Genomic DNA, 54,644 nt, shown 5'->3' with positions numbered 1-54,644 from the left:
GCTTGTTGGTCACGCCGCCGGTGGAAGTTGCCGCGGCGAGGTTGCCACGGCTGTCGCATGCCACCGCGCCGACGGTGCCGAACTTGCTGTCGGGGTCGATCGGGTCGGCCGGGTTGTTGCGTGCCGCCAGTGCGGCGGCATCATGGTCGAGCAGCGCCATGCCGGCGGTACCGCGGGCGCGCTGCCATTGCTCATGGCGTGCCTGCGTGAAGTAGTAGTCCTGCTCCACCAGCTCCAGCCCCTGGGCGGCGGCGAATTCTTCGGCGCCTGTGCCGGCAAACAGCACATGCTCGCTGTGGTCGAGCACCGCGCGCGCCGCCAGCACCGGATTGCGCAGCCGCGTGACGCAGGCGACCGCGCCGGCATCGCGGGTGGCGCCGTCCATCACGGCCGCGTCGAGTTCATAGGTGCCGGCGTGGGTCAGCACGGCGCCCTTGCCCGCGTTGAACAGCGGACATTCCTCCAGCAGGCGCACGGCTTCGGTCACCGCGTCGAGCGCGCTGCCGCCGTTGGCCAGGATGCGCTGGCCGGCCCGCAGCACGTGTTCCAGCGCTTCCGTGTATTCGCGTTCGCGCGCGGGATCCATCGCCTCGCGGGTGATGGTGCCGGCGCCGCCGTGGATGGCAATGACTGCTTGTTGCATGGGATAGCTCAGGGCTTCTTGAGGTTGGAGGCGCGGCGGCGCGTGGTGCCCGCCGCCTGCTCTTCGGTAGCCTGCGGCTCGGCTGGCCCGGCACGGCCGGCGCGGTCCGCGCCTGGCGCGCCATAGAGCCACGGCAGCAGGAATTCGGTCATTTCGGCGGCGGCCTTGACCGGCCGCTCGGCGCGATGCGCGACCGCGCCGCACAGCGCTTCGATCAGCGCCAGCACGGTCGCGTCGGAGTTGGCCGAGAGCCGGTTGGCGGCCTGCGCGTACAGCGCGATATCGGCCAGCGGCGCCAGCGGCGAGGTCGGCCCGTCGGTCAGCGCCAGCACCCGGCCGCCGTGCGCCTTGACGCGCTCCGCCAGTTCGATGCTGTCGGTCACATAGCGCGGGAAGGCAATCACGATCAGCAGGTCGCTCGGCTGCAGCTTGAACAGCTGGCGCGCCGCGTGCGAGGCGCCGCCGGCGCCGGCGACCGAGGTCACCATGCGGCAATGCATTTCCAGCCCGTGCTGCAGCAGGCCGGCCAGGAAGCCGCTGGCGCCGAAGCCCGCCACGTAGACGCGCTGCGCACCCAGGATCGCCGCGACCGCGCGCTCGCACGCCTGCGCGTCGATGCCGCGCCGGGTGGCTTCGGCATTGGCGGCCGCATCCTCGAGCGAGGCGGCGAACACTTCGGCCACGGTGGCGGGCCGCTCCAGTTCGCTGCGCAGCCGCTCGACCGGCGCCAGCGTGGCCTCAAAGCCGCGCACCAGCTCGGTACGGAATTGCGGATAGCCGTCGAAGCCCAGCGCCCGCGCGAAGCGGTTGGCGGTGGCCACCGACACGTCCACCGCCGCGGCAAACTCGTCGATGCGCATCGTGGCCGCGCGGAACAGGTTGGCCAGCACGTATTCCGCCATGCGGCGGTGCGCCGGCGTCAGCGTGGGCAGGCTGCGCGCGATGCGGTCGGAGATCGAATGGCCTTGGGTCATGTCGGGTCGGGACGGCATGCGCATGGGCGACGTTGCCGGTTACATCCTGAAAAACGAATGAAAATGAATTTACACGCAACCCACCCACAAAGAAAATAGAGTTTTCGCAGTTCGAGGGTAATCCCTAGGACCCGCCGCCATGCGGGGCACCGGGGCGGTGCGCAATGCCCTGGCATTTCTGGTGTTTCGCCATTCGCGGGCATGCCCCGCACCGGAAACGCTACAATGCCGGCCAGCGCCGCCAACCCGCCTTGGCCGGCTTTTCCGCGTAGTTGCCAGTACCCCGTTCAGAAGTTTCCCCGCACGTGATCCGAATCGACCAGCTTGTCCTCCAGCGCGGCACCAAGGTGCTGTTCGACCACACCAGCGTGACGCTCAACCCGGGCGAGCGCGTGGGCCTAGTCGGCGCCAACGGCAGCGGCAAGTCGACGCTGTTCGCGCTGCTGCGCGGCGAATTGCATCCGGACGGCGGGGATGTCAGCGTGCCGGCCCAATGGCGCGTGGCGCATGTGGCGCAGGAAACGCCGGCGGTCAGCCGCAGCGCGGTCGAGTACGTGATCGACGGCGACACCCGGCTGCGCGAGATCGAAGCCGCCATCACGGCCGCGCAGGCCAGCGGCGACGGCACCGCCGAAGGCGAAGCCCACGCCGCTTATGCCGACGCCGACGGCTACACCGCCCCCGCGCGCGCCGAGGCGCTGCTGCTCGGCCTCGGCTTTACGCTGCCCCAGGTCACGCAGCCGGTATCGTCGTTCTCCGGCGGCTGGCGCATGCGCCTGAACCTGGCGCAGGCGCTGATGTGCCCCTCCGACCTGCTGCTGCTCGACGAGCCGACCAACCACCTGGACCTGGACGCCATCGTCTGGCTGGAAGACTGGCTGGCGCGCTACCCAGGCACGCTGGTGATGATTTCGCACGACCGCGAATTCCTCGATGCGATCTGCAACGTCACCGTGCATATCGAGAACCAGCAGGTGCGCCGCTACGGCGGCAACTACACGCTGTTCGAGACCCTGCGGCTGCAGCAGATGGCGCAGCAACAGTCCGCCTATGTGCGCCAGCAGAAGGAAATCGCGCACCTGGAGTCGTTCATTACGCGTTTCAAGGCCAAGGCGACCAAGGCGCGCCAGGCGCAGAGCCGCGTCAAGGCGCTGGAGAAGATGGAGCGGCTCGCGCCGGTGCACGTCGCCGCCGGCTTTGCCTTTGAATTCCGCGAGCCCGACGCCGCGCCCAATCCGATGATGGTGCTCGACGGCGTCGATTGCGGCTACGCCGAGGCCGAGCCGCCGGTCACCATCCTGCACAACCTGGCGCTGTCGATCCAGAACGGCCAGCGCATCGGCCTGCTGGGCGCCAACGGCCAGGGCAAGTCGACGCTGGTCAAGACGCTGGCCGGCACGCAGGATCCGCTGACCGGCACGCTGCGCCTGGGCAAGGGCCTGCAGATCGGCTACTTCGCCCAGCACCAGCTCGAGACGCTGCGCGACCACGACTCGCCGCTGCAGCACCTCGCGCGGCTCGCGCCCGACGTGCGCGAGCAGGAGCTGCGCGACTTCCTCGGCAGCTTCAATTTCCGCGGCGACATGGCCACCTCGCCGATCGAGCCTTTCTCCGGCGGCGAAAAGGCGCGGCTGGCGCTGTCGCTGATCGTCTGGCAGAAGCCCAACCTGCTGCTGCTCGACGAACCGACCAACCACCTCGACCTCGATACCCGCGAGGCGTTGACCATGGCGCTGGCGCAGTTCGAAGGCACGCTGATCCTGGTCTCGCACGACCGCCACCTGCTGCGCGCCACCGCCGACCAGTTCATGCTGGTTGCCGACGGCACCATCAAGCCTTTCGACGGCGACCTGGACGACTACCGCGACTGGCTGCTGCAGCAGGCCGCCGCCAAGCGCAACGCCGCCGCGGCCGCGCACCTAGCAGAGAATGGCGGCGATGGCGCCGCCACGATCAACCGCAAGGACCAGCGCCGCGCCGAGGCCGACGAGCGCCAGCGCCTGTCGGCGCTGCGCAAGCCGCTGACGAAGGAGCTGGAGAAGGTCGAGAAGCGGATGGCAGTGCTGCAAACCGCCAAGGAGGAGATCGACCGATTCATGGCCGATGAATCGAGCTATGCCGAAGCCAGCAAGGCGAAGCTGATGGAGATGCTGAAGCGCCAGGGCGAGGTCAATGGCGAGCTGGAGACGCTGGAAGAGAAGTGGCTGGAGTTACAGGAGCAAATCGAGCAGATTGCGTGAGGAGCCCCTCAACGCCAACAGCGCCTGCATAGCCTTACACCCCTTGCGGACGCTGCCCTCTCCCGCGAAGTGGGAGAGGGCAGCAAACCCGCTGGACTTCAACCTTCCCGCAGTAAAAAAACGGCGCCTTAGCGCAGCGCCTTAGGCCGGTTTTTGTTTGCCCTTACCACTCAACGGAAATTCTTCTCCCGCCGGATCAACCCCACCGCCAGCGTCAGCGTCAGGATAAACAGCCAGATCAGCGACCACGCCGGCACCGACAGGCCCAGCACCGGCGGCAGCGGCGCCGCGCACAGGCCATCGGCGTAGAACACCTGCGGCAGCACCTTGGCGGTCGGCAGCGCGTTGACCCAGTTCTCCAGCGGATCGATGCCGCAGGTCGCCTTCGGGTTGAGCAACAGCGACACGTGATACACCGCCACGGCAATGCCGGCGATGCCGGACAGCATGCCCAGGCCCTGCCACAAAGAGCGCGTGTTCTGCGCCACCACGGCGAGCAGCGAGAAGATGCCGATGCCGATAAACGCAAAGCGCTGCATCACGCAAAGCGGACAGGGCTGGTAGCCCTTTTCAAACTGCAGGTAGAGCGCAACGCCGACCAGGCCGAAGGAAACCAGGGCGATCAGCAGGAAATAGGCGCGGGAATTGGCTTGCATAGCGGTGATAAATGGTGATCCGGGGTGATCCGGGGTGATCCGGCAAACGGGTGCCGTCAGGTGTGTTTAGTTCGGGGGCGCGGCATTGCTGCGCATTATTACCGATTTTTCCGCCCCCGCCTTGGACGCCACATCGGCTGCGCATCGCCTGCGCGAGTTTCCATAAGCAAGCCGCCGGCGCCCATGCCTCAGTCCAGGTGGCGCACCCGGTCGATTGCCTGCTCGATGCGCTCCACCGCGATCACTTCCAGGCCGTCGATCTTCTGCTTGGGCGCATTGGCCTTGGGGATCACGGCCAGCGTGAACCCCAGCTTGGCCGCTTCCTTCAGCCGTTCCTGGCCGCGCGGGCTGGGCCGGATTTCGCCGGCCAGGCCGACTTCGCCAAAGACCACCAGCCCGCGCGGCAGCGGCTTGTTGCGCATCGACGAATGGATCGACAGCAGCACCGCCAGGTCGGCGGCCGGCTCGGTGATCTTGACCCCGCCTACCGCGTTCAGGAACACATCCTGGTCGAAGCAGGCAATGCCCGCATGCCGGTGCAGCACCGCCAGCAGCAGCGCCAGCCGGTTCTGCTCCAGGCCCACCGCCAGCCGGCGCGGGTTGGGCACGTGGGCGGTGTCGACCAGCGCCTGGATCTCCACCAGCAGCGGGCGCGTGCCTTCCTGCGTCACCAGCACGCACGAGCCGGGCACGGTCTCTTCATGCTGCGACAGGAACAGCGCCGAGGGGTTGCTGATGCCACGCAGCCCGCGCTCGGTCATGGCGAACACGCCCAGCTCGTTGACCGCGCCGAAGCGGTTCTTGAAGGCGCGGATCAGCCGGTGCGAAGAATGCGTATCGCCCTCGAAGTACAGCACCGTGTCGACGATATGCTCCAGCACGCGCGGCCCGGCCAGGCTGCCTTCCTTGGTGACGTGGCCGACCAGGATGATGGTGATGCCGCTGCTCTTGGCGATGCGCGTGAGCTGCGCCGCGCACTCGCGCACCTGCGCGACCGAGCCCGGCGCCGACGTCAGCGCCTCCGAGTACAGCGTCTGGATCGAGTCGATCACCGCCACTTCCGGCTTCTCGGCTTCGAGCGTGGCCTGGATCTTCTCTAGCTGGATTTCGGCGAGCAGCCCCAGCGCCGGGCTTTCCACGCCCAGCCGCTGCGCGCGCAGGGCGATCTGCGCGCCCGATTCCTCGCCGCTGACATAGAGCACGCGGCGCTGCCCGGCCAGGTTGGCCAGCGCCTGCAGCAGCAGCGTGGACTTGCCGATACCGGGATCGCCGCCGATCAGCACCACGCCGCCCGCCACCAGTCCGCCGCCCAGCACGCGGTCGAACTCGTCGATGCCGCTGGAGAAGCGCGGCACGTCCGCGGCCTCGATCTCGGACAGCTTGCGCACCATGGCCGATGCCGCCAGCGGCTGGAAGCGCTTGGACGCGGCCGTCTCGGCCACCGTTTCCACCAGCGTGTTCCATTGCTGGCAATGCGGGCACTGGCCGGCCCAGCGCGGCGCGGTGCCGCCGCATTCGGTACAGGTGTAGACGGTCTTGGTCTTGGCCAACGGAAAATCCTTGCGGGAAAGAACAGGCCGGGCGCAGAAGTGGCCCGGCCCTCACACTAGCCGGCGGCAGGCGCTGCCGCCAGCTCTCGTTTGCAACCTCTCGTTTGCAACCTTCTACACCACGGCCGGCGCGGCGCTGTCGGATGCCGTGATGGTTGCCACCGTGGTCGGCACGCGCGGCGCCAGCGCGCACATCAGCTCGTAGCCGACCGTGCCGCTGGCCTGTGCCACCTCGTCGATCGGCAGGCCCTGGCCCCACAGCGTCACCGGGCTGCCGACCCGCGCCTTCGGGCACGGCGTCAGGTCCACGCACAGCATGTCCATCGAGACACGGCCGACCAGTTCCGTACGCACGCCGTCGACCAGCACCGGCGCGCGCTGCGCGCCCCAGCCGGAGGCATGGCGCGGGTAGCCGTCGGCATAGCCGCAGGCGACCACGCCGATGCGCATCGGGCGGTCGGCGGTAAACAAGGAGCCATAACCCACCGTCTCGCCCGGCTGCAGGTCCTGCACCGAGATCAGCTCGCTGTGCAGCGACATGGCCGGCTGCAGGCCGGTGCCGGCGATATCGGCATCGCGGCCGGTCGGCGAGGCGCCGTACAGGATAATGCCGGGACGCACCCAGGCCCGGTGCGCCTGCGGATGCCACAGCACCGCGGCCGAGTTCGACAGGCTCGCCTCGCCCGGCAGGTTGGCGGTGGCGGCGTCGAAGGCCTCGACCTGGTGGGCGATGCCTCGGGGACTATCCGCATCGGAAAAATGCGTCATATGGACGATACTGCCTACGCAGGGCATGGCGCGGGCGCGCTCCCAGGCGGCGCGATACTGGGCTGGATGGAAGCCGAGCCGGTTCATGCCGGTGTTCAGCTTGAGCTGGATCGCCAGCGGGCCCCTGGGGCGCGCGCTTTCCAGCATGCGCAGCTGTTCGTCGCAGTGGATCGCGGTGGTCAGGCGGTATTGCTCGATCAGGGCGATGTCCTGCGGCTGGAAAAAGCCCTCCAGCAGCAAAATGGGGCCCTGCCAGCCCAGGTCGCGCAGCAGCACGGCTTCATTCAGGTCCAGCAGGCCAAAGCCGTCGGCGCCGCGCAGCGCGGCAAAGACGCGGCGGATGCCGTGGCCGTAGGCATTGGCCTTGACGACGGCCCAGATGCGCGAAGCGGGGGCGCTGCGGCGGACGACGTCGAGGTTGTTGGCCAGGGCGGGTTGGTGGATGACGGCGTGGATGGGTCTTGGCATGGAGTCACATCTCGGGAATCAGGCAGTGCGGGCAGCGCGGTGGCGCATCGCTCACGTCACTGCGGGGACTGGAAGGACGGCTCTGTCTCAGCTTTAATGGCGCGAGGGTCACCTGTCAGTGGGCGACGGCACGTAGATGCGAAGTGCTTCATATTGCGGGCATGTCGCGCTAAGGTGAGCGGCCATGGGAAATTTGCGTTTGCCTGGTCACGTGGGCGTCCGGCTGCGATATTGTCTTGCCGCTGCACCAGTCAGCGGTACACCCGTCGTCTGGCCGGGATCGCAGCCGTTATTTGAACACATCCGGGAGCCGCTGCCGGGGGTCATTGGGGAATCGGCGCGGCAATTTGCAGTCAAAAAGGCACCTTGCCGGGGTTCGGGAATGTCATGTTTTCGTGATATAAAGCCGGACGCTCCGGCCATGTTCTAAAAGCGAAGCATTATGTCAATGACTGTCAGGCAAACCGCACGGCGCCGCAGCGCAGTGCAACAAAGACAATTCGACACGGCCGCGGCGCAAGGTTCCCTGCAAACCATAGCCTCCCCAGCCGGTGCCGCCCTGACCGGCGTGACGGAAGTCCGCGATGGAGACAAAGTCGAAAGCATGAAGAAGGGTTTTTACACCATCATGGCCGCGCAATTTTTTTCGTCGCTGGCCGACAATGCGTTGCTGATCGCCGCCATCGCCCTTCTCACCGAATTGCATTCACCGCAGTGGATGACTCCGCTGCTCAAGCTGTTCTTCGTTCTCTCCTACGTCATCCTCGCCGCCTTCGTCGGCGCCTTTGCCGACTCGATGCCCAAGGGGCGGGTGATGCTCATCACCAATGCCATCAAGGTGGTCGGCTGCGCGATCATGATGTTCGGCTTCCACCCGCTGCTCGCCTACGGCGTGGTGGGCTTCGGCGCGGCGGCCTATTCCCCGGCCAAGTACGGCATCCTGACCGAGCTGCTGCCGCCGGAGAAACTGGTGCTGGCCAACGGCTGGATCGAGGGGCTGACCGTGGGCTCGATCATCCTGGGCACCGTGGTGGGGGGCGCGCTGATTTCCGTGCATGTGTCGGACATCCTGATGCGGCTCGACCTGCCCTTCATCGACACCGGCATCGACACGCCGGCCGAGGCCGCGATGGTCGTGATCATGCTGTTCTACGTGATCGCGTCGGTGTTCAACCTGTTCATTCCCGATACCGGCGCCCGCTATCCGCAGCAGGAAAAGAACCCGATCAAGCTGATCGCCGAATTCGGCGACTGCTTCCTGGCGCTGTGGCGCGACAAGCTGGGCCAGATCTCGCTGGCGGTGACGACCCTGTTCTGGGGCGTGGGCGCGACGCTGCAGTTCATCGTGCTGAAGTGGGCGGAGAAGTCGCTGGGCCTGAACCTGTCGCAGGGCGCACTGCTGCAGGCGGTAGTGGCCGTCGGCGTGGCCGTGGGCGCAATCGCCGCCGCCGCGCGCATTCCGCTACGCAAGTCGCTGTCGGTGCTGCCGTTCGGCGTGGCGATGGGCGCGACCGTGATGATCATGGCCTTCTACACCAAGGACGCCATGCCCCAGGTGACGCTGAGCATCCTGGGCATGAACATGCCGCTGTACATGGCCATCGCCTACGTGTTCCTGATGCTGGTGGGCGCGATGTCGGGCTACTTCGTGGTGCCGATGAACGCGCTGCTGCAGCATCGCGGCCACGTGCTGCTGTCGGCGGGCCACTCGATCGCGGTGCAGAACTTCAATGAGAACGTATCGGTGCTGCTGATGCTGTGCCTGTACGCGCTGCTGATCAAGCTGAACGTGCCGATCGGCGTGGTCATCATCGCGCTGGGCCTGTTCATCTGCGTGACCATGATGCTGGTGATCAAGCTGCACAAGTACAACATGCGCGCCTTTAACTCGCTGGCGATGATCGGCGAGGACAAGCACCACTGACCTCCTGACCTCCCCAGGCCGGCGCCCCGTTCAGGGTCCGTCGGCCAGCGCCTGCGCGCCCTGCCGGGTCGGCTCCGCCGCCCGCGCCATGGCGCGCGCCTCCCATCCCGGCGGCACCACGAACCCGCGCGAGCATTCGCGCCACCAGCCGTGGCCGGCCAGCTCCAGCTCGCACAGCATCACCGGCGCTTCGCGGCGCCAGCCGTGGTCGTGGCGCGGGTCGGCAAAGCGCTGCGCCAGCGTGGCGTACAGGGCGTCGACCTCCTCCGTGCCGCTGGCAGGCACCAGCGCCCCCGACAACCATTCCGAACGTGGCAGCCGGCACCAGCGCAGGCCCGGCCGCGCCGCCGCGCGCGCACGCCAGCCGTCGAGCGTCGACCACCAGCCTTGCAGGTGGTCCGGCGCGATGCCCAGCTGGTCGAGTCCCGCCGGCACTTGCCCGTCCGGGTAGAACAGCCAGCCCAGCAGGTAGACTTCGCTGCGGTCGACCACATGGCCGAGCAGCGCGCGCGCTTCCGGCGTGCGCCCGAGCGGCAGCTGGCGCCCGACTACATGCCCGAGCTTGTCGCCGAGCCGGTCGACCATGTTGGGCCCGACGAAATCGAGCAGGGTCGGCGCCGCCACGGCGCCTGCCATCAGGTAGAACTTGGCGGCCATTTCCCAATGGACCACGTCGCCGGAGGCCTGCTCGCGCCAGACGAAGTCCAGCTCGCCCAGCGTGCGGATGCCATGCGCACCGGCGCGCCGTACCGGGACGTTGGCCGCCAGCAGCGTCAGCCCCTCCATCCGGCGCAGCGCGAAATGCAGCAGCCGTTCGGCATGGCGCCCCAGCCGCAGGCTGCGGCTGGCGGGATCCTGCGGCTGCAGCGCGGCGGCGGAGCCGGGAGCGGGATCGGAAGGAAAGGCGGCATGGCCGGCGGCCAGTTCGTCGATGGTGGCCGGCAGCGCCGCCGGGTCGGCGGCTTCCAGCCAGTGCCGCCACGCCGCCAGCGTACCGGCGGGCCAGCGCGCCGCAGCGGCGCCCGCTACCGCGGACAGCAGCGGCGGCGACAGCGTGGTCCAGGCCAGGTCGCGCGTGCGCGGCGACAAGGCGCGGCGCCACAGCGGCGGCTCCGGCGGCAGGTTGCCGTCGCCGCCGCGATGCAGCGAGAGGTCAGGCCCCAGCTCCCGCACGGTCATGTACCTCGCGGGCCAGGCACAGGTCTTCCCATGCGCGCGCCTTGTCGGTCAGCGTGCGCAGCAGGTAGGCCGGGTGGTAAGTCACCACCACGGGGATGCCTTCATAGGTATGCACGGTGCCGCGCAGCTTGCCGATCGGCGTGGTGGTGCGCAGCAGCGACTGCGCGGCGAAGCGGCCCAGCACCACGATCACCTTCGGGCGAACCAGCGCGATCTGCCGGCGCAGGAAGGGCTCGCACTGCGCCACCTCGGCCGGCTCGGGGTTGCGGTTGCCCGGCGGGCGGCACTTGAGCACGTTGGCGATAAAGACGTTGCGCCCGCGCGCCAGGCCGAGCGCGCCCAGCATATTGTCGAGCAGCTTGCCGGCCTGGCCGACGAAAGGCTCGCCCTGCAGGTCTTCGTTCTCGCCCGGGGCCTCGCCTACCAGCATCCATTCCGCCTGCCGGTCGCCGACGCCGAAGACGGTATTGGTGCGGGTCTGGCACAGTCCGCAAGCGGTGCAGCCGGCCACGGCGGCATCCAGCGCGGGCCATGCCATGGCGGCGATGGCAGCCTCGCGCGCGGCCTGCGCCGAGTCGGGCTCGGGGCCGGCCGGTACCAGCGAGGGCTCGGCTGGCGCACGCGAGACAGGCGCCGCCACGGGGACGGCAGGCACCACCGGGGTAGCCATTTCGAGCGCAGGCGCGGCTTCCACGAGGGGCGCAACGGCCGGCGCGGCCACCGTGACAGGCTCGGCAATGGCCTCGGCAACGGGCACGGCAAGCGCAACGGCTTCGGACACCACGACCGCCTGCGGCGCGTCAGCGCGTGCCCGCGGCAGCCATTCGGCCGTGATGCCCAATGCCTCGAGGAAACGCGCGCGGCGGCTCATGCGCGGCCCTCCCCGCCTTCCCTGGACTTCCCGGCCACCTTGTCAGGCCAGCTCCGGCGCAGCACCAGCGCGTCTTCGCGGGTCCGGCCCAGCGCCGGGTAATAGCCCTTGCGGCGGCCGATCTCGGCAAACCCGGCGGCCTGGTACAGCGCGATCGCGCCGGTATTGGACGGGCGCACCTCCAGCAGCATGGTATGGATGCGATGCGCGTGCGACGTCGCCAGCACGATCGACAGCATCAGCCGCCCCAGTCCCTGGCGCTGGCGCGGCGGGTCGACGGTGATATTGAGCAGGTGCATCTCGTCGACCACCGGCATCAGCACGGCATAGGCCACCAGCGTGCCGGCGGGATCGCGCAGCGTCAGGCCGAGATGCCCGGCCTTGACCGAGTTCTCGAAATTGCCGCGCGTCCACGGATGGCTGTAGGCGCGCGCCTCGACGCCGGCTACCGCCTCCAGGTCGAGCGCGCTCATCCGGCCCAGCGCAAAGCCCGGCGGCAGCGGCGGCATGGCGGGCACGGCCGGCCAGTCGGCACGCTCTTCCAGCGGGTAGGCGGCGCTCACGATGCACTCCCGGCCGTGGCCGCGGCGCGCGCGGCGGCGGCGGCTTCGCGTTCGGCGACGGTTTGCGCGACCTTGTCGCGCAGGTAGATCGGCATGGCACGGTCGGCGTCGATGGCCTCGCCACGCGCCAGCGCGCGCAGTGCGATGGCGACCATCGGCTGCGCATGGGGCATCGCCTCCGGCAGCACGCGCTGCGCGCGCGCCAGGCCGGCGAGGCGTTCGCCGAAGACCGTGGCGGCATTGCCCGCCAGCCAGAATTCGCCACCGGGCAGCTGCACGGTTTCCGGCGCGCTTACCAGCATCGGCGTGCGCTCCACCCACTCCTGCGCGGCGGCATCCCAGCCGAAGGCGCCGGCATAGGCCTCGTCCATGCGTGCGTCAAGCGCGACCAGCACCGAGATATCCGCGGGCAGCGCCGGCTCGGCGGCGCGCACGCGCTCGGCGCAAGCCAGCAAGGTATTGACCGGCACCACCGGCAGGCCGGCACCGAAGGCCAGTCCCTGCGCCACGCCACACGCGGTACGCAGGCCGGTAAACGAGCCGGGACCGGCGCCGAAGGCGATCGCGGCGCAATCGGCCAGTGCGATGCCGGCCTCGGCCAGCAGCTCGCCGGCGGCGGGCAGCACGCGCGCGGAGGAGCGTGCGCCGGTGTGCTCATGGCGCACCAGGCACTCAATGCCGGCGCCGGCCACGGCACGTCCGAGCGCGACCGAGCACCACTCCGTAGAAGTTTCAACAGCAAGAATCCAGGACATGGCGCGATTGTAGCCGCTGGCGCCCGGAACCGAGGGCTTCTTCGGTTTTAGACGCGCGGTCTGGCGCACCGGCGCGGCTATCATCGGCAGCACTTTCACAAACTCCCACGGAGAACCCCATGAGCGACCTGCAGGCACGCTTCGACCAGTCCCAGATCGACGTCAAGCAACTGAGCGAGCGCCCCAGCAACATGACCCTGCTGCGCCTGTACGCCCTGTTCAAGCAAGGCAGCGAAGGCGACGCCCACGGCGACAAGCCGGGCATGGCCGACTTTGTCGGCCGCTACAAGTTCGATGCCTGGGAAGCGCTGCGCGGCACCGCGCGCGAGCAGGCGATGGAGCAGTACATCGCGCTGGTGGAAGAACTGCGCAGCGGCGCGGCCAGCTAAGCCCTGCCACGCCAGCCGGCGGCCTCAGCCCGCCGGCAGCGGCCTTGGGCGGATACGCCAGGCCGCGAAGATCGCACTGGCGATCACCACCCCGACCGCCAGGAAAGTCTCATCGAAGGCGCGGATGCGCGCCGCCTGCAGCGCGGCGTCGCCCGCCTGGCCCAGCACCGCGCCGTGCTGCGTCAGCCGCCACTGCAGCCCCACGCCGGCAAGGCTCACGCCGATCGCGCCGCCCAGCTGACGGATAAAGTTGATGCAGCTCGACCCCTGCGCGATCAGCGAGAAATCCACGCCCCGCATCGATCCCAGCGTCAGCGACGGCAAGATGCAGCCGAGCCCGATCCGCCCCAGCACCGCCAGCGCGACCAGCAGCAGATACGGCGTAGAAGGCGACCCCAGCGCCATCAGCAGGAACGACAGCGCCAGCAGCGCCAGCCCGAACGATACCTGGACATGCGGCGAGATCCGGTGCGTGAAGCGGCCCGCCACGGCGATGGTCAGCGCCAGCATCACGCCCGCCGGCAGCAGCACCAGGCCCGCGCGCGAGGGCGTGTACTCCAGCGCCATCTGCATGTAGACCGGCAGCAGGTAGGTCGAGCCGAACAGGCCCGCACCGTAGATAAATGCCACCACCGCGCCCGCCGCGAACTGCCGGTAGCTGTACAGCCGCATGTTCATTAGCGGATGGGGCGCGCGCAGCTGCCACAGCACGAACGCCGCCAGCATCAGCACGCCGAAGCCGGCCAGCGCCATGCCCGCGGCCACGCTTTCGCGCATTTCGACCACGCCGTTGAGCAGGCTCACGGTCGCCACGCCGGCCAGCGCCAGGCCGCGCCAGTCCAGCGGCTCGCGCTCGCCCATCATGATCGAATCCACCGCCATGAAGCGCCGCGCCATCGCCGCGCCGAGCAGCGTCAGCGGCACCACCACGAAGAAGATCGAGCGCCAGCCGAACGCCTCGACCAGGAAGCCGCCCAGGCTCGGCCCCAGCGCCGGCGCCAGCACCACGCCGAAGCCGAACATGCTGATGGCCTTGCCCTGCTCGCGCTCCTCGAACACACGCAGGATCAGGATATTGGGCAGCGGCTGCATGATGCCGGCGGCGGCGCCTTCGGCCACGCGCATGGCGATCATCACGCCGTAGGTCGGCGAGAACCCGCCGAACAGTCCGCCCGCGCCCAGCAGCAGCAGCGACCCCAGGAAGGTGCGGCGCAGCCCGTAGCGGTTGAGCAGCCACGGCGTCAGCAGCATCGACAGCGTCATCGCGATCATGAAGCTGGCCGCGACCCATTGCGCGCGCTCCTGCCCCAGCACGAAGTGCCGGCTCAGGTCGGGGATGGCAACGTTGATGATGGTGGACGAGACGATCGACGAGACCGTGCCCAGCATCAGTGTCATCAGCACCAGCCAGCGCAGGCGGTCGCCATAGCGCTCACGCAGCGCCGCCCGGGTCGGCCCGCCCGGCTGCTTGCCGGACGTCTCCGGCGCGACGGGGCCCTCGCTCACCCCAGCCGCCCGGTGTCGGCGATCTCGCGGATCTTGCGGACGGTGTCGAGGTCGGCCTCGTGATAGGCGGACTTGACGATCTCGGCGTAGCGGTCGTCGCCGCTGGCATCGACGGCCGGCATGGTGGTGTCGTAGGTGAAGCGCAGCAGCAGCGCGCCCGGGCCGGGGGTCTCGATCACCATGGTCAGCGTGCCCCCGGCGTGCTCGGCAGTGGCTGCGGTTTCGTAGCGCACCTGGCGGCGCGGCTCGAACACGACGCGGTCATGGATGGACGCCTCGCCGAAATGCAGCACGCGGTCGATCCAGTTGTCGCCGCGCGCCACCACTTCGGCACTGTCCAGGCCCAGCACGAACAGTTCGGGAGACTCGGCGCGCAACACCAGGCCTTGCCAAAGCTGGTCGGGTGTCAGCGGATCCAGCTGGGGGTTGCCGGGATCATTGATTTCCACCAAGTGCTCGAAACGCAACTTCTCTCTCCCTGTCTTCAATAAGTCGATATTATGAAGTCTCCGCGTGTTCGGAAGACGTTTTTGTCTGCGCGGTGCAACATTGCCGAGGCAGCCCTCTCGCCGGATATCGACCGATCATCATGTTGACTGGAGTACCGCGCATGCCTGCCGCGTCGCTAGCAGACACCGATCCGCTGCAAGTCCTTGTCTATGCCGATTCACTGTCCTGGGGGATCGTCCCCGGCACGCGCCAGCGGCTGCCGTTCCCGGTGCGCTGGCCGGGCCGCCTGGAACTGGCGCTGAATGCCGACCGCGGCACGCCGGTGCGCATCATCGAAGACTGCCTGAACGGCCGCCGCACGGTCTGGGACGATCCCTTCAAGCCGGGACGCAACGGGCTGCAGGGGCTGGCGCAGCGTATCGAGATCCACTCGCCGCTGGCACTGGTGGTCTTGATGCTGGGCAACAACGATTTCCAGTCGATGCATCCGCACAATGTCTGGCACGCCTCCCAGGGCATCGGCGCCCTGGTGCAGGCCATCCGCAGCGCACCGATCGAACCGGGCATGCCGGTGCCATCCGTACTGGTGGTGGTGCCGCCGCCGATCCGCACGCCGCGCGGGCCGCTGGCGCCCAAGTTTGCCGGTGGCGAGCATAAATGGACCGGCCTGCCGCAGGCGGTTGCCGAACTCTGTGCGCAGCTGGATTGCCCGATGTTCGATGCCGGCACGGTCATCCAGAGCAGCGCCGTCGACGGCGTGCATCTTGACGCGGACGCCCACGTGGCGCTTGGCGACGCATTGCATCCTGTCGTTCGCGAACTGCTGCCGCGCTGACCCCCGCGTCTCGGCACTCCTTCAGCGGCCGGCTGAAACATCACTCCTGACAGCAGTTGTCAGGAGGGCCGGCGCACAATGCGGCCGCTCTCACTCGGAACGCCGCAAGGAGGCTGTCATGGAGTTGCTGATCAATATCGATGTCGACGACCTCGCGCGCGGCATCGCCTTCTACGAGCAAGGCCTGGGGCTGAAGCTGCAGCGTCGGCTGTTCGACGGCACCGTCGCTGAAATGCTGGGCGGCAATACGCCGATTTACCTGCTCGCCAAACCCGCCGGCACCCGCCCTACCAGTCGTTCGGATACCCGGCGCGATTACCGGCGGCATTGGACGCCGGTGCATCTCGACTTTGTCGTGGCCGACCTCGAAGCCGCGATCGAACGGGCGCTGGAAGCCGGGGCCGAGATCGAGGACTGGCCGCAGGATTTCGACTGGGGCAGGCAGGCTACGTTGTCGGATCCGTTTGGGCATGGGCTTTGTTTTGTTGAGTGGAGGGGTGAGGGGTATGGGGTGGTGGCGGGCTGAATGACCGGTTTGCCGCTATCAAAGCCTGGCCTTGTCGCGGCTGGTGACATGTTGTCGGCCATTGAACCGCCTGGTTCCGCCCTCCTGGGCGGGTCACTTTTTGTCCAAGCGACAAAAAGTAACCAAAAAACGCGTCGCCTGAGCGGCTGGCTATCAATTTAGCTGCGTGCGTGGTTCGGGCGGTGGTGATTTCCGTTCGATGTGGATGGTGGTTCGAACCTGCTACGCCAGGTGAGTTTGGGATAGTGGCTACGTCGTCCCACTATTGGACGATCCCCATGCAGGGCGTAGGCCGCCTGCTAAATGCGTTATCGGTGGGACGCCTTCGGCTGCGCTGCGCGCCGTCCCTGGTGTGGCAGGACGCCGCGCCCAGCATAGCGCCATTTAATGCCGGCATTCGCCTTTAGGTAGGATTCATAAGCATATGAAAAAGAAATAGACGCCAGATCCGTTCCTGTTGCGCGGTTTTAGCGCAATTGCGTTAATCTGTGGCCTCGCCTGCGTAGACAATCCCTGCCAAGGCGTACCTGTCTCTCTCGCCACATAATCAAAACATACAGAACTCCTATGCGCAGCACCTCCCTTATCAAGCGCCTGGCGGTTGCCGTCTCCGCAATCGGCTTTATCGCCGCCGGCAGCGCCTCGGCCCAGGAACAGACCATCCGCGTCGGCACGGTCAGCGGTCCGGACGCGGAAGTCTGGCAAGTCGTACAGAAGGTCGCCAAGCGCAACGGCCTGAACGTCAAGGTCGTGGAATTCAACGACTACGTGCAGCCCAACGCCGCGCTGGATGCAGGCGACCTGGATGCCAACAGCTTCCAGCACCAGCCCTACCTGGACAGCCAGGTCAAGCAGCGTGGCTACAAGATGCAGAGCGTCGGCTACACCTATATCTCGCCGCTGGGCATCTACTCGAAGAACCTGAAGTCGCCCAAGGACCTGCCGCAGGGCGCCAAGGTGGCGGTGCCCAACGACCCGTCCAATGAAAACCGCGCGCTGCTGCTGCTGCAGTCGCAGGGCGTGATCAAGCTCAAGGCCGGTGCCGGCACCAATGGCAACAACGCCACGCCGCTGGACGTGGCCGAGAATCCCAGGAAGCTGAAGATCGTGGAACTGGACGCTGCGCAATTGGCGCGCGCCCTGCCCGATGTCGGCGCCGCGGTGATCAACACCAACTACGCGCTGGCCGCCGGCCTGCAGCCGACCAAGGATGCGATCGCACTGGAAGACATCCACAGCCCGTACGCCAACATCATCGTGGTGCGCACGCAGGACAAGGACAAGCCGTGGGTCAAGAAGCTGGTTGCCGCCTACCAGTCGGAAGACGTGCGCCAGTTCATGAAGGCCCAGTTCAAGGGCGCGATGGTGCCGTCGTTCTGACCGGACGCGCCTGGCTCTGCAACTTCGTGCTTGCAAATTCCGCCGCCTTCGGTAGAATGCGGCGCTCACCTTGCCCAGGTGGCGGAATTGGTAGACGCACTAGGTTCAGGTCCTAGCGGTGGCAACACTGTGGAGGTTCGAGTCCTCTCCTGGGCACCAGAAGGTTTCAAGCGAGAAGCCCGCACGAATGTGCGGGCTTTTTGTTTTTGCGCCGACTGATATGAATTTTGGACACGGTGCTTCCGGGCCTTGCAAATTCCGACGCGCCGTGTAGAATGCGGCGCTCACCTTGCCCAGGTGGCGGAATTGGTAGACGCACTAGGTTCAGGTCCTAGCGGTGGCAACACTGTGGAGGTTCGAGTCCTCTCCTGGGCACCAAAGGTTTCAAGCGAGAAGCCCGCACGAATGTGCGGGCTTTTTGTTTTTCCGGAACCTGTCAATCAATCCGCCGAGCAAAGCTCCGACGCCGCCAAGTCCATTGCGACTTGACCATTGCCAACAGGCAATGGATATCATGCGTCGACTCTGATCGCTCGCTCTCCTTCTCCAGCAACAACAAGATGGCGCTCAATCCGGCGCTAATTCGCTCCAGCGATTCCGCCGTCCCGGGCGGGACAATGTTGAGTACGTCTGTGGTGTGATAACTGCGCGTATGCATAGCATTCTTCCTCCGACAAGAGAAACGCCGCCGATCTGGTTCAGACAGGAGGTGGCGGGCCTGACAACGGGGGTGACAACCGGTGAACCGAGGGAAAACCGGCCAGCCATGCGGCTGCCCCGCCCGGCCCGCCGTGGAAACGGCTTGCTCGCGCGATTCTTACCAAACTCCCTTGGTTCCTTCGGGTTGTCACGCCCGCCTCACCGAACCCCTCGGTGAGGCTTCCAGTCTCCCGCCCTGCCGTCAGGGCGTACATGAGACGCTTCGCATTCATTGCCCGCATCCATCGCCTACAGTAAATCCGACAGGCGCCATAGCGCCGCCGTCGGGAGACCTGCCGTGGGCAAACTGAAAGAGCGTCGCCGTTTCCTGGGAGCCGCGCTGAGCGGCCTGCTCGCACCGGCCCTGCCCGCCTGCGGCGGCGATGACGATCCCGCGCCGCCGCCGGATCCGGTTCCCGAAGCGCAGATCACCGCCGCCATCGCGCAGGTCGATACGCTGGCCGCCAACCTGATGGCCAGCTCGGGCGTGCCCGGCATGGCCATCGCGGTGGTGCGCGGCAACCGGGTCGTCTACGCCAGGGGCTTCGGCCGCCGGCTGGTCACCGATCCCGCGCCAGTCGATGCCGATACCGTGTTCCAGCTGGCGTCCGTGTCGAAGTCCATCGGCGCCACGGTGGTGGCGCGGCAGGTGGGGCGCGGCAGCATCGGCTGGGACACCCCGGTCATTCAGCACCTGCCATGGTTCGCGCTGGCCGATGCGGAAACAACAGAAGCCGTCACCATCGGCGACCTTTATGCGCATCGCTCCGGCCTGCCCGACCATGCCGGCGACCGCCTCGAGGACATGGGCTACGACCGCCGAGAAGTGCTGACGCGCCTGCGCTTCCTGCCGCTGCATCCGCTGGGCGCGGTCTACGAGTACACCAACTTCGGCATGACCGCCGCCGCCGATGCGGTGGCCAGCGCCGCGGGCATCGACTGGGCCACGCTGTCCGAGCAGGCCATCTACCAGCCGCTGGGCATGACCCGCACCAGCTCGCGCTACGCCGACTTTGCCGCGCGCGACAACCGCGCGCTCGGCCACGTCAAGGTCAACGGCACCTGGGTGCAGGGCATGGGCACCATGCCCGATGCGCAATCGCCCGCGGGCGGCGTCAGCGCCTCGGTCAACGACCTGGCGAAATGGCTGATCATGGTGCTGGCCAAGGGCGAGTTCGCCGGCCAGCGCATCGTCGATGCGGCGGCCCTTGCGCCGGCGCTGTCGCAGCAGATGCAAAGCGGCCCGCCCGTGCAAGGCCGCCCTGCGAGCTACTACGGCTACGGCTTCAATATCGGCACGACCGAACTGGGGCTGACCAACTACAACCATTCCGGGGCCTTCGCGGTCGGCGCGGCGACCAGCTTTACCGCGGTGCCGTCGCTGAACCTGGCCATCGTCACGCTGACCAACGGCTACCCCATCGGCATCCCGGAAACATTGAATGCGCAGTTCTTCGATCTGGTCCAGTACGGCACCTTCCGCCGCGACTGGGGCGCGATCTTTGCCGAGGCCTTCGCGCCCTTGCTGCTGCCCGAAGGCAGGCTGGTCGGGCAGTCGCCGCCGGCAAGCCCGTTGCCCGCGCGGGCGTTGTCAACCTATGCCGGCACCTATCGCAACGACTATTACGGCCCGCTAGTGGTCGCCGAGCAGGGCGGCGCGCTGGTGATGACGCTGGGCGCGAAACCGCTGGTCCTGCCGCTGACGCACTGGGACGGAGATGTCTTTACATTCACGCTAAATAACGAGAACGCCAATCCCGGCACCATCTCCCGGGCAGAATTCTCCAGCGACCGGGTATGGCTGGAGTATTACGACCACGAAGGGCTCGGCGTTTTCGTCCGCTAAGCCTTGCCGCAAACCCATGACTCCGCCACGGAAGGAATGACCATGATCAGATTCCGCGCAGTCGTACTCACCGCCGCCGTCGCCACACTCGCCGCCTGCGGCACGCCCACGCCGACACCGACCGCGGTTACGCAGGTACCCACCCCCACCACCGCCGCCGGCAAGACTGAAGTCCTGTGGCTCGGCCAGTCCGCGATCCGCATCACCTCGCCGGGCGGCAAGGTCATCGTCATCGATCCGTGGCTCACCACCAACCCAAAGACCCCTGCAGGATTCAAGCAGCTGACGTCGCTGGGCAAGGTCGACCTGATCCTGGTCACCCATGCGCATAGCGACCATCTTGGCGACGCCCCCGCGCTCGCGCAGCTCAACAACGCGCCGATCTACAACGCAGGCGGCATGGGGCAGGCACTGATCAACCTCGGCATGGTCCCGGCCGCGCTGGTGCAGCGCTTTGGCAAGAGCGGCACCGTGATGCCGTTCGGCCAGACCGGACCCAAGATCACCGCGGTACACGCCGAGCACTCGTCCGAACTGGTGATGAAGAACCCGGCCACCGGCAAGGACGAAACCCACTATGGCGGCGAACCGGTCGGCTACATCGTCGAGATGGAGAACGGCTTCCGCATCTGGCACATGGGCGATACCGGCCTGTTCGGCGACATGCGGCTGATCGGCGACCGCTACCGCCCCGACCTGGTGCTGATCCCGATCGGCGACCACTTCACCATGGGGCCGCAGGACGCGGCGATCGCGGTGCGCGACATGATCCGGCCTCGCTTTGCCATCCCGATCCACTATCAGACTTCACCGCAGCTGCGCGGCACGCCGGAGGAATTCACCACCGCGCTGGGCGCCGGCGCGGTCACGCGCGTGATCGTGCCGCAGCCGGGAGAAAAGGTAGATTTCTGATTCGCACGGCAAGGGTCGTTGCCGTGCACACCGCTTTACGCCATGTGCACGGCGGCGCCGCGAACCGCGGCATCTCCCTTGCCCTCACCCTCCCCTTCAATGCGAAGGCGAGGCAGGAACTGCGGATACTCGCGCTGCATGAAGTCGATCAGCCCTTCGCGCACGACGCAGCGCAAGTCCCACGCCAGGCCGGATGACGCCGCGGTGCACAGCACGCGCAGCTGCATGGTGCGCTCGGTCGCATCGGTCACCACCAGGTTGAAGAAGCGCCGGTCCCATTCGGGCGCCGCGTGGACGATGCGCTCCAGCTCCTTGCGCAGCGGTGCCAGCGGCATGCCGTAGTCCACGTGGAAGAACACCGAGCCCAGCAGCTCCGCGCTGCTGCGGGTCCAGTTCTGGAACGGCTTCTCGATGAAGTACTGCAGCGGAATGATGAGGCGGCGATCGTCCCAGATCCGCAGCACCACGTAAGTGCCGGTGATCTCCTCCACGCGGCCCCACTCGCCCTCGACGATCAGCACATCGTCCAGCCGGATCGGCTGGGTCAGCGCCAGTTGCAGGCCGGCGATCAGGTTGCTGAACACCGGCTTGGCGGCAAAGCCCGCGATCAGGCCGACCACGCCGGCCGAGGCCAGCAGGCTGGCGCCGACCTGCCGAGCGCCGGGGAAGGTCATCAGCACCATCGACGCGCCGATCACGATCACCAGCGACATGGCGATGCGCGAAAGCACCCGAGTCTGCGTGTGGATGCGCCGCGCGCCCATGTTGTCCGCCACATCGACCGGGTGCCGTTCCAGCACGCCCTGCGCAAAGCCCGCAATGACGCGCGCCGCCAGCCAGGTCATGGCGATGATCATCAGCAGGCCGTTCAGATGACGCACGTTGTCGATCCAGCGCAGGTCGTCCGGCGCCGCCTGCCAAACTGCCTGCAACGCCAGCAGCGGCAGCACCGCCTTGGCCGGCGCGCGCGACTTGATCGCGATGGCATGCAGCACCGGCGTGGCGCGCGTAATGCGCAACAGCACCAGGCCGCCAAGGCGATGCGCGATCAGCGCGACGATGACGGCGACCAGCGCGGCGGTCCACGTGCCGAACCAGGGATGATCGAGGAGGAGGTCAAGGTTCATGCGTCGTCCTGTTCATTGCGGGTTGCACGGTTATGGAGCTAACGACACCCCGGCGGCGCGAAAGTTCGGCTCGTGCCACGTCACCGGAGCGCGGGAACAGAGATGTTAGAACACGCCTGTTACCGCATCGCCCGCGACGGGTTTCATTTCTACAACGGGCGGCAAGATGTTCAGCGGGAGGCACGGAAACCCAGGGCGCAACGCCCTCCGGCACAGCTCTGCCGGAGTCTGCAGCGCCCTGCCCGCCACGGCATGGATGTTGCAACTCCATCGGTTCCGGCCAACCCACAGGAGAGCGATATGGCAACGCAGAAGGAACAGCGGAATGCGCCTGGGGCCCAGCCCAATCCGGGCGTCAGGACCGACCGCGACGCGCGCGACATCAAGAGCCGCAGCGAAGATCCGGGCCAGAGCAGCTATGGCGGCTTCAAGAACCAGGACCCAAGCAGGCAACACCAGGGCGATGCAAGCCGCAAGCCGGGTCAGCGGCAGGGCAAGTAGCCAGCGCTTGCATTGAAGACGACCACGCGTACGCGCGCTATTCCGCGTGCACGCGGTGGTCGGCCGCGCGCCATTGCCGCCGCTGCCGGCGCCAGCGATTCATCGCAGCGATGCCGAGCCGCCACAACCGGCGCGGGTGCGCATGCGGGTGCGGATGCGGATCGACCAGCAGGCTCAGTGCACGCGCGTAGTCACGCACCAGCCCCGGCGTCCACGCCATGGTCTTGCCGCGCTTGCGGATCTGTGCGGCCAGCCATAGCTCCGGCATGCACAGCGTCTGCAGCAGCAGCGTCCACGACTGCCGCTGCCCTCGCCTGCGCATCAAGGCGCCTTCCACCGCGGCTTCGAGCGCGCGCGCCACGCTGACGGCGCAATTCCGGTAGGTCAGGTTGTACGTCGTATCTGCGCACCACGCATGCCAGAAGCGCTGCAGGCGCGCGGCATCGTAGTTGCGCAGGTGCACGCGCACGGTGGAGTCGCCGCGCCGCGACGCCTCGGTCGCATAATCGGGCTCGAACACGCTGGCGGATTCTAGCCACAAGATGCGGGCGGTGCGAGATTATGGCGCGGCCGGCACATCGGAAACGGCCGGCGGAAATGGCCGGCGGAAATGGCTGGCGGAAACGAGCGACGGAAACGGGGCCCGCGCGGTGGTAAGCTACCAGACCCCATCGCCCTCGCCAATCCGCAGCGTCCCCGCCCCATGCGCCTGTCCAAGGTCTCCGCCATCTCCTTCGATCTCGACGACACCCTGTGGCCGTTCGGCCCCGCCGTGGCCCGCGCCGAGGCGACGCTGCTGGCCTGGCTGCTGCAGCACGCGCCGAAGACAGCCGGGGTGCTGACCTCGCCCGCGGTGCTGCGCGACCTGCGCGCGAGCTATGAAGGCCGCAACCCGCACCTTGCGCATGACTACCGTGCGCTGCGCCTCGGCTCGATCCTGCTGGCGCTGGAGATGGCCGGCGCGGACGCTAGCCTGGCAGAAGACGCATACGACGCCTTCTTTGCCGCGCGGCAGCAGGTCGAATTCTTCGAGGACGCGCTGCCCGCGCTGGAATGGCTCAGCGAACGCTTCCCGCTGGTGGCCGTGTCCAACGGCAACGCCGACCTGAAGGTCACCGGCGGCCATCACTTCTTCCGCGCGGCGCTCAGCGCCGGAACGTTCGGCACGGCCAAGCCGGCGGCGGCGATCTTCCATGCGGCGGCCGCGGCAGTCGACACGCCGCCGGAACAGATGCTGCATGTCGGCGACGATCCCGACCTCGACATCGTCGGCGCACTGGGCGCGGGGCTGCAGGCCGCGTGGCTGGTGCGCCCGGACGGCCCGCACACGGCGCAATGGCAACGCGGCGGCGCGCGCCCGCACCTGATCCTCAGCGACCTGCAATCGCTCTGCCGCGCGCTGGCCGGCTGAGCGCGCCAACGCAACAGGACCCACGCTGCCCGAAGGCGATATCGGGCCAACGCATACCTAATATGCGAAAATGTCGGCTCGCGACCAGGGCCGAGACCCCTGCGCTTGCCTCGCCACCGCACGATCCAGACGTTCCCCGCCATCCGCTCCGGGCCGTTCCAGTGCCCGACACCGCCGCAATCCGACAGGTTCACAGGCAGCAAGCCAGGGTCCGCCCCGCAAGATTTCGATCGAGGAGAAACAAGATGTTGAAGGCCCTCTTTGCCACCCTGCTGGTGGCATGCGGACTGACGAGCGCCCACGCGCAGACCCCGGCCAGCTTTCCGACCAAGCCGATCCGGCTGGTGATCCCGTTCCCGCCCGGCGGCGGCACCGACATCCTGTCCCGCCTGGTGGCAACGCAGGTCGGCCAGGCCACCAAGTGGAATTTCGTGCCGGACAACAAGCCGGGCGCCGGCGGCACGCTGGGCATCGCCGAGGCGGTCCGGGCAGCGCCGACCGGTTATGAGCTGGTGATGGGCCAGAAGGACAATCTGGTGGTCGCGCCGTGGCTGTACAAGTCGGTCACTTATGTGCCGACCCGCGACCTGGTCGCGATCAGCCATGTCGCCTACACCCCGATCGTGATCGTCACGTCGGCCAATTCGCGCTTCAAGACGCTGGCCGACGTGGTCACCGCCGCGCGCAGCGCACCGGGCGCGGTCAAGTATGGTTCGCCCGGCAACGGCACCACCATCCACCTGGCTGCCGAGATCTTCAGCCATGCGGCGGGAATCAAGCTGCTGCACGTGCCCTACAAGGGCTCCAACGCGGCGATGATGGACGCGCTGGCCGGCAACGTCGACCTGATGGTGGCATCGGTGCCGTCGGCGCTGGCGCAGGTCAAGGCGGGCAAGCTGCGCGCGCTGGCCGTGACCTCGGCCACGCGCAGCACGTCGCTGCCTGACGTGCCCACCGTGGCGGAAAGCGGCTACAAGCAGGTGGACGTCAGCACCTGGTACGGCCTGTTCGCCCCGGCCAGGACGCCGCCCGAGGTGGTCAACCGCATCCATGCCGAAGTGAACAAGGTCCTGGCCACGCCGGCGATGATCCAGGCGATCCAGGAGCAAGGCGCGGAAGCCAAGCTGATGACGACCAGGGAGTTCTCCGACCTGGTGCAGTCGGACTACAAGAAGTGGAAGGACATCGTCGAGCGTTCGGGCGCGAAGCTGGAGTAAGGCCGGCGCGCCGCCACCGGGTTCGTTGCCAAGGAATGCCCGCCGCGGATCACGGCGGGCATTTTCTTTGGAATCCGAGGCCGGCAATCACGGCTGCCGCATAGCCGGCGATATAGCCATTGACGGCGCCCCGACCGCCCATCCCTACGTCAGTCCATATGCTGACCGCCGTTGATGGCGAGATTCGCACCAGTCAGGTAAGCCGCATCCTCCGAGCAAAGGAAAGCGACCAGCCCCGCCACTTCCTCGGGCTTGCCCAGGCGCCCCATCGGAATCTGCGGCAGGATCTTGCTGTCCATGATCTCCTTCGGCACGGCCGTCACCATCTTGGTGGCCAGGTAGCCCGGCGATACCGTGTTGACCGTCACGCCTTTCCTGGCGACCTCCAGGGCCAGGGCCTTGGTGAAGCCATGCATGCCGGCCTTGGCCGCGGAATAGTTGGTCTGGCCAAAGGCGCCCTTGGAAGCGTTGACTGACGAGATGTTGATGATCCGGCCCCACCCGCGCTCCACCATGCCCTCGCAGAGGGGCTTGGTGACATTGAACACGGAGTCGAGATTGGTCCTGATCACCGCATCCCAGTTTGGCTTGTCCATCTTCCTGAACGCCATGTCCCGCGTGATGCCGGCGTTGTTCACCAGGATGTCGACGCGGCCGAACTCGGCCAGGATTCGTGCCATGCCTGCCTGGCAGCTCTCGTAGTCCGCCACATCGACCTCGTACGCGCGGATCTCGCGGCCGCCGGCGGCCATGGATGCCAGCCATTCCTGGACCTTGGTGTTGCCCGGCGAATGCGTGACCACCACCGTATAGCCCGCGTCATGCAAGCGGATGGAAATGGCCTCTCCCAGGCCACCCATGCCGCCGGTAACCAATGCGATTTTCTTCGTCATGCTGATTCTCTCTTCTTGCAAAGTAAAAGACCCCTGACCTGCCGGGAATGGCAGGCCGACTTAACGGCTTACCGCAACGGCTGCAGCCCCTGCCGGCGCCATGCGGCAAGGGGGGAGCCGATCGATGGCCGAGTTTCTTCTTGGATGGATACCGGCCAGGCCGGCGCGCGCCGCTCGATCCGGCGGACTAGCGCTGCGTTGGCTGGCGATCCGGGCCCGTAGCCGCGCCGGGGGTTGCGGTAAACGTGGCGGAAGCCAGGCCGGCCAGCTGCTGGCTCAGGGCTTGCGCGGCGCGGTAGGATTGCGTGGCGTTATCTAATGTCGCCTGCAGCGTGGCGGAAATGGCTTCGGAACCGGCCGGGGCATTTTTCACGAAGGCATCGACGAAGGCCTGCACATTGCGCTGCTGCTGCTCGTATTGCTCTTCAACGGCCCTGGCCAGGTCGGCCTGGGCCTGCGATGCGATCTCGCACACGTGGCGCGCATACTCGATGGCTTTGTCCGCAGCAGACTGCGGCACATTGGCTTGAACTGACAAGCCGAGATCTTTGTTGGCCGACACGGCCTGCAGGATTACCTGCCCTTCAGCCATCGCTGCCTTGGCTGCCTGCAGGTTCAATTCCGTCAGCTTCTGGATCCCTTCGAGGGTGGAGTTCGACAGCTTGGCCAGGTTGTTCAGGTTGTTCTTATGGACTGCCGCAAACTGATCGGACGTAAAAAAGGACATGGATTGGGTACGCCTCTTGTAGTCGCCGGGTGTCGCCTGCCGCAAGGCTACAAGGCACCGGTCGAGCATGGTTTTCCAAACGGTGATGGCCCTTGATGCACTGCACAAAGACCAACGCAAAGATTAGAGGGCTTACTCTAATTTCGTCCCTAGGGACTTACCAGAGGTGAAGTGGAGTTCACGCCTTAATGTGCGTCAAACGTCATGTATATAACATTTACTTACATAATAGCGTTGCGTTGACAGCGCACAAAACGAACTGGCGTGTCCTGCCGGGCACTGCGTGTCTATCCCTCCCCATCCGGCCCACCGGCTGCCGCGGCGCGCCGGAGGAGACTCATCGGACCAAGCCTCTCAACCGTACGCCGCTGCGCTGCATCCCGGACAAACAACGAGCCGGCAAATGCGAGGGCATTGAGCGGGATGCCTTCCACGCATTCCCTGGCCCTGCGCACCAGCAGCAGCCCGGCAGGCATGACCAGCAGGTTGTATGGCGCCGACTGAAGCAATATGCCATCGACATGCAGCGTCCGTACGCCAACTGAATCGAGCAATGTGCGGTAGCGCTCCCAGGCCGTGCAAGCCAGCTCGTGCGGGGGCGCCGCAACCAGGTCCAGTGGTGCGAATGCGTGCGCAAACGGAAGGCCCGGGACGGCGCGGATGGCGCCTGGGTCGCCGCTGATCCGCGCCGGCTGCAGCAAGGCATCGACCGGCAATGGACTGCCTGCGGCCAGAGGCAGCGGCACGAGCTGCAGGTGCTTGTGGGCCTGGCTCGCACCGGCGGCCGCCCCGCCGTTGTAGAAGCCCAGGCTTGGGAACTCCGCCATGCAAGCAAGCAGTGCGGCAAAGTCCGGGAGGGTCAGTAGTGATTCCTGCGGTTCGAAGCAGCGGGTGACGATCAGCAGGTGATGTTCGATGACGTAGAACTTGTTCAGCAGGGCCACATGGCCTTCGGAGATATCCGTGACAAACAGTTCAGCGTCATAGGGCAGGAACGGATTGCCGCCGGCACTGCCCCCCTTGCGAGCCTTGTCCTTGCTCCGCAGGCTCGACACCTCGCGCACCAGGAAGCGCACGCCGCCGTCCTCGATTACCGTCTGGATGGTCTCGATCGGACATAATGCGCCGCTCTGCAGGGCGTGCGCTGTCCGTCGGACAATGGCCGGCCAAAGTGTGCCTGGCTGAAAGTGTGGATGGTGCATGTCCGCTGGCGCTCCCACTTCAGCATAGAGCCGCCGCACGGCGGCTGCGGCAATCCCTACCCCGCCGAGCGCTGCAAGCGCATCGAAACAGAAAAACTGTCGGCGGGGTGTACCGTAACCGAGACTTCGAAGGTCTCGCCGGCGGCGTCCAGGTAGCGCCGCACGATCTTCAACGCGGCCGCGCCAGGTTCCAGCCTGAGCGCTTCGGCGATGCGCCCCTCACCGAGCGCAAACGCGCGCACGTCCTGGCGGATCTCCGCGATCTGCCGGTCATAGCGCGACTCCATCAGCGTGCTGACCAGCATGTCCGGCGACGCGCGCACCAGTTCGCCAAGCTCGGCATAGGCAGGATCCACGTAGATGTCGGTCCATGCCATCGGCGTGCCGCCCTCGCCGCCATCCATCCGCAGGCTGGAAATCCGCAGCCAGCGCGCACCCGGCTCGCAGCCGATCTCGGCCGCCACCTCGGCGGTCACCGCGACCTCATCCACCGACTGCACCACGCGCAGGTGCTCGGCGGCGAACTGCATCAGGTCGTCCACCGACGCCAGCGAGGGCCGGAACACCGGCCGCGGCCGCGCCGATTCCACGCGCGTGCCCACGTTCTTGCGCCGCGACACCAGCCCCAGCTGCTGCAGTTCCTGCAACACCGCGCGGATGGTGTAGCGGCTGGCCTGGTACTGCTCGCACAGCTCGAATTCGGTGGGCAGCAGCGATCCGACCGCGTAGCGGCCGGAGGTGATGCCCTCGATAAGTTGTTTGCTGATCTCTGCCGGATTGGTTTTGCTCATGACCGCCTGCCCGCGGCCTCGTAGGACACGGGTTTACCCTCCTTTCCTAAATATGTTCGAACATATTTAATGGTGGATATGTTCGAACATATTAACGAACTACCCTCTTTTCCTCAAGGTAGCCCCATGACCCTGTTCCTTGCCCCTACGGCCAGTACTGTCGTTGACTCGATCCTGTTCCGCGATGCCTTCGGCACCGCCGGGATGCGCCAGATTTTCTCCGATGTGGCCCTGATCCAGCGCTATATCGACGTCGAGGTCGCGCTGGCCAAGGCCGAGGCCAGGGTCGGCATCATCCCCGCGGAAGCGGCCGAGGTCATCGCCCGCGAGTCGCGCCTGGAGCGCATCGACTTCGACCACATGCGCGAGGAAACCGACATTGTCGGCTATCCGATCCTGCCCCTGGTACACCAGCTGGTGGCGATGTGCGGCGACGCCGGACGCTATGTGCACTGGGGCGCCACCACGCAGGACATCATGGACACCGCGGTCGCGCTGCAGGTGCGCGACGCGCTCGACAGCATCGACGCCGATATCCGCGCGCTGCGCGGCATCCTGGCCGACCTGGCGGTCAGGCACCGCGACACGCCGATGGCCGGCCGCACCCACCTGCAGCAGGCGCTGCCGGTGACCTTCGGCTACAAGGCGGCGATCTGGCTGGCCATGTTCGACCGCCACCAGCAGCGCCTGGCCGAACTGCGTCCGCGTGTGGCCGTGGTCGAGTTCGCGGGCGCGGCCGGCACGCTGGCATCGCTCGGCCGACAAGATGGCAACAAGGGCTTCGCAGTGCAGGAAGCGCTGGCGCAGGAGCTGGGCCTCGGCGTGCCGGCCACCACCTGGCACGTGGCACGCGACGGCTTTGCCGAAGCGGTCAACCTGCTCGCGCTCATCACCGGCTCGCTGGGCAAGATCGCGCTCGACATCATGATCATGGCGTCGACCGAATTCGCCGAGGTGTACGAGCCCTTCGTCAAGGGCCGCGGTGCCAGCAGCACCATGCCGCAGAAGCGCAACCCGATTTCCAGCGAGCTGATGCTGGCCGCATCCAAGGCGGTGCGCCAGCACGCCGGGCTGATGGTCGACGCGATGGTGCAGGACTTCGAGCGCGCCACCGGACCCTGGCATGCGGAATGGATTGCCATCCCCGAGAGCTTCATCCTGACCGCCGGCGCGCTGCACCAGGCGAAGTTCGCGCTGGGCGACCTGGTCGTCGACGAAGCCCGCATGAAGCACAACCTGGGTATCACCAACGGCCTGATCGTGGCCGAGGCTGTGATGATGGGGATGGCCCCGCATATCGGCCGCCAGCAGGCCCACGACGTGGTCTACGACGCCTGCCGCACGGTCAACGAGCACGGCGGCACGCTGGCCGACGCGCTGGCCGCGCTGCCGGCCGTGACGAAGCACTTCGACCGCGCCGCCATCGACCGGATGACCGATCCGGCCAACTACCTCGGCCTCGCGCCGCAGATGGTCGACCGCGCCGTCGCGCTGTCCCGAAAGCAATCCGCGGCCTGAGGCAGCAGGCCGACCCGCATTACCAATCAATCCAAGGAGACAAAGCCATGAACCCCATCCGCAAAGTGGCCGCCTGCGCGGCACTGGCACTCGCCACGGCCGTGGCCGCAACCCCGGCACTTGCACAGGCCTGGCCCAGCAAGCCGATCACCTGGATCGTCCCGTTCGCGGCCGGCGGCCCCACCGATGCGCTGGCGCGCACCATTGCCGAGCGGGTCTCGCGCGAGGTCGGCCAGTCGATCATCATCGACAACTCGCCGGGCGCCGGCGGCACCGTCGGCACGGCCAAGGCGGCGCGCGCGCCGGCTGACGGCTACACCATGCTGGTCGGGCACATGGGCTACATGGGCGCCGCGCCGGCGTTGTACAAGAAACTGTCCTACGACCCGGTCAAGGACTTCGCGCCGGTGTTCCGCTTCCCGGATACGCCGATGGTGCTGATGGTGCGCAAGGACCATCCCGCGAAAAACGTGCGCGACCTGGTCGAGTTCGGCAAGAAGAACCCCGGCAAGCTCAACCTGAGCAATGCCGGCATGGGCTCCACCTCGCACCTGGTGGCGGCGCTGTTCGCGGCGTCGGCGGGCATGCAGGTATCGCTGGTGCCGTACAAGGGGGCCGGCCCGGCGCTGATCGACGTGATCGGCGGGCAGGTCGACGGCATGTTCGACCAGACCAATACGGCGCTGCCGCAGATCACCGAATCCAAGGTGCGGCCGCTGGCGGTCACCTCCGCGACCCGCGTGGCGCAGCTCAAGGACGTACCCACGCTGGCCGAATCGGGACTGGCCGGCTTCGAGGCCAGCACGTGGTACGGCATCTACGCGCCCAGGGGCACGCCGCAGGCCGTCATCGACAAGATGCAGCAGGCCTACCTGAAGGTCATTGCCGACAAGGCCTTCACCGGCAAGATGACCGCGCAGGCGATCCAGATGCTGCCGCCTGAGCAATACACCGCCGGCGCGCTCGGCAAGCACACCCAGGCCGAGATCACGCGCTGGAAGGCAGTGGCGGCCAGGGCCAATATCTCGCTGGACTGAGCGCTGGACTGAGCAACCATGACAGCATATCGCGTAGAACACGACGCCTTCGGTCCGCTCGACATCCCCGCCGACCGCTACTGGGGCGCCCAGACGCAGCGGGCGCTGGCGATCTTCGAGATCGGCGAAGAGCGTTTTCCCGACTGCCTGGTCCATGCCTTCGGCGTGCACAAGATGGCGGCGGCCAGGGCCAACCTGCGTTGCGGCGCGCTCGACGCCGCCATTGCCGAGGCGATCGTCGACGCCGCCGCCGAGCTGCGCTGTGGCCGCTTCGACAGCCATTTCCCGCTGACGATCTGGCAGACCGGATCGGGCACGCAGACCAACATGAATGCCAACGAGGTCATCGCCAACCGCGCCAACGAGCGGCTGGGCCAACCCCTGGGCACGCGCGCGCCGGTGCACCCGAACGACCACGTCAACGCGTCGCAGTCGTCCAACGACAGCTTTCCGACGGTCATGCACCTGAGCGCGGTGCTGGAACTGGAAGACCGGCTGCTACCTGCCCTGGTGATGCTGCGCGACACCCTGCGCGAGCGCGCCCTGGCCTTTGCCGATATGCTCAAGATTGCGCGCACGCACCTGATGGACGCCGTGCCCATGACCATGGGGCAGGCGTTCGACGGCTTTGCCGCGCAGGTAGACAACGCCATCGAACGCGTGCGCGGCGCCCTGCCGCGCCTGCTGGTGCTGCCGCAAGGCGGCACCGCGGCCGGCACCGGCCTGAACGCCCCGGCGGGTTTTGCCGAGGCCTTCTGCGAGGAAGCCAGTCAGCTCACCGGCCATTCCTTCCGCTCCAATCCCTGCAAGGTCGAGGGCATGGCCGCGCACGATGCGCTGGTCGAGCTGTCGGGCGTGCTCAACGTGATCGCCGTCTCCCTCACCAAGATCGCCAACGACCTGCGCTGGCTGGGCTCGGGCCCGCGCTGCGGGCTGGGCGAGCTGGTGCTGCCGGACGATGGCCTGACTTCGTCGATCATGCCCGGCAAGCGCAACCCGACCATCGCCGAGGTCGTGGCGCAGGCCGCCATGCAGGTGGCCGGCAACCACGTCACCGTGACCATGGCGGGCGCCTCCGGCAGCTTCGAACTGAACGTGGCCAAGCCGGTGCTGATCTACAACGTGCTGCAGTCGATCCGCGTGCTGGCCGATGGTGCGCGCGTATTCGCCCTGCGGCTGGTGCAGGGGCTGGCGGTCAACGCCGAACGGCTGGCGCGCAACCTGGACAACCCGCTGCTGGCGGTCACCGCGCTCAACCCGGTGCTGGGCTATGACCGCGCGGCGCAGATCACCAAAGTCGCGCTGGCACAAGGCGTCTCGCCGCGGGAAGCGGCGATTGCGCTGGGATTGCTGAGCGGCGAGGCATTCGACCGACTCGTGGATCCGGTGCGGTTGGCAAAGGGACACGCCACGGGGCAACAGTAGGCAGACGACCGCGCAGCGCCGCGGTCAGACCACCGGCAGCTTCAGCACCTGCTCCGTCGTCAGCACATCGCCAAAGGTATCCTCGATGCTCGCCAGCGCCGCCTGGTGCAGGTCACGATGCCGCACCACGCCGCCGGGCCGGTCCAGGTCGCGCGTCGCGCAGGCGTCTTCCGCCACGATCACGCCATAGCCCAGCGGCACCGCGTCGCGCGCGGCGCCAGCGACGCAGGCGTGCGTCATCAACCCGGTGATGACCAGCGTCCTGATGCCGGCGGCCTTGAGGCGCTGGTCCAGGTCGGTGGTCGGAAACACGCTAACCGAAGTCTTCTGCACCACCGTATGGTGGCCTGCGGGCTGCAGGTCCTGGTGGAACGCCGCGCTGGCGCCCTGCTCCGCAAAGACGGGGCTGCCCGCCGGCGCCAGGTGCTGGACGTGGAACACGGGAATGCCGGCGGCGTCCGCATGCGCCACCAGGCGCTGCGCGTTGCCGAGCGCGGCCGCGCCATCCGGGATCGGCAGCTTGCCGTCGAAGTATTCGTTCTGGAAATCGATCACCAGCAGCGCCGTGCTGGCGGCTGCGATCGCGGTGGGGGCGCTGGCACCGGCCAGGGTGCGGATCGTCGGGTGTGTCATCGTTGTCCTCGCTGTCTTCATCGTGATGGAAGGGAGCGCGCCTGCCTGGCGGGATTGCCGCCATGGCACATCGCTGCACGCAGTTTCCAACGACCGCCGCCGCCCCGAAAGCGTCCCGATGGACAACATCCGCTAGAATCGGGCCAACTTCAGACGCCCCCCTGCCTGCGAGGAAGCGATGCACACCGTCGCCGTGATTGCCTTCGAAGGCATCAGCCCGTTTCACCTGTCCGTGCCCTGCATCGTGTTCGGCGACGATCTCGCCAATCTGGGCGTGCCGCGCTACCGACTGCTGATCTGCGGCGAGCAGACCGGCCTGATCCGGACCATGTCGGGCTTCCGCATCGAGGTCGAGCACGACCTCTGCGCGCTGGAACAGGCCGATACCGTCATCATGCCGGCCTGGCGCGACCCGGCGGAACGTCCGTCGCCGGCCCTGCTGGCGGCGCTGCAGGCCGCCAGCGCCCGCGGCGCGCGCATCGCCGGGCTGTGCCTGGGCACCTTTGTGGTCGCCGAGGCCGGCCTGCTCGACGGCCGGCCGGCGGCTACCCACTGGGTCTGGGCCGATGACTTCGCCGCGCGCTATCCCAGGGTCCGGCTCGACCGCCGTTCGCTCTATATCGACGATGGCAGCATCCTCACGTCGGCGGGCACCGCCGCCGCGCTGGACTGCTGCCTGCACCTGGTGCGCCGCGACCATGGCGCGGACGTCGCCAACCGCGTGGCCCGCCGCATGGTGGTGGCGCCGCACCGGCATGGCGGGCAGGCGCAGTACATCGAGCAGCCGCTGCCGCAGACGGCCGGCGCCGACAAGCTGAGCACCACGCTCGATTGGGCCATCGAGCACCTGGAACAGCCGCTGACGCTTGACCTGCTGGCCGACAAGGCGGGCATGAGCCGGCGCAATTTCACGCGGCGCTTCAAGGCCAAGACCGGCACCACGGTGACGCAGTGGGTGCTGAACCACCGGCTCACCGCGGCGCAGCGGCTGCTGGAGACCACCAGCAAGAGCATCGACGTGATCGCCGGCCTGGTCGGGTTCGGCTCGGCGGTTTCGTTGCGCCAGCACTTTGCCCAGACCTTTGCCATTTCACCTTCCGCCTACCGCAAGCAGTTCGGCACCACAGCGCCGTCAGGCCGTGCCGCTGCATAACCCGTCATGACCCGCTTTCTCCGCTTCCGCTTTTTCCGCTCCCGCTTTGTGCGCTGCTGCATTGCCGCCATTGCCGTTGCGCTCGCCGGCACCGCCCATGCTGCGACCGATATCGACTGCGACCCGTCGGCCGCGCCCGCGGGCCACGCGCCCTCGCAGCGGCTGATCTGCGAGTCGGCGCTGTTTTCGATGGGCTATCAGCGCATTTATGCCGACCAGCAGCGGCAGCTGAAGGCCGGCACGATCACGGAGGCCGAGGTTGCCGCGTTCCGCAAGAAGCGTGACGGCTGCGAGACGGCGGCATGCCTCGACGCCGTGTTCCGCGAATGGCGGACGTTCGCGGCGCAAGCGGGCGGCAAGCGCTGAAGGCTGCCGCTCAGCCCGATGCCCGGCTGACGAGCATGCACGTTGCCGTCGCGGTGGCGACCGCCCGGCCGTCCTGCAGCAGCTCCGCCGCAACGTAACAGACGTTCTTGCCGCGGCGCTCCAGCCTGGCGCGCCCGAGCAATTCGCCTGCTCTGGCCGGCCGCAGGAAGGAGAGGTTGAGGTTCAGCGTTGCACAGAATTCCTCAGCGCCCAGCGTAGCCGTCACCAGCATGGCAGTCACGTCGTCGAGCATCGCTCCCAGCATGCCGCCCTGCACCTGGCCGGCCGGGTTCAGGAAAGCCGGCGTGGCCTGATAGGCGGATTCCAGCGTTCCCGCTTGCAGGTCGACCGCGCCGATATTGCCGCCAAGCAATGCGCAGATCGGCGGTGGCGGCACCTGCCCGCGCCGCATCCTGGCAAAGTAGTTGTCCGAGGCTTTTTCCAACGATGTCGACAACGATGTCATTCCCTATCCTCTCTTCTCAGCAGCCGCGAAAGCGCGGCGCGCGCTTTTCCAGCCAGGCCTGCGCGCCTTCGCGCAGGTCTGCGGACGCATCGGCGCGCGCAATGTCGGCGGCAATCTCCGCCGGATCGAGCGTGCCGGCCGCGATCCGGTTCAGGTATCGCTTCATGCCAAGCAGGGCCAGCGGCGCCATGCCGGCCAGCTTTTCGCTCAACCCGGCGGCCTGCACCTGCAGCGCTTGCGCATCCGCCGCCACGCGGTCAAGGAAGCCGCATGCCAGCATCTGCGCCGCATCAAGCCTGTCGGCCGCCAGCAGCACGCGCTTGGCCGTGGCCAGGCCCAGCCGGGCCACGTATCGCTCCAGCCCGCCGCGATAGAACAGCAGCCCCAGCCGCGCCGCCGGCACGAACATGTCGACGCCCTGCGCGCCCAGCCGGAAATCGCAGGCCAGCGCGAGGTCGGTAGCGCCCCCGTACAGGCCGCCCTGGATCACCGCGATGGTGACGGGCCGTGCCGCTTCGAGCGCGTTGGCGAGGGCTTCGAAGCGCTCGCCGGCGTTGCTGCCACCGACCTTTCCGATATGGAAGCCGCTGCAGAAATGCTTGCCCTGCGCCTCGATCCGCAGCACCAGCACTTCGTCGCGGGCATTGATGGCGGCGATGTGCTCGCGCATCAGGTCGAGGTCTTCCGGCTCGAGGCGGTTCGCGACCTCGGGCCGGCGCAGCGTGATGACCGCCACCGCACCGTCGATGGCAAGCGCCGGCGGCTGCCCCGGCGCGGTCGCGCTGGCCTTACCGTCAGTGGAAGCCATAGATCTGCATGGTCGATTCGCCCGCGCGCACGCGGCCGAGGATGGCGGCTTCGGCAGCTTCGCGCCGCTGCGCGCGCGCCACCACGTCGGCCGCGCTCCGCCGCGGCACGACCACCACGCCATCCGCGTCGCCCACGATCAGGTCGCCGGCTTCCACGCGGGTTTCGCCGAACAGCACCGGCTCGTTGAGCCAGCCGATGGCGCCATAGTCCTTGCCGGTGCCGCGTATGCACAGCCCGCGCGCAAAGACGGGGAGGCCGATCTCGTCGAGCAGCACGCCGTCGCGCACGCAGCCGTCGATTACCAGTCCCGCCAGGCCCTTCACCTTGGCGGCAGTGGTCATGATCTCGCCCCAATAGCCGTGCTCGTAGGCGCCGCCGACATGGACCACCAGCACATCGCCGGGCCGGGCGGCTTCGATGGCGCGATGCAGCCACAGGTTGTCGCCACCGGGCGAATGCACGGTCAGCGCCGGGCCGCACAGGCGGAAGCGGGGCGCCACCGGCTTGATCACCGGCGGCAGCACGCCGATCTTGCCGCCTGCCTCGTGCAGCGTGGCGGTTGGCAGCGTCGCCGCGGCCACGACGACCTCCGCCGGCACGCGTTCGAAATCCGCACGCGTGGTGCTGGCTGCGTCATGTTCCTTCATGCTCATGCCCCTTTCGTCTGCAACTGGTGATAGCGGAACTGGCGGCGCGCCTCGTCCAGGCGCATGCCGCCGCGCACGGCTTCGCGGATCGCGTTCTCGGCATGCTCGACGGCCTCGGCCGTGTCCAGCACCGCCGCTTCATGCTCGCGCGGGATCACCACCACCCCATCGGCATCGCCGCGCACGATATCGCCGGGCTGCACGCGCGCATCACCGATATTGACGGGGATATTGGTGGCTTCCACCTGCACGCGGTCCTTGCCGGTGCGCATCCAGTGGTCCTTGCTGAAGACCGGGTAGCCGAGCTGGCGGCACAGCGCCACGTCGCGGCACACGCCGTCGATCACGGTGCCGGCGATGCCGCGGCGGTGCGCGATCTCGGTCAGGATGTCGCCCCACACGGTGGCGTTGTCGCGCCCGCCGTTGTCGAGTACCAGCACGCTGCCCGGCGGCACGTCGTCGATGTAGTCGCCCACCGTGCCCGGCGGGTTGGAAGCCGGGCCGTACAGCAGCGTCCACGCGCGCCCCGCCATGGCAAAGCTGTCGCCGCGCGGCTTGATGCGGTAGCACTGCCCGGCGATGCCGAGCTTGTCGAGCGCGTCGCTCAGGGTGGCGGTATCGAGCCGCGCCGCGCGGCCCACGTTGATGTCCGTTGATTCGCTCATGGTCGTCAATCCTTCAGCATGTGTTCGTAGTTGCCGCCCATCACCTGCCCGATCGGCGTGCCGGCCAGGATGGCCTTCGACATGGCGGACTCCTTGAGGACGATGGCCTCGGCGGTGTCGAGCACGCGCTCGATATCGCGCGCCGCGATGAAGATCACCGCGCTGCGGTCGGCAAGCACGTAGTCGCCGCCGGCCACGGTCACGTCCGCGATCTCGACCGGCACGTTGGTGCCCTTCTCCACCACGCGGCCGCGTGCGGTGAAGGACGTCAGGCCCCGGCTGAACACCGGGAAATCAAAGGCGATGGCCTCGTCGATATCGCGCACGGGGCCATCGGCGACCACGCCGGCCACGCCGCGCACCTTGGCGCCCAGCGACAGCAGGCCGCCCCAGCTGCCGGCTTCGACGCCGCTGCGCTGCTCGACCACGATGATGTGGTCGGGGCCGGCCGCTTCGATGGCGGTGCAGCCCAGGTGCCGCACCGGCCCCGCCGGCGGCGCGCCGGTGCCGAGCTTGACGGTGATGGCGCGGCCGGCAATGCGGCCGGCGCCGCTGCGCTGCGGCAGGCCCGTGACCACGCCGGGCAGTTGCAGCTTGTCGAGCGCGTCCGAGACGGCGCAGCAATCGAGCCGGCGCAGGCGTTGTACGTAGGAATCAGGTTGCGTCATGGTGTTGTCTTGGCTTGTCTTGTGTGGCGGGATCCGGTCAGCCCAGCGTGCGCCAGGCGGCGAAGCACAGGCCGGTGCCGGTCAGCGCGGGGGTGCGGTAGCCTGGCACGTAGCTGACCCATTCCAGGTCCAGCTCGCGCACCGCTTCCACGGCGATCAGCCAGTTGCGGATCTCGGAGCTGCCGGCCTGCAGCTGCTTCGGATCGAGCGAAGCCAGGAAGGCGGTGTCCTTGTTGCGGATGGCGGCGATGATGGCTTCGTCCAGCGTTTCGTCCACCACGAAGTGGCTCAGGCCGCCGGAGGCCAGCACGCCCACGCGCAGGTCTTCCGGGTAGCTGGCGATCAGCTCGCGCAGCGCGGTGCCGAGCTGGATGCAGCGCCGCGGCGTGGGCTGGTTGGGCGGATCGAAGGTGTTGACGATCACCGGCACGATCGGAACCACTGGCCGGTAAATGTCCTGCAGGTAGCGGCGGTGGATAAACGAGAAGGCATGGCCCTCGAACTGCCCGCGCTCCAGGCCGTCCATCGCGGTGATGTCGAAGTCGCGGTCGCACAGCGCGCGGATCAGCCAGCGCGCCAGCGGCGCATGCACGGGGTAGTCGCGGTCGGCGTCGGGCTCTTGCCGCGCCATGCGGGCCTTCTTGTACCAGCCGTCGTTCGCGCCCACGTCGCGCCTGGCGTTGCGGATGGTGTCGCCGTAGTAGATCGCGAAGGCCGGGTTGTTGGTGGTGCGGAACAACTCGGTCTGGTCGTCGCCGACCACCAGCAGCACGTCCAGCCGGGCGGCGTGGATACGCTCGCGCAGCTCGTCCATGGCGGCCTCGGCACGGTCATAGCGCTCGCCCATGCGATCGGGCGTAACCATGGACTCGGCCTCGGCCGGCGCCGCGGCAAGCAGCTTCTCGTAGGTGGTGGGCTCGCCCGCGCGGTCGAAGTAATACGGGTTCTTGGGATCGACCTGCGGGAAGCCGTATTGCCAGTCCTCGCGCTGGGCGGCCAGCATGATGCTGTGTGAAGAGCCGAATGCGGCAACGATTTTTGCCATGGAAATGTCCTTCGATCAGACGATGAATGCCGCGCGCAGTTCGGCGATGCGCGCCGCGCTGTAGCCAAGCTCCGCGAGAATGGTGTCGGTGTCGCCGCCCTGTTCGGGCGCCATGCGCGGCGGCGCTTCGCGCGGATAGCGCGACAGGCGCATGGGCTGGCCCACCAGCGAGACCTCGCCCAGTTCCGCATGCCGCATCGGCCATGCCATGCCCAGGTGGCGCACCTGCGCGTCGGCGAATACCTGGTCGATGCCGTGGATCGGCCCGCACGGCACGCCGGCCTTGAGCAGGCGCTCGGTCCATTCCGCGGTGGTGCGCCCGCGCAGCGCGGCGGCGACTGCCGCATTGACCTGGTCGCGGTTGCGCACGCGTTCCGGGTCCGAGCCCATGCCCGGCTCGTCGACGAGATGCGGCACGTCGAGTGCCTCGCACAGCCGCTTCCACATGGTCTGCCCGATCGCGGCGATATTGAGGTAGCCGTCCCGCGTGGCAAACACGCCGGTGGGCACGGTGAGCGGATGCTCGTTGCCGCTCTGCGCCGGCACCTTGCCGTCGATCAGCCATTGCGCGGCCTGGAAGTCCAGCATGGCGATCTGCGCTTCCAGCAGCGAGGTCTGCACCCACTGCCCCTGGCCCGACGCTTCGCGTTCGAGCAGCGCGGTCAGGATGCCCATGGCGCAGAAGTGGCCCGCGCACAGGTCGGCAATGGGAATGCCTACCCGCATCGGCCCTTCGCCCGGCTTGCCGGTCACGCTCATCAGGCCGCCCATGCCCTGCGCGATGGAGTCAAAGCCCGGCCAGCCCGCATAGGGGCCGTCCTGGCCAAAGCCGGAGATGCTGGCGTAGACCAGGCGCGGATTGATCTCGCGCAGCGCATCGGGCCCGATGCCAAGGCGATGCTTCACGTCCGGCCGGTAGTTCTCGATGAAGACATCGGCGCGCCGGACCAGGTCATGCAGGATCGCCACGCCCTGCGGCGACTTCATGTTGAGCGTCAGGCTTTCCTTGTTGCGGTGCAGGTTCTCGTAGTCGGCACGGTTGTGGTCGCGCCCGCCGATCATGTCGTCGCCGCCGGGTGCGCCGGGCGGGATCTCCAGCTTGATCACGCGCGCGCCCATGTCGGCGAACAGCCGCACCGCGGTGGGGCCGGCCCGCACGCGCGAGGCGTCGATCACGGTGAAGCGCGACAAGGGGCCGTGGCGCTTCGGCTCCGCCTGCCGGGGATTGGTTGCGTTGTCTTCCATCTTCAAGCTCTCCCAGGTCATGCGGGTGTGAACATTGGCACCGCGTGGCCGCCATCGCTCGCCCTGAACACCACCCGCACGCGCTGGCCGATGGCCAGCTCGCGCGGATCGCAGTCCACCAGGTTGCTCATCATGGTCACGCCCTCGTCGAGCTGGATGAAGGCCAGCGTGTAGGCCGCCTCGGCCCGCCCCATGGTGCTGTACGAATAGACCGTGCCGTGGCCGCTGGCCTCGCGCCATTCGGTGCGCAGGGACTGGCAGTGCGGACAGACGTCGCGCGGGTAGTGATGCGCCTCGCCGCAGTCCAGGCAGAACTTGACCAGCAGGCGGCCCTGGTCGGCGGCCTCCCAGAAAGGAAGGCTCTCTGCCAGCGTGCGCGGCGCGGGGATCCTGCGCGCGGCGGTGTTGGTAGTCGTGGTGCTCATGGTTTCAAACCCTTTCCAGGATGAGCGTGGCCGCGGTGTGGCGCGAGGCAAGCGCGCCGCCGATGCCGCTGGCCAGCGCCAGGTCGCAGTTCTTGACCTGCACGGCGGGATGCGCTTCGCCGCGCAGCTGGCGGACGGCCTCGATCACCTTGGTAACGCCGCCGCGATTGGCCGGGTGGTTGTTGCACAGCCCGCCGCCGTCGGTGTTGAAAGGCAGCCTGCCCACGCCGGAGATCAGGCCGCCGTCGGCGACGAATTTGCCACCCTCGCCCTTCTTGCAGAAGCCGAGGTCTTCCAGCTGCATCAGCACGGTGATGGTGAAGCTGTCGTAGAGCGATGCGTACTTGATGTCGGCCGGCGTCACCCCGGCTTCGGCGAATGCCGCGGGGCCGGACCACGCGGCCGCGGACCAGGTCAGGTCGATCTTGCCGCCCATGGCGTGCTTGGGTGCCTCGCCAGCGCCCTTCACCTTGACCAGCGGGCGCTTGAGCTGCCTGGCGATCTCGGGACGCGCCACGATCAGCGCGCCGCCGCCGTCGCTCATCACGCAGCAGTCGAGCCGGTGCAGCGGATCCGAGACCATGGGCGAATTCACCACGTCTTCCACCGTCACCACATTGCGCAGCATCGCGTGCGGGTTGTGCCGGGCATGGTGCGAGGCGGCAACCTTGATCCACGCCAGCTGCTCGCTGGTGGTGCCGAATTCGTGCATGTGGCGCCGGGCCACCAGGCCATACAGATTCTGCGTGGCCGGCCCGAACGGCAACTCGAAGGCCAGCTCCGGCGCGTCCGGGTCCGGCGCCTTGAGCGAGAGCGCCGCGCCCGCCGCGCGGGGGCGCCCGGCCAGCGTGATCAGCGCCACGTTGCAGCGCCCCGCGGCAATCGCCTCGGCGGCGTGGGCCACGTGCAGGATCGGCGCCGAGCCGCCGCATTCGGTGGAATCGACGTGGCGCGGGCGCAGGCCGAGGTATTCGACGATGGTGGTGGTGCCGAGCCCCGGCGCATCGCCGGCGCAGAAGTAGCCGTCGATATCGCTCGCCGAGAGGCCGGCATCGGCCAGCGCCCCGAGGGCGACGTCGGCGTGCAGGCGGGCAACGGAAAGATCGTCGGCCTTGCGGGTGGGGTGCTCGTAGGCCCCCACGATGTATGCGGATCCGTTCAGAGTCATAGCGGGATGGATGGAGGGGTCACTGTTCGGGCTTGAAGCCGCTGGCCTTGATGACGGGGCCCCAGTAGGCCAGCTCTTTGCGCTGCAGGCGGTCCAGGTCCGCGGCGTCGCGGTAGTCCGGCTGCAGCACCGCCTTTTCTTCCAGCATGCTGCGCACGTCGGGCATGGCCAGCACCTTGCCGAGCGCCGTCTGCATGCGTTCGAGTTCGGCCTTGGGCGTCTTCGCCGGCGCCCAGACGCCGGTCCAGGCCTCGCCGGCATCTACCTTGACGCCCTGCTCGGCCACCGTGGGCACGTCGGGCAGCAACGGCGAGCGCCTGGCGCCGAACACGCCGATGATGCGCACCTTGCCGCCGCGCGTGTGCGGCAGGATGTCGCCGGCGGTCATCACCGCGGCGGCCAGCTGGCCGCCGATCAGGTCTGTCGCCAGCGGCCCGTTGCCCTTGTACGGCACCACGTTCAGCGGCACGCCGGCTGCCTTGCCGAACTGCAGCCCGGTAAAGTGCGTCTGGCCGCCAAGGCCGGCGCTGCCGAACACGGTTTCCTTGGGATGCGCCTTGAGCCAGGCCACGTATTCCCTGACGTTGGTCACGCCGGTCTGGCTGCTCACCACCAGCGCCAGCGGGTAGGAAATCACCACGGCGACGGGGCTCAGGTCGGTCAGCAGGTCGTACTTGAGCGTTGCCGGCGGATAGAGCAGCGTCGGGAAGATCGCGGTGGCATTCGGCGCGACCATATAGGTCAGCCCATCGGGCGCGCTGTGCTTGAGCATGCCGGTGGCGATGCGGCCGCCCGCGCCGGGCTTGTTGTCGACGATCACCACCTGGCCGAGCACGCCTTGCAGCTTGTCTGCCAGCACGCGGGCGACGGTATCGGTGGAGCCGCCCGGCGGAAAGCCCACCAGCAGCCGGATCGGCGGCTTTTCCTGGGCGTGGGCCGCGAGGCAGAAGCCCAGCGCCAGCGCGCAGCACACCGTCCTGAGGGTCTTGAAAATGGCCATGCCTTGTCTCCTTTTATCGTTTTGGATGCGCCGTCCGGGCGGCTACGCTTGTCCGCCGAAGCGGCGCAGGTGATGCGAGGCGTCGCCGAACAGCTGGTTGATCACCATCAGCCGCTTGGCGTAGTGCCCCACGCGGCATTCGTCGGTCATGCCCATGGCACCGTGCATCTGGATGGCCCACTGCCCGAGCTGGCGGCCGGCCTGGCCGGCCAGCACCTTGGCCGCGGACACCAGCCGGCGCCGTTGTGCCGGCTCGCCTTCCTGCACCGCCATGGCGGCCGCGCAGGCCATCGACTTGCCCTGCTCCAGCGCGATCAGCATGTCGGCGATGCGGTGCTGCAGCACCTGGAACTTGGCCAGCGTGGAGCCGAACTGCTTGCGGGTCTTGAGCTGCTCGGCAGTCAGCTCGATCAGCGCTTCCAGCGCGCCCACCGCCTCCGCGCACAGCATGGCGCTGGCGCGGTCGGTGGCGGCCTCGACCAGTGGCAGCGCTGCGCCGGCCTCTCCCACCAGGGCAACGGCCGCTACGCGCACGCCACGCAGCGTCAGGTGTGCGGCGCGGCGCCCGTCGAGCGTGCTGAATTCCCTGAGCGAAAGGCCCGAAGTGCCCGCCTCGACCAGAAAGAGCGAGAGGCCCGCAGCATCGTCGGCATCGCCGGCGGTGCGCGCGACAACCAGAAACACGTCCGCGCTGCCGGCCTCCAGCACCAGGGTCTTGGTGCCGTCCAGCACCCAGCCAGCGCCATCGCGCCGCGCCAGCGTGGTGACGCGGGACAGGTCGTAGCGCGCATCGGCTTCACTGCATGCCAGCGCCATGCGCGCTTCGCCTCCGGCGAGGGCCGGCAGCCAGCGTTGTCGCTGGGCCTGGCTGCCCGCCTCGTCCAGCAGCTGGCCGGCCAGCACCACGCTGGAGAGCCAGCCCGCGCCACCCAGCGCGCGGCCGAGTTCCTGCGCCACCAGCATCATTTCCACGGGGCCCTGCGCACTGCCGCCGACATCGTCGGCCAGCGGCAGCCCGAGCAGGCCCAGATCGGCCATGCCGGCCCAGCGCGCGGCGGCCAGTTCCGCCGGCTCGGCCTCGCCGCGTTGGTGGGCGGGATACTCGCCGTCGCAGAATCGGCGCACCGCATCGCGCAGCGCCAGGTGTTCGTCGCTAAGAGAAAAATCCATGGTCGGGTACGGTGTCAGGCCGAAAGGAAGGCCTTGCTGATCAGGTTGCGCTGCACTTCATTGACGCCGCCGTAGATCGACAGCTTGCGCGCATCGAGGTAGTTGGCCGCCAGCGCGGCGAGCTCCGGCGGGCTGGCTGCGTCCGCGCCATCACCGGCACCACCCAGCAGCGCGGCCTCGTCGAACGGCACCGCATGCGGGCCGGCGATTTCCACCAGCAGCTCATAGATGGCCTGGCGCAATTCGGTGCCGCGCACCTTCAGCATCGAGGCCTCGACGGCCGGCACGCGGCTTTGCTGGTTCGGGCTCAGCAGGCGCAGCGCGGTGAATTCCAGCGCCATCAGCTCGATCTCGAACTGCGCGAGCCGCGACTGCAGTACCGCGTCGTGCTCCAGTCCCTGCTGCACCGCCAGCGCACGTGCCCGCTCGAGCTGCTGCTTGCACGAGCCGATGCCGGCGATGCCGGTGCGCTCATGGCCCAGCAGGTACTTGCCGTAGGACCAGCCCTTGTGCAGCTCGCCGACCAGGTTCTCGACCGGCACGCGCACGTTGTCCAGGTAGCACTCGTTGAGGTCGGTGCCGCCTTCGAGCATGCGGATCGGGCGCACTTCCACGCCGGGCGACTTCATGTCGATCAGCAGGAAGGAGATGCCCTCCTGCGGCTTGGCGGCATCGGGATCGGTGCGGACCAGCGCGAACATCATCGAGCACCAGTGCGCGTAGGAGGTCCACACCTTGTGCCCGTTCACGACGAAATGCTTGCCGTCGGATTCCAGCACCGCCGTCGTGCGCACCGCTGCCAGGTCCGAACCGGCTCCCGGCTCTGAGAAACCCTGCGCCCACCAGGTATTGCTCTGCCGGATGTCCGGCAGGTATCTGGCCTTTTGCTCGGGCGTGCCGAAGGCAATCAGCACCGGGCCCAGCATCTGGATACCGCTGGCGATGATGCGCGGCGCGCCGCCGAGCATGGTCTCTTCGTCGAACAGGTAGCGCTGCACGTGGGTCCAGCCCGGGCCGCCGTCCTCGACCGGCCAGCCCGGCGTGAGCCAGCCGCGCGCTTCCAGGATGCGGAACCAGGTCACGTAGTCGGCGTGTTCGAGGCGCAGGCCGAGTTCGACCTTGCGCTTGATGGCGGCCGGCAGGTGCGCCTTCACGAAGGCGCGCACTTCCTGGCGAAAGGCTTCTTCTGCGGGGGAAAATGTCAGTCTCATCGTGCTTGCCTCATGCGTGCGGCTTCATGACCACCGCCTGCGGCTGCAGGACCACCAGCGCATCCAGCGCCAGCACGCGGTCCGGGTAGGCCACCAGCGGATTGATGTCGATCTCCGCAAGCCCGGGATTGGCCCGCATCTGCTCGCCGATCAGCGCGACCACTTTGGCGATGGCCGCGGTGTCGACCGCAGCCGCGCCACGGATGCCGCGCAGCAGCGATGCCGCCTTCAGCCGGCCGAGTTCCTGCAGGATGTCGGCCTCGGCCAGGTCGGCCGGCAGTAGCCGCACGTCCTTCAGCGCCTCGATCCAGATGCCGCCCAGGCCCACCAGCACCACCGGCCCCCAGTCGGCATCGCGCCGCGCGCCAACCACCAGTTCGAGCCCGCGCGGGCCCATGGCCTCGACCAGCACGCCGTCCAGGCGCAGGCCGGGACGGTGCTTGCCGATGTTGTCGTGCAGCTGCTGCCAGCCGGCACGCAAGGCCGCCTCGCCCGCCAGCCCGACGATCACGCCGCCGACGTCGCTCTTGTGCGGCAGCTCGCTGGCCTGCGCCTTGATCACCACCGGATAGCCGATGCGCGCGGCCACTGCGACGGCCTCGTCCGCGGTGGCGGCGAGGCCACCCTGCGGCACCGGCAGCCCGGCGCCGGCGAGCCAGGCCTTGCCCTGGTACTCGGCAAACACACCCGAGGGTGGCACCGGGCCGGGCAGCGGCAGCGCCCGTGGCGGGCCCTGCGTGGCACGGTGCGCACGCTGCAGCGCCTCGCCGTAGGCGGCCACGCGCGCCAGCGCGCGCAGCGCGCGGTCCGGCGAACGGAAGAACGGCACGCCGCTGGCGCGGATCGCCTCCACGAAGAACGGTTCGATCGGTCCGCTGTCGCCGGTCACCACCAGCACCGCCGGCTTGTCCGCGCGGGCCAGCGCCGGCACGATGTGCTCGGCCTTGTCGCGCTGGGCCACCTCCGGGCCGGCCGGAATGCCCAGCACGATGCTGCCGATGTTGGGATCGGCCAGCATGGTCAGCAGGATGTCGCCGATCAGGCCGGGCTGGCGCACGCCGATGGTGGTGTAGTCCAGCGGATTCTCCGCGACGGCATAGCCGGGCAGCATTTCGGTAAGGCGCTGCGTGGTCGGCGCGGTCAGCGCCGGCAGCTCCAGGCCGAGTCCGTCGCAGAAGTCGAGCGCGATGTTCTTCATCGCACCCGATCCGGTCATAAAGGCCGGCCCGCCGCTGGGCGGAACCGGAAAACGCAGCAGGATCGCCGCTGTGTCGAACAGTTCGTCGAGCGCATCGACCAGCACCACCGCCTCGCGCGCCAGCAGCACCGACGCCGTGGCGTGGTCGCCGGCCAGCGCGCCGGTATGCGACTGCGCGGCCTCGCGCGCCCGCGCACTGCGGCCCGGCATCAGCATCACCACGGGCTTGCCGGCGGCGCGGGCTGTGCGCGCCAGCTGCAGGAACAGGCCCGGCCTGCGCACCTGCTCGGCGTAGACCGCGATGACGCGCGTCTGCGGATCGGCGATGTAATACGAGAGCACGTCCTCGATGCCGACCGACGCCTCGTTGCCCGTGGACACCGTGGCGGTCATCGGCAACCCGCGGCCGATGAAGGCATCGCGCAGGTTGGCCGCCATCGCGCCGCTCTGCGCCACCACGCCGATGCCGGGACGGCCGCCGCAGGGATATGGCTGCACCGGCTCGAAGGTCACCGGCACGCCGGCCTCGAAGTTGGTGAAGCCCATGCAGTTGGGGCCCAGCAGCAGGATGCCGGCCGCACGCGCGGCGGCAGCCAGCTCCTCCTGCTTCGCACGGCCTTCGTCGCCGGTCTCGGCATAGCCCGAGGCAAACAACACCGCCGCGCTGGCACGGCGCTCGGCCAGCGCCCGCACGGCATCCAGCACGCCGGCTTCGGGAATCGCCAGCACGGCCAGGTCGATGCCTTCCGGCAGTTCATCCACGCTCTTCACGCAGGCACGGCCGTTGATCTCGGTACTGCTGCGGCTGACCAGGTGGATGGCGCCGGCATAGCCGAAGCGCTCCAGGTTATCGAGCACGAAGCCGCCAAACGACCTCGGGTCCGCCGAGGCGCCGACGATGGCGATCGAACGCGGCTTCAGGATGCGATCCACCGGCACCAGTTCGGATGCAGGGGCGGGAGTGTGACTGTTCATGGAATTGCAGCTTCCAGTTGGATGGTGCGGCCCGGGCCATACAGGCCCCACGCAGCCATGGTTGGTTCGTGACCGGGTTGGTTGAATTCATTCTGGCATACCAGAACACCAATTTCAACACACCACATAAATTTCTTGGCATTCACCGATCGGTGTTTTCCCTAGGCGAAGATTGCGCACCCGAGCGCGGCGCGGCGCCGAAGGCACTGCTTCCCAGGCCGCTTCCGCAGCAACAGATTAGGACGCGCTTTCCGCACCAGCAAAGGCTTTGCTGCGAATTCCGAGCCGGAGCAACAGCTTGCCGAGGCGGCGACGGCATGCATCGATGGGCCCGAAACCAGCACTTTGCCAGCGGCGTATCAGCCTCAACCTAACTGGATGCCTGAAATCTCTGTTTGCATACCACAAATCATGTGTTGTATATTTTTTCGCATACAGAGCTGGCTTCGCCCCGACAGAAAGAAACGCCGATGACTCCGCACACTCCTCACCCGCACACGCCCGCCCCGACGGCAGGCACCGGCGCTGCTGACGCCCCGGCACGTGCCGGCCTGGCCAACGACATACGGGCCACGCTCGAGGATGAGGTCGAGAAGGGTGTGCTGACGCCCGGCGCGCTGCTGGACGAGCGCGCGCTGGCAGACCGCTTCGGCGTGTCGCGCACGCCGGTGCGCGAGGCGCTGCAGCAACTGGCCGCGCGCGAGCTGGTATGCATGTCGCCGCGCCAGGGCGCCACGGTGGCGCGCATGTCGATCGCCAGGGTGCGGGCGATGCTCGAGTACGTGGGAGAACTGGAGGCGCTGAGCGCCAGGCTGGCCGCGCGGCGCATCGACGAAACCGTGCAGGCGGCGCTGGACGAGGGTCTGCGCTGCTGCCAGGCAGCCGCCGACAGCGGCGACGCCGCCGGCTACGCGGCCGCCAACGTGGTGTTCCACGAGGCCATCTATGCCGGCAGCCGCAACGACTTCCTGGCCGACCACATCCGCCACGCGCGCCGGCGCCTGCAGCGCTACCGCACGCGCGACTTCATCAGCCCGGCGCAGATCGCCAGGTCGCTGCACGACCACCAGCAGATCGCCCGCGCCATCCAGGCCGGCGACGAAACCCAGGCCGGCAAGGCGATGCTGCTGCACGTGCCGGCCGGCACCACCGGCTTTTCCGAATTCCTGGCCACCGTGCCCCGCCATTTCTTCGACGGCGACCACGGCGCCGACATCTCCTGACAGAGGACTCCATGACCCGCCCGGCTCGCTCACTCGATGTTCCCGGCCTCGCGCACAAGGCTCCGATCCCGGTCGGCGCGCGCGTGGGCAACCTGATCTGCACGTCGGCGATCGCCGGCAAGGATGCGCGCACCGGCGAGCTGCCGCCAGACGCCGCCGCGCAGGCCGCGCTCGCCTTCCACAACCTGCAGGGCGTGCTCGATGCCGGCGGTGCCTCGCTCGCCGATGTGCTCAAGCTCACCGTGTACGTGAAGGACGACAGCGTGCGCGATGCCATCAACGGCGCATGGCTGCGCTGCTTCCCGGACCCGCGCGACCGCCCCGCGCGGCACATCGTCGTGCACGACCTCCAGCACGGCATGTTGCTGCAACTCGAATGCCTGGCCGTGGTGGCCAGCGATACCCAAGGCTGAAACCCATGATCATCGATTCCCACGCCCACATCGTCATGCCCCCCGAAAGCTTCCGCTACATGGCGGAACTGGTCGGCGGCCGCGCCAACCCCTCGACCACGCCGCGCATCCCCGATGAATCGGTGCGCAAGGTCGCCGAGGAGCTGGTGCGCAGCATGGACAACGTCGGCACCGACGTGCAGTTCATCTCGCCACGCCCCTACCTGCAGATGCATTCGGTCAAGCCCGGCCGCGTCACGGAACTGTGGTCGCGCCACTGCAACGACCTGATCGCGCGCTTCGTCGAGCTGTTCCCCGACCGCTTCCGCGGCGTGGCGGGCCTGCCCCAGTACATGGACGAATCGCCGGCGCTGCGCGCGGTGCCCGAGCTGGAACGCTGCGTCAAGGAACTGGGCTTTGTCGGCTGCCTGATCAATCCGGATCCCACCGAAGGCGAAGGCCCGACCCCGCCGGGGCTGGGCGACCCGTTCTGGCATCCGCTTTACGACGCCATGACGCGACTGGACGTGCCGGGCCTGATCCACTCCGCGGGCAGCTGCAGCGCGCGCGAGTCGTACACGCTGAAGTTCATCAACGAGGAAAGCATCGCCATCGTCTCGCTGCTGGGCGCCAAGGTGTTCGACAAGTACCCGGACCTGAAGATCGTGGTGGCACACGGCGGCGGCGCGATTCCCTACCAGATGGGCCGCTTCCGCGCGTGGAACGTGCGCAAGGGCGAAGCCACCAGTTTCGACGACCAGCTCAGGCACCTGTACTTCGACACCTGCAACTACTCGCGCGAGGCGATCGAGCTGCTGCTCAAGGTGGCCGGCACCGACAACGTGCTGTTTGGCACCGAGAAGCCCGGCACGGGTAGCGCGCGCGACCCGGTCTCGGGCCGCGACTTCGACGACATGAAGCCGGTGATCGAAAGCATCGACTGGCTGACCGAGGAACAGCGCCGCAATATCTTCGAGTGCAACTGCACCCGCCTCTACTCACGCGCCTTCCGCAAGGACGAGGAGTGCTGACATGGCAATGACCCGCGAAGACAACGACCTGCTCACCCGCGTCGAGGGCGGCGCGCCGATGGGCGAGATGATCCGCCAGCACTACTGGCTGCCGGCGGTGCCGTCGGCCAAGCTGGTGGCAGACGGCGCGCCGGTGCGCGTGCGCCTGCTGGGCAGCAACTATGCGGCCTTCCGCGCCACCGACGGCAGCGTGGGCGTGGTCGACGAATTGTGCCCGCACCGCAAGACCTCGTTGCTGATGGGCCGCAACGAAGACAACGGCCTGCGCTGCATCTTCCACGGCTGGAAGCTCAACACCCGCGGCGAGGTAGTGGAGGCGCCCAACCACACCGGCGAGCAGGCGCAGTTCTGCAAGCACGTGCGCGTCAACCGCTATGCGGTGGAGGAGCGCGGCGGCATCGTCTGGGTGTGGCTGGGCAAGGGCGAGCAAGCGCCGAAGTTCCCCGACCTGCCATTTACCACCCTGCCGGAAGACCAGCGCTCGGTCACCAGCCAGGAAGTGCCGACCAACTGGGTCCAAGGCGTGGAAGCCTCGATGGATTCTTCGCATGTCGGCGTGCTGCACGAGTCCACCACGCAGATCAGCGCCGGCTCCGGCAACGAGCGCCTGCACATGACGCAGGCCCTGGCGCCGCGGCTGGAATTCGAGGACCGGCCCTACGGCTACCGTTATGCGGCCATCCGCCCCCTGGCCGACGACAAGGTCTATGCCCGCGTCAACAACTTCGTGATGCCGTGGTACGGGATCATCTGCGCCCCCGACGCGAAGGGTCCCGGCACGGTGTTCTTCTCGACGCCTGTCGACGACGTCACGCACCGCGCCTGGTTCGTCCACTTCAATCCGCACCGGCCGCTGGGCATGACGGTGATGTCGGCCACGCCGGACGTGTGGGACTTCCCGCCGCTGCCGCCGGGCGGCCCCGACAACAACTGGGGACAGAACCGCGACCTGATGCGGCGCGGCCACGCCACCGGCTTCCCGCAGCACCTGGGGACCGAAGACTTCGCCATGTTCCTGGGCCAGGGCCCGATCGCCGACCGCACCACCGAACAGTTGTGCTCGGCCGACGGCGCCGTGCTGCGCGTGCGCCAGGCGCTGCTGAAGTCCGTGCGCGAGTTCATGGCCGGCAAGACCCCCACGCTGGCGGACAGCCCCGAGCTCGACTACGCGCAAGCGGTATCGGTGGGCGGCGTGCTGCCCGCCGGCACGGACTGGCGCGTGCTGACCCAGGCGGGCTGAAGCGCGCCGGCACGGAAAACAAAGACAAAGAGAAACGGAGACAAGCATGACAAGCATGTGCCGACGCCGGCTGTTGCTGGCGGCCTGTGCCGCCATCGCCGCCCCAGCCGCCCCAGCCGCCCCAGCCGCCCCAGCCGCCCCCGCGGCGGCGCATGCCGGCATGCAGGGCAAACCCGTGATCCGTATTCTGCTCGGGCTGCCGCCCGGCGGCGGCACCGACGCGATCGCCCGCTACTTCGCCGACCGGCTGCCCGCGCTGCTGGACCAGCCCGTCATCATCGAAAGCCATGTCGGCGTGGGCGGCCGCATCGCGGCCGATATGCTGATGGCGGCCAGGCCCGACGGCCTGACCTACATGATCGCCCCCAACGCGACGCCGACCTTCCAGACCCTGGTGTTCGGCAAGCAGCTCAAGTGGGACCTGTGGCGCGACTTCGCGCCGGTGGCCGGGCTGGTGTCATACCCGCTGGGCATGGCCGTGCGCCCGGATACCGGCAAGAACGCGCAGGAGTTCATCCGCTGGGCCAAAAGCCATCCAGCCGAGGCCTTCGGCACGCCCGGGCTGGGCGGGCAGAACCACTTCCTCGGCATGCAGTTCGCGCGGGCGGCCGGCATCACGCTGACCGCGGCGCCCTACAAGGGTACCCCGCCGATGATCACCGACCTGGTGGGCGGCCATGTGCCCGCGGCCGTCACGCTGCTGGACGACATGATGAAGTACCACCGCAGCGGCAAGGTCCGCGTGATCGGCATCTTCAGCCCGAAGCGATCGCCGCTGGCGCCCGAGATCCCGACCATGGCCGAGCAAGGCGTGAACATGCCGTTCGCCGAAGGCTGGACCGCGATGTGGGCGCCCGCCCGGACCCCGCCGGCCGAACTTGAGCGCATGCAGCAAGCCCTGCGCAAGATCCTGTCCGCACCCGGGACCGCGACGTTCCTGATGCAGCGCCTGTCGGTCGTGCCCGACTACCTCAACGCCGCGGACATGGCCCGCCGGCAGCGCGCCGAACTGGCGACGTGGGAACCCATCATCAGGTCGTCCGGCTTCCGCCCGGAATGACAGCGTTCCGACAGGAAGAACCGAAGGAAGCACCATGAGCAATTCCGAAACACTGCAGGTGAGGGTCAAGTCCATGGCCTGGGAGGCCGACGGCATCCTGAGCTACGAGCTGTGGCCCGAGCCGCCGCGCAAGGCGCTGCCGCCGTTCTCGGCCGGCTCCCATGTCGACGTGCACCTGCCCAATGGCCTGATCCGCAACTACTCGCTGCTCAACGCGCCGCACGAGCGGCACCGCTACGTGATCGGCGTGAACAAGGACCCGAACAGCCGCGGCGGCTCGCGCTACCTGCACGAGGTGCTGCGCCCCGGCGATACGCTGGCGATCAGCGCCCCACGCAACAACTTCCCGCTCGAGGAGTCGGCCGCGCTGAGTGTGTTTATCGCGGGCGGCATCGGCATTACGCCGATCCTCGGCATGATCCGCCGCCTGCAGGCGCTCGGCCGGCACTGGCAGCTGCACTACGCAGCGCGCACGCGCCGCAATGCCGGCTTCCTCGACGCCGTGCAGGCGCTGCGCGATGACGCCAACGCCGAAGTGCAGCTGTGCTTCGACCGCGAGCCCGGCGGGCGCATGCTGGATATCGCCGGCATCGTCCGTGCGCTGCCGGCCAGCGCCCATGTCTATTGCTGCGGCCCGCTGCCGATGCTGGAAGCGTTCGAGCAGGCCACTACCGGCCTGCCGCCCGCGCAGGTCCACCGCGAGTACTTCGCGGCGCGCGAGAGCGCCGCCACCGAGGGCGGCTTCACCGTCGAGCTGGCCCGCAGCGGCCGCAGCGTCGAAGTGCAGGCGGGCCAGACCATCCTGGACTGCCTGCTCGGCCAGGGCATCGAGCCGCCGTATTCGTGCCAGGAGGGCATCTGCGGCACCTGCGAGGTGCGCGTGCTCGACGGCGTGCCGGACCATCGCGACCTGGTGCTCAGCGAGGCGGACAAGACCGCGAACCAACGCATGATGATCTGCTGCTCCGGCGCCAGGAGCCGCAAGCTGGTGCTGGACCTGTGACCGCCCCCATCCACCGATCGAATGAACGAACGAGCGATATCCGCTCCTGCCAACTGGAACTCCCATTATGAGCACTGAACTGGTTACCTATGAACTCGACGGGCCGGTCGCGCTGATCGGCCTCAACCGCCCCGACAAGCGCAACGCCATCAATGAAGACGTGGTGTGGGCGCTGCGCGATGCCGTGGTGCGCGCCGGCGAAGAAGCCAGCGTCGGCGTGCTGTTTGGCCATGGCAGCAACTTCTGCGCGGGCCTGGACCTGAAGGAAGCGCTGGCGCGCGCGGCCGGCGCCCTCGCCAACGCCCCGCGGCCACGCAAGCGCCAGCGGCATTCCTGGCACACCGTGTTCGACATCATCGCGCGCGGTCCCATTCCGTTCGTGGCCGCACTGCATGGCGCGGTGGTCGGCGGCGGGCTGGAGCTGGCCACCGCGGCGCACGTGCGCGTGGCGGATGAATCCGCCTTCTTCGGCCTGCCCGAAGGCCAGCGCGGCATCTTTGTCGGCGGCGGCGGAACGGTGCGCGTGCAGCGCGTGGTGGGCTACACCGTGATGGCCGACATGATGCTGACCGGCCGCCTGCTGTCGGCGGCCGAGGGCGAGCGCGAGCACATCGTGCGCTACGTTGTGCCGGCCGGGCAGGCGCTGGACAAGGCGCGCGAGCTGGCCGCCAGGATCGCCCGCAATACGCCCGACACCAACTGGCGCATCACCAATGTGCTGCCGCGCATCAACGACCTGTCGCATGACGACGGCCTGTTCATGGAGTACCTGAACTCGAACATGGAGCGTTCCCCCGAAACCGCCGAGCGGCTGCGCGAATTCGTCGAAGGGCGGGCCCAGCCGCTGGTCTCCCCGGCAGGCAAACA

The 54,644-nt window shown here is 68.0% G+C and carries 55 protein-coding genes and 2 tRNA genes (2 of these 57 only partly in view); 25 read left to right on the top strand and 32 right to left on the bottom strand.

Annotated features, from left to right (window positions below; translation table 11 throughout):
• Positions 1-643, bottom strand: partial view of an isoaspartyl peptidase/L-asparaginase family protein gene (locus tag IPF36_RS06635; RefSeq protein WP_133096351.1) — the 5' portion only. The gene continues 326 nt to the left of window position 1, outside the view; only the first 643 of its 969 coding nucleotides appear in the window; the start codon lies at positions 641-643; the stop codon falls past the left edge of the window.
• Positions 644-651: 8 nt separating this feature from the next.
• Entirely contained in the window at positions 652-1,617 is a 966-nt protein-coding gene (locus IPF36_RS06630) for a MurR/RpiR family transcriptional regulator (protein ID WP_133096352.1), read from the bottom strand.
• A 305-nt stretch (positions 1,618-1,922) separates the two neighbouring features.
• On the opposite strand from IPF36_RS06630, the gene IPF36_RS06625 reads away from it, so the two are divergent.
• A complete protein-coding gene (locus tag IPF36_RS06625; RefSeq protein WP_135705401.1) occupies positions 1,923-3,857 on the top strand; it encodes an ATP-binding cassette domain-containing protein in 1,935 nt (644 codons plus the stop codon).
• Between the two features lie 170 nt (positions 3,858-4,027).
• Here the strand turns inward: IPF36_RS06625 and IPF36_RS06620 are convergent, their stop codons facing one another.
• The 3 genes from IPF36_RS06620 to alr form a co-directional block, all read right to left on the bottom strand.
• Positions 4,028-4,513, bottom strand: a complete 486-nt coding sequence (locus IPF36_RS06620) for a disulfide bond formation protein B (RefSeq protein ID WP_029045809.1) — start codon at positions 4,511-4,513, stop codon at positions 4,028-4,030.
• A gap of 188 nt (positions 4,514-4,701) precedes the next feature.
• The gene (gene radA / locus IPF36_RS06615; protein WP_133096354.1) at positions 4,702-6,063 is read right to left on the bottom strand and encodes a DNA repair protein RadA; all 1,362 of its coding nucleotides are present in this window, start codon (positions 6,061-6,063) and stop codon (positions 4,702-4,704) included.
• 114 nt (positions 6,064-6,177) lie between these two features.
• On the bottom strand, positions 6,178-7,299 hold the full coding sequence (gene alr / locus IPF36_RS06610) for an alanine racemase (protein ID WP_133096355.1): 1,122 nt from the start codon (positions 7,297-7,299) through the stop codon (positions 6,178-6,180).
• Between the two features lie 604 nt (positions 7,300-7,903).
• Between alr and lplT the strand changes: the two genes are divergently transcribed.
• Positions 7,904-9,223 carry a lysophospholipid transporter LplT gene (lplT, locus tag IPF36_RS06605; RefSeq protein ID WP_135705403.1) on the top strand — a complete coding sequence of 440 codons (1,320 nt, stop codon included), beginning with the start codon at positions 7,904-7,906 and terminating at the stop codon, positions 9,221-9,223.
• 30 nt (positions 9,224-9,253) lie between these two features.
• Here lplT and IPF36_RS06600 read toward each other — a convergent pair whose 3' ends face one another.
• From IPF36_RS06600 to tsaB, 4 genes are read right to left on the bottom strand one after another with little or no spacing between them, the layout of a single operon-like run.
• Positions 9,254-10,402, bottom strand: a complete 1,149-nt coding sequence (locus tag IPF36_RS06600) for a DUF1853 family protein (RefSeq protein ID WP_133096357.1) — start codon at positions 10,400-10,402, stop codon at positions 9,254-9,256.
• Positions 10,377-11,273, bottom strand: a complete 897-nt coding sequence (locus tag IPF36_RS06595) for a uracil-DNA glycosylase (RefSeq protein WP_195427613.1) — start codon at positions 11,271-11,273, stop codon at positions 10,377-10,379. Before IPF36_RS06595 ends, IPF36_RS06600 begins: the two co-directional genes overlap by 26 nt.
• On the bottom strand, positions 11,270-11,836 hold the full coding sequence (gene rimI, locus IPF36_RS06590) for a ribosomal protein S18-alanine N-acetyltransferase (protein WP_368671120.1): 567 nt from the start codon (positions 11,834-11,836) through the stop codon (positions 11,270-11,272). Before rimI ends, IPF36_RS06595 begins: the two co-directional genes overlap by 4 nt.
• Complete coding sequence (tsaB, locus tag IPF36_RS06585) at positions 11,833-12,591, bottom strand: tRNA (adenosine(37)-N6)-threonylcarbamoyltransferase complex dimerization subunit type 1 TsaB (RefSeq protein WP_195427612.1); 759 nt, start codon at positions 12,589-12,591, stop codon at positions 11,833-11,835. Before tsaB ends, rimI begins: the two co-directional genes overlap by 4 nt.
• A gap of 119 nt (positions 12,592-12,710) precedes the next feature.
• Between tsaB and IPF36_RS06580 the strand changes: the two genes are divergently transcribed.
• Complete coding sequence (locus IPF36_RS06580) at positions 12,711-12,980, top strand: acyl-CoA-binding protein (RefSeq protein WP_195427611.1); 270 nt, start codon at positions 12,711-12,713, stop codon at positions 12,978-12,980.
• Between the two features lie 24 nt (positions 12,981-13,004).
• Here IPF36_RS06580 and IPF36_RS06575 read toward each other — a convergent pair whose 3' ends face one another.
• On the bottom strand, positions 13,005-14,486 hold the full coding sequence (locus tag IPF36_RS06575; protein WP_195427610.1) for a DHA2 family efflux MFS transporter permease subunit: 1,482 nt from the start codon (positions 14,484-14,486) through the stop codon (positions 13,005-13,007).
• Complete coding sequence (locus IPF36_RS06570; protein ID WP_133096362.1) at positions 14,483-14,953, bottom strand: SRPBCC family protein; 471 nt, start codon at positions 14,951-14,953, stop codon at positions 14,483-14,485. Before IPF36_RS06570 ends, IPF36_RS06575 begins: the two co-directional genes overlap by 4 nt.
• Before the next feature lie 143 nt (positions 14,954-15,096).
• On the opposite strand from IPF36_RS06570, the gene IPF36_RS06565 reads away from it, so the two are divergent.
• The 5 genes from IPF36_RS06565 (at position 15,097) to IPF36_RS06545 (ending at position 18,055) form a co-directional block, all read left to right on the top strand.
• On the top strand, positions 15,097-15,771 hold the full coding sequence (locus IPF36_RS06565; RefSeq protein ID WP_195427609.1) for an SGNH/GDSL hydrolase family protein: 675 nt from the start codon (positions 15,097-15,099) through the stop codon (positions 15,769-15,771).
• 118 nt (positions 15,772-15,889) lie between these two features.
• A complete protein-coding gene (locus tag IPF36_RS06560) occupies positions 15,890-16,297 on the top strand; it encodes a VOC family protein (protein ID WP_135705407.1) in 408 nt (135 codons plus the stop codon).
• 567 nt (positions 16,298-16,864) lie between these two features.
• Entirely contained in the window at positions 16,865-17,677 is an 813-nt protein-coding gene (locus IPF36_RS06555; protein ID WP_116320578.1) for a MetQ/NlpA family ABC transporter substrate-binding protein, read from the top strand.
• 72 nt (positions 17,678-17,749) lie between these two features.
• Positions 17,750-17,836, top strand: a tRNA-Leu gene (locus tag IPF36_RS06550).
• Positions 17,837-17,968: 132 nt separating this feature from the next.
• A tRNA-Leu gene (locus IPF36_RS06545) sits at positions 17,969-18,055 on the top strand.
• Positions 18,056-18,113: 58 nt separating this feature from the next.
• Here IPF36_RS06545 and IPF36_RS06540 read toward each other — a convergent pair.
• Positions 18,114-18,335, bottom strand: coding sequence for a DUF1484 family protein (locus tag IPF36_RS06540; RefSeq protein WP_135705409.1), 222 nt, complete (start codon positions 18,333-18,335; stop codon positions 18,114-18,116).
• A 339-nt stretch (positions 18,336-18,674) separates the two neighbouring features.
• Between IPF36_RS06540 and IPF36_RS06535 the strand changes: the two genes are divergently transcribed.
• Together IPF36_RS06535 and IPF36_RS06530 are read left to right on the top strand one after the other, a co-directional pair.
• The gene (locus tag IPF36_RS06535) at positions 18,675-20,222 is read left to right on the top strand and encodes a serine hydrolase (protein ID WP_133096367.1); all 1,548 of its coding nucleotides are present in this window, start codon (positions 18,675-18,677) and stop codon (positions 20,220-20,222) included.
• A gap of 42 nt (positions 20,223-20,264) precedes the next feature.
• On the top strand, positions 20,265-21,134 hold the full coding sequence (locus IPF36_RS06530) for a metal-dependent hydrolase (protein ID WP_135705410.1): 870 nt from the start codon (positions 20,265-20,267) through the stop codon (positions 21,132-21,134).
• A gap of 35 nt (positions 21,135-21,169) precedes the next feature.
• Here the strand turns inward: IPF36_RS06530 and IPF36_RS06525 are convergent, their stop codons facing one another.
• Complete coding sequence (locus IPF36_RS06525) at positions 21,170-22,261, bottom strand: mechanosensitive ion channel family protein (protein WP_133096369.1); 1,092 nt, start codon at positions 22,259-22,261, stop codon at positions 21,170-21,172.
• A gap of 300 nt (positions 22,262-22,561) precedes the next feature.
• Between IPF36_RS06525 and IPF36_RS06520 the strand changes: the two genes are divergently transcribed.
• Entirely contained in the window at positions 22,562-22,762 is a 201-nt protein-coding gene (locus tag IPF36_RS06520) for a hypothetical protein (RefSeq protein WP_135705411.1), read from the top strand.
• Between the two features lie 37 nt (positions 22,763-22,799).
• Here the strand turns inward: IPF36_RS06520 and IPF36_RS06515 are convergent, their stop codons facing one another.
• Complete coding sequence (locus tag IPF36_RS06515; RefSeq protein WP_195427608.1) at positions 22,800-23,282, bottom strand: hypothetical protein; 483 nt, start codon at positions 23,280-23,282, stop codon at positions 22,800-22,802.
• Positions 23,283-23,465: 183 nt separating this feature from the next.
• Here IPF36_RS06515 and IPF36_RS06510 point away from each other — a divergent pair, with 183 nt between their 5' ends.
• Entirely contained in the window at positions 23,466-24,173 is a 708-nt protein-coding gene (locus IPF36_RS06510) for an HAD-IA family hydrolase (RefSeq protein ID WP_195427607.1), read from the top strand.
• Positions 24,174-24,418: 245 nt separating this feature from the next.
• On the top strand, positions 24,419-25,390 hold the full coding sequence (locus tag IPF36_RS06505; RefSeq protein WP_195427606.1) for a tripartite tricarboxylate transporter substrate binding protein: 972 nt from the start codon (positions 24,419-24,421) through the stop codon (positions 25,388-25,390).
• Positions 25,391-25,539: 149 nt separating this feature from the next.
• On the opposite strand, the gene phbB is transcribed toward IPF36_RS06505, so the two are convergent.
• The 4 genes from phbB to IPF36_RS06485 form a co-directional block, all read right to left on the bottom strand.
• Entirely contained in the window at positions 25,540-26,283 is a 744-nt protein-coding gene (phbB, locus tag IPF36_RS06500) for an acetoacetyl-CoA reductase (RefSeq protein WP_133096373.1), read from the bottom strand.
• A gap of 187 nt (positions 26,284-26,470) precedes the next feature.
• On the bottom strand, positions 26,471-27,010 hold the full coding sequence (phaP, locus tag IPF36_RS06495; RefSeq protein ID WP_195427605.1) for a TIGR01841 family phasin: 540 nt from the start codon (positions 27,008-27,010) through the stop codon (positions 26,471-26,473).
• Positions 27,011-27,297: 287 nt separating this feature from the next.
• The gene (locus IPF36_RS06490; RefSeq protein WP_195427604.1) at positions 27,298-28,212 is read right to left on the bottom strand and encodes a phosphorylase; all 915 of its coding nucleotides are present in this window, start codon (positions 28,210-28,212) and stop codon (positions 27,298-27,300) included.
• A 56-nt stretch (positions 28,213-28,268) separates the two neighbouring features.
• Positions 28,269-29,003: a GntR family transcriptional regulator gene (locus tag IPF36_RS06485; RefSeq protein WP_135705415.1), complete on the bottom strand. Its 735-nt coding sequence runs from the start codon at positions 29,001-29,003 to the stop codon at positions 28,269-28,271.
• A gap of 126 nt (positions 29,004-29,129) precedes the next feature.
• Here IPF36_RS06485 and IPF36_RS06480 point away from each other — a divergent pair, with 126 nt between their 5' ends.
• The 3 genes from IPF36_RS06480 to IPF36_RS06470 are packed head-to-tail and all read left to right on the top strand — an operon-like array spanning position 29,130 to position 32,983.
• Complete coding sequence (locus IPF36_RS06480; protein ID WP_135705416.1) at positions 29,130-30,521, top strand: adenylosuccinate lyase family protein; 1,392 nt, start codon at positions 29,130-29,132, stop codon at positions 30,519-30,521.
• A 47-nt stretch (positions 30,522-30,568) separates the two neighbouring features.
• The gene (locus IPF36_RS06475; protein WP_135705417.1) at positions 30,569-31,558 is read left to right on the top strand and encodes a tripartite tricarboxylate transporter substrate binding protein BugD; all 990 of its coding nucleotides are present in this window, start codon (positions 30,569-30,571) and stop codon (positions 31,556-31,558) included.
• A gap of 18 nt (positions 31,559-31,576) precedes the next feature.
• Positions 31,577-32,983 (top strand): lyase family protein, encoded by a 1,407-nt coding sequence (locus IPF36_RS06470; protein ID WP_133096378.1) that lies wholly within the window; start codon positions 31,577-31,579, stop codon positions 32,981-32,983.
• 24 nt (positions 32,984-33,007) lie between these two features.
• On the opposite strand, the gene IPF36_RS06465 is transcribed toward IPF36_RS06470, so the two are convergent.
• Positions 33,008-33,616, bottom strand: a complete 609-nt coding sequence (locus tag IPF36_RS06465) for a cysteine hydrolase family protein (protein ID WP_195427603.1) — start codon at positions 33,614-33,616, stop codon at positions 33,008-33,010.
• 178 nt (positions 33,617-33,794) lie between these two features.
• On the opposite strand from IPF36_RS06465, the gene IPF36_RS06460 reads away from it, so the two are divergent.
• Both IPF36_RS06460 and IPF36_RS06455 read left to right on the top strand, forming a co-directional pair.
• Complete coding sequence (locus IPF36_RS06460; protein ID WP_195427602.1) at positions 33,795-34,769, top strand: GlxA family transcriptional regulator; 975 nt, start codon at positions 33,795-33,797, stop codon at positions 34,767-34,769.
• A 6-nt stretch (positions 34,770-34,775) separates the two neighbouring features.
• On the top strand, positions 34,776-35,135 hold the full coding sequence (locus IPF36_RS06455) for a hypothetical protein (protein WP_218959496.1): 360 nt from the start codon (positions 34,776-34,778) through the stop codon (positions 35,133-35,135).
• A 10-nt stretch (positions 35,136-35,145) separates the two neighbouring features.
• On the opposite strand, the gene IPF36_RS06450 is transcribed toward IPF36_RS06455, so the two are convergent.
• The 13 genes from IPF36_RS06450 to IPF36_RS06390 are packed head-to-tail and all read right to left on the bottom strand — an operon-like array spanning position 35,146 to position 47,828.
• Positions 35,146-35,601 carry a PaaI family thioesterase gene (locus IPF36_RS06450; protein ID WP_135705420.1) on the bottom strand — a complete coding sequence of 152 codons (456 nt, stop codon included), beginning with the start codon at positions 35,599-35,601 and terminating at the stop codon, positions 35,146-35,148.
• A gap of 16 nt (positions 35,602-35,617) precedes the next feature.
• Entirely contained in the window at positions 35,618-36,409 is a 792-nt protein-coding gene (locus tag IPF36_RS06445; protein ID WP_135705421.1) for an enoyl-CoA hydratase/isomerase family protein, read from the bottom strand.
• Positions 36,396-37,058, bottom strand: a complete 663-nt coding sequence (locus IPF36_RS06440) for a 4-carboxy-4-hydroxy-2-oxoadipate aldolase/oxaloacetate decarboxylase (RefSeq protein WP_195427702.1) — start codon at positions 37,056-37,058, stop codon at positions 36,396-36,398. Before IPF36_RS06440 ends, IPF36_RS06445 begins: the two co-directional genes overlap by 14 nt.
• Positions 37,059-37,060: 2 nt before the next feature.
• A complete protein-coding gene (locus IPF36_RS06435) occupies positions 37,061-37,723 on the bottom strand; it encodes an RraA family protein (protein WP_133096381.1) in 663 nt (220 codons plus the stop codon).
• Positions 37,724-37,728: 5 nt separating this feature from the next.
• Positions 37,729-38,391, bottom strand: a complete 663-nt coding sequence (locus tag IPF36_RS06430) for an RraA family protein (protein WP_195427601.1) — start codon at positions 38,389-38,391, stop codon at positions 37,729-37,731.
• Positions 38,392-38,428: 37 nt separating this feature from the next.
• Positions 38,429-39,436: a protocatechuate 3,4-dioxygenase gene (locus IPF36_RS06425; protein ID WP_195427600.1), complete on the bottom strand. Its 1,008-nt coding sequence runs from the start codon at positions 39,434-39,436 to the stop codon at positions 38,429-38,431.
• A gap of 15 nt (positions 39,437-39,451) precedes the next feature.
• Positions 39,452-40,681 (bottom strand): CaiB/BaiF CoA-transferase family protein, encoded by a 1,230-nt coding sequence (locus tag IPF36_RS06420; RefSeq protein WP_133096384.1) that lies wholly within the window; start codon positions 40,679-40,681, stop codon positions 39,452-39,454.
• Between the two features lie 17 nt (positions 40,682-40,698).
• The gene (locus IPF36_RS06415) at positions 40,699-41,106 is read right to left on the bottom strand and encodes a Zn-ribbon domain-containing OB-fold protein (protein ID WP_135705423.1); all 408 of its coding nucleotides are present in this window, start codon (positions 41,104-41,106) and stop codon (positions 40,699-40,701) included.
• 4 nt (positions 41,107-41,110) lie between these two features.
• Positions 41,111-42,274 (bottom strand): thiolase domain-containing protein, encoded by a 1,164-nt coding sequence (locus IPF36_RS06410; RefSeq protein WP_135705424.1) that lies wholly within the window; start codon positions 42,272-42,274, stop codon positions 41,111-41,113.
• 19 nt (positions 42,275-42,293) lie between these two features.
• Complete coding sequence (locus IPF36_RS06405; protein WP_133096387.1) at positions 42,294-43,274, bottom strand: Bug family tripartite tricarboxylate transporter substrate binding protein; 981 nt, start codon at positions 43,272-43,274, stop codon at positions 42,294-42,296.
• Between the two features lie 42 nt (positions 43,275-43,316).
• A complete protein-coding gene (locus IPF36_RS06400) occupies positions 43,317-44,444 on the bottom strand; it encodes an acyl-CoA dehydrogenase family protein (RefSeq protein ID WP_195427599.1) in 1,128 nt (375 codons plus the stop codon).
• Between the two features lie 14 nt (positions 44,445-44,458).
• Positions 44,459-45,655: an acyl-CoA dehydrogenase family protein gene (locus IPF36_RS06395; RefSeq protein WP_195427598.1), complete on the bottom strand. Its 1,197-nt coding sequence runs from the start codon at positions 45,653-45,655 to the stop codon at positions 44,459-44,461.
• A 10-nt stretch (positions 45,656-45,665) separates the two neighbouring features.
• Positions 45,666-47,828 carry an acetate--CoA ligase family protein gene (locus IPF36_RS06390; protein ID WP_195427597.1) on the bottom strand — a complete coding sequence of 721 codons (2,163 nt, stop codon included), beginning with the start codon at positions 47,826-47,828 and terminating at the stop codon, positions 45,666-45,668.
• Between the two features lie 470 nt (positions 47,829-48,298).
• Between IPF36_RS06390 and IPF36_RS06385 the strand changes: the two genes are divergently transcribed.
• From IPF36_RS06385 to IPF36_RS06355, 7 genes are all read left to right on the top strand, one after another.
• Entirely contained in the window at positions 48,299-49,051 is a 753-nt protein-coding gene (locus IPF36_RS06385; RefSeq protein WP_135705427.1) for a GntR family transcriptional regulator, read from the top strand.
• 11 nt (positions 49,052-49,062) lie between these two features.
• Positions 49,063-49,464 carry a RidA family protein gene (locus tag IPF36_RS06380; protein WP_135705428.1) on the top strand — a complete coding sequence of 134 codons (402 nt, stop codon included), beginning with the start codon at positions 49,063-49,065 and terminating at the stop codon, positions 49,462-49,464.
• Positions 49,465-49,469: 5 nt separating this feature from the next.
• Entirely contained in the window at positions 49,470-50,474 is a 1,005-nt protein-coding gene (locus IPF36_RS06375) for an amidohydrolase family protein (protein ID WP_133096394.1), read from the top strand.
• 1 nt (position 50,475) lies between these two features.
• The gene (locus tag IPF36_RS06370; protein ID WP_195427596.1) at positions 50,476-51,714 is read left to right on the top strand and encodes a Rieske 2Fe-2S domain-containing protein; all 1,239 of its coding nucleotides are present in this window, start codon (positions 50,476-50,478) and stop codon (positions 51,712-51,714) included.
• A gap of 46 nt (positions 51,715-51,760) precedes the next feature.
• Positions 51,761-52,774, top strand: a complete 1,014-nt coding sequence (locus IPF36_RS06365; protein ID WP_255519695.1) for a tripartite tricarboxylate transporter substrate-binding protein — start codon at positions 51,761-51,763, stop codon at positions 52,772-52,774.
• Positions 52,775-52,808: 34 nt separating this feature from the next.
• Positions 52,809-53,777: a PDR/VanB family oxidoreductase gene (locus IPF36_RS06360; protein WP_135705430.1), complete on the top strand. Its 969-nt coding sequence runs from the start codon at positions 52,809-52,811 to the stop codon at positions 53,775-53,777.
• Between the two features lie 67 nt (positions 53,778-53,844).
• Positions 53,845-54,644, top strand: the 5' portion of a protein-coding gene (locus tag IPF36_RS06355) for a crotonase/enoyl-CoA hydratase family protein (RefSeq protein WP_133096398.1). Its footprint extends 7 nt past the window's final position; only the first 800 of its 807 coding nucleotides appear in the window; the start codon lies at positions 53,845-53,847; its stop codon lies beyond the right edge, outside the window.

This window comes from Cupriavidus sp. IK-TO18, assembly GCF_015549295.1.
Classification (GTDB): Bacteria; Pseudomonadota; Gammaproteobacteria; order Burkholderiales; family Burkholderiaceae; genus Cupriavidus; species Cupriavidus oxalaticus_A.
This window is presented reverse-complemented; position numbering and strand designations above follow the sequence as displayed.

What these genes read in the sequence shown, in the direction of transcription:
- IPF36_RS06510 (WP_195427607.1), top strand. Translation starts at nt 23,466, where the DNA reads ATGCGCCTGTCCAAGGTCTCCGCCATCTCCTTCGATCTCGACGACACC.
- IPF36_RS06595 (WP_195427613.1), bottom strand. Translation starts at nt 11,273, where the DNA reads ATGAGCCGCCGCGCGCGTTTCCTCGAGGCATTGGGCATCACGGCCGAA.
- IPF36_RS06445 (WP_135705421.1), bottom strand. Translation starts at nt 36,409, where the DNA reads ATGGCTTCCACTGACGGTAAGGCCAGCGCGACCGCGCCGGGGCAGCCG.
- IPF36_RS06405 (WP_133096387.1), bottom strand. Translation starts at nt 43,274, where the DNA reads ATGGCCATTTTCAAGACCCTCAGGACGGTGTGCTGCGCGCTGGCGCTG.
- IPF36_RS06460 (WP_195427602.1), top strand. Translation starts at nt 33,795, where the DNA reads ATGCACACCGTCGCCGTGATTGCCTTCGAAGGCATCAGCCCGTTTCAC.
- IPF36_RS06470 (WP_133096378.1), top strand. Translation starts at nt 31,577, where the DNA reads ATGACAGCATATCGCGTAGAACACGACGCCTTCGGTCCGCTCGACATC.
- IPF36_RS06530 (WP_135705410.1), top strand. Translation starts at nt 20,265, where the DNA reads ATGATCAGATTCCGCGCAGTCGTACTCACCGCCGCCGTCGCCACACTC.
- IPF36_RS06400 (WP_195427599.1), bottom strand. Translation starts at nt 44,444, where the DNA reads ATGGATTTTTCTCTTAGCGACGAACACCTGGCGCTGCGCGATGCGGTG.
- IPF36_RS06485 (WP_135705415.1), bottom strand. Translation starts at nt 29,003, where the DNA reads ATGAGCAAAACCAATCCGGCAGAGATCAGCAAACAACTTATCGAGGGC.
- lplT (WP_135705403.1), top strand. Translation starts at nt 7,904, where the DNA reads ATGAAGAAGGGTTTTTACACCATCATGGCCGCGCAATTTTTTTCGTCG.
- alr (WP_133096355.1), bottom strand. Translation starts at nt 7,299, where the DNA reads ATGCCAAGACCCATCCACGCCGTCATCCACCAACCCGCCCTGGCCAAC.
- IPF36_RS06600 (WP_133096357.1), bottom strand. Translation starts at nt 10,402, where the DNA reads ATGACCGTGCGGGAGCTGGGGCCTGACCTCTCGCTGCATCGCGGCGGC.
- IPF36_RS06490 (WP_195427604.1), bottom strand. Translation starts at nt 28,212, where the DNA reads ATGCACCATCCACACTTTCAGCCAGGCACACTTTGGCCGGCCATTGTC.
- IPF36_RS06475 (WP_135705417.1), top strand. Translation starts at nt 30,569, where the DNA reads ATGAACCCCATCCGCAAAGTGGCCGCCTGCGCGGCACTGGCACTCGCC.
- IPF36_RS06525 (WP_133096369.1), bottom strand. Translation starts at nt 22,261, where the DNA reads ATGAACCTTGACCTCCTCCTCGATCATCCCTGGTTCGGCACGTGGACC.
- IPF36_RS06380 (WP_135705428.1), top strand. Translation starts at nt 49,063, where the DNA reads ATGACCCGCCCGGCTCGCTCACTCGATGTTCCCGGCCTCGCGCACAAG.
- IPF36_RS06560 (WP_135705407.1), top strand. Translation starts at nt 15,890, where the DNA reads ATGGAGTTGCTGATCAATATCGATGTCGACGACCTCGCGCGCGGCATC.
- IPF36_RS06360 (WP_135705430.1), top strand. Translation starts at nt 52,809, where the DNA reads ATGAGCAATTCCGAAACACTGCAGGTGAGGGTCAAGTCCATGGCCTGG.
- IPF36_RS06430 (WP_195427601.1), bottom strand. Translation starts at nt 38,391, where the DNA reads ATGACGCAACCTGATTCCTACGTACAACGCCTGCGCCGGCTCGATTGC.
- IPF36_RS06420 (WP_133096384.1), bottom strand. Translation starts at nt 40,681, where the DNA reads ATGGAAGACAACGCAACCAATCCCCGGCAGGCGGAGCCGAAGCGCCAC.
- IPF36_RS06440 (WP_195427702.1), bottom strand. Translation starts at nt 37,058, where the DNA reads ATGAAGGAACATGACGCAGCCAGCACCACGCGTGCGGATTTCGAACGC.
- IPF36_RS06385 (WP_135705427.1), top strand. Translation starts at nt 48,299, where the DNA reads ATGACTCCGCACACTCCTCACCCGCACACGCCCGCCCCGACGGCAGGC.
- IPF36_RS06455 (WP_218959496.1), top strand. Translation starts at nt 34,776, where the DNA reads ATGACCCGCTTTCTCCGCTTCCGCTTTTTCCGCTCCCGCTTTGTGCGC.
- IPF36_RS06465 (WP_195427603.1), bottom strand. Translation starts at nt 33,616, where the DNA reads ATGACACACCCGACGATCCGCACCCTGGCCGGTGCCAGCGCCCCCACC.
- phaP (WP_195427605.1), bottom strand. Translation starts at nt 27,010, where the DNA reads ATGTCCTTTTTTACGTCCGATCAGTTTGCGGCAGTCCATAAGAACAAC.
- IPF36_RS06480 (WP_135705416.1), top strand. Translation starts at nt 29,130, where the DNA reads ATGACCCTGTTCCTTGCCCCTACGGCCAGTACTGTCGTTGACTCGATC.
- IPF36_RS06415 (WP_135705423.1), bottom strand. Translation starts at nt 41,106, where the DNA reads ATGAGCACCACGACTACCAACACCGCCGCGCGCAGGATCCCCGCGCCG.
- IPF36_RS06555 (WP_116320578.1), top strand. Translation starts at nt 16,865, where the DNA reads ATGCGCAGCACCTCCCTTATCAAGCGCCTGGCGGTTGCCGTCTCCGCA.
- IPF36_RS06390 (WP_195427597.1), bottom strand. Translation starts at nt 47,828, where the DNA reads ATGAACAGTCACACTCCCGCCCCTGCATCCGAACTGGTGCCGGTGGAT.
- IPF36_RS06580 (WP_195427611.1), top strand. Translation starts at nt 12,711, where the DNA reads ATGAGCGACCTGCAGGCACGCTTCGACCAGTCCCAGATCGACGTCAAG.
- IPF36_RS06375 (WP_133096394.1), top strand. Translation starts at nt 49,470, where the DNA reads ATGATCATCGATTCCCACGCCCACATCGTCATGCCCCCCGAAAGCTTC.
- IPF36_RS06410 (WP_135705424.1), bottom strand. Translation starts at nt 42,274, where the DNA reads ATGACTCTGAACGGATCCGCATACATCGTGGGGGCCTACGAGCACCCC.
- IPF36_RS06565 (WP_195427609.1), top strand. Translation starts at nt 15,097, where the DNA reads ATGCCTGCCGCGTCGCTAGCAGACACCGATCCGCTGCAAGTCCTTGTC.
- IPF36_RS06365 (WP_255519695.1), top strand. Translation starts at nt 51,761, where the DNA reads ATGACAAGCATGTGCCGACGCCGGCTGTTGCTGGCGGCCTGTGCCGCC.
- IPF36_RS06505 (WP_195427606.1), top strand. Translation starts at nt 24,419, where the DNA reads ATGTTGAAGGCCCTCTTTGCCACCCTGCTGGTGGCATGCGGACTGACG.
- IPF36_RS06425 (WP_195427600.1), bottom strand. Translation starts at nt 39,436, where the DNA reads ATGGCAAAAATCGTTGCCGCATTCGGCTCTTCACACAGCATCATGCTG.
- IPF36_RS06620 (WP_029045809.1), bottom strand. Translation starts at nt 4,513, where the DNA reads ATGCAAGCCAATTCCCGCGCCTATTTCCTGCTGATCGCCCTGGTTTCC.
- IPF36_RS06435 (WP_133096381.1), bottom strand. Translation starts at nt 37,723, where the DNA reads ATGAGCGAATCAACGGACATCAACGTGGGCCGCGCGGCGCGGCTCGAT.
- IPF36_RS06450 (WP_135705420.1), bottom strand. Translation starts at nt 35,601, where the DNA reads ATGACATCGTTGTCGACATCGTTGGAAAAAGCCTCGGACAACTACTTT.
- phbB (WP_133096373.1), bottom strand. Translation starts at nt 26,283, where the DNA reads ATGACGAAGAAAATCGCATTGGTTACCGGCGGCATGGGTGGCCTGGGA.
- IPF36_RS06370 (WP_195427596.1), top strand. Translation starts at nt 50,476, where the DNA reads ATGGCAATGACCCGCGAAGACAACGACCTGCTCACCCGCGTCGAGGGC.
- IPF36_RS06395 (WP_195427598.1), bottom strand. Translation starts at nt 45,655, where the DNA reads ATGAGACTGACATTTTCCCCCGCAGAAGAAGCCTTTCGCCAGGAAGTG.
- IPF36_RS06540 (WP_135705409.1), bottom strand. Translation starts at nt 18,335, where the DNA reads ATGCATACGCGCAGTTATCACACCACAGACGTACTCAACATTGTCCCG.
- IPF36_RS06520 (WP_135705411.1), top strand. Translation starts at nt 22,562, where the DNA reads ATGGCAACGCAGAAGGAACAGCGGAATGCGCCTGGGGCCCAGCCCAAT.
- tsaB (WP_195427612.1), bottom strand. Translation starts at nt 12,591, where the DNA reads ATGTCCTGGATTCTTGCTGTTGAAACTTCTACGGAGTGGTGCTCGGTC.
- IPF36_RS06630 (WP_133096352.1), bottom strand. Translation starts at nt 1,617, where the DNA reads ATGACCCAAGGCCATTCGATCTCCGACCGCATCGCGCGCAGCCTGCCC.